Consider the following 57,101-nt stretch of genomic DNA (forward strand, 5'->3'; position numbering starts at 1 on the left):
CGATCCGGCGCAGCGCGAAGCGGTGCTGCGCCTGCAACGCGCGCGCTGGGGTGGTGCCGGCGATGTGCCCGGCGCGCGCGCCGCGCTGCGCCAGGCGTTCTGGGCCGGGCCGCGTTGGCGCGATGCGCCGCGCAAGCACGGCAAGGACGAGTTGCCGCCGCTGTATCCGCGCGACGCGTAGGGACGTCGTCGCGGGCCCGAGCGGCACGTCCCGCAGCGCACGCGCCAGGTGTCGCGGGCTTGCGGCCCGCTGGTGCGGGTTTGTTAAGCTCGGCTTCCCTTCTGCAAGGCACACACCATGACCGACACCCCCGTGAAGGCCAAGACCGGCATGCCTTTGCATTGGAAAATGGCGATCGGCTTCGCTTTCGGGCTGGTGTTCGGCCTGGCCGTGCACATGAGCGTGGGCGGCGATGCGGCCTGGGTGCAGGCGTTGACCAAGTACCTGACCACGCCGTTGTCCAAGCTGTTCCTCAGCCTGATCTTCATGCTGATCGTGCCGCTGTTGTTCTCGGCGCTGGTGATGGGCATTTCCGAGATGGGCGACATCCGCGCGCTGGGCCGGATCGGCTGGAAGACGCTCGGCTATACGGTGGTGCTGTCCGGCATCGCGGTGCTGCTCGGGCTGGTGCTGGTCAACGTGCTCAAGCCCGGCACCGGCGTGGACCACGCACTGGCGCAGCAACTGCTGCAGCAGAACGCGGAGCGTGCCGCGCAGATCGTCGACCAGAGCAAGCAGCAGCCGCGCGGCATGGACATGCTGCTGGCGATCGTGCCCGACAACGTGGTCGCCGCCGCCTCCAGCAACGGCGCGATCCTGTCGCTGATGTTCTTCGCGGTGATGTTCGGCGTGGGCATGGTGCTCAGCGACGACGCCAAGGTGGCGACGCTGCGGCGCGGCATCGAGGGCGTGTTCGAGATCTCGATGACCCTGATCGGGCTGGTGATCCGCCTGGCGCCGTACGCGGTGGCCTGCTTCATGTTCAACCTGGCGGCGCTGTTCGGCTTCGAACTGTTGATCCGCCTCGGTGCCTACGTCGGCGTGGTGGTGCTGGCGCTGGGCCTGCACATGGTGGTGACCTACGGGCTGGCAGTGAAGTTGGCCGGGCGCTCGCCGCTGGCGTTCTTCCGCGCCACCCGCGAGGCCACGGTGATGGCGTTCTCCACCGCCTCCAGCAACGCCACCTTGCCCACCGCGCTGCGCGTGGCCGACGAGATGGGCCTGCCGAGCAAGGTGTCGCGCTTCGTGCTGACCGTCGGCGCCACCGCCAACCAGAACGGCACCGCGCTGTTCGAGGGCGTCACCGTGATCTTCCTCGCCCAGTTCTTCGGCGTGGAGTTGAGCATCGCGCAGCAGTTCATGGTGATGCTGGTGTGCATCCTTGGCGGCATCGGCACCGCCGGCGTGCCGTCCGGCTCGCTGCCGGTGGTGGCGCTGATCTGCGCGATGGTCGGGGTGGACCCGGTCGGCATCGGCATGATCCTGGGCGTCAACCATTTCCTGGACATGTGTCGCACGGCGCTGAACGTGACCGGCGATCTGGCGCTGACCACCCTGGTGGCGAAGGGCGAAGGCAACGACGCCGCGCCACGGGCGGCTGCAATCGGCTGATCGGCCTAATGCGGCGGCGTCCGAGGCCGCCGCCGCCGCGTGTCCAGGTCCGGTGACTGTCCTGCGCTCCGGGCTGTGGGACAATGGTGGACCCGACGCCCCCGCGCCCGCTTCCTGTCCAACAGAACCCACATGACCACGCCTACTCGCCGCCAGCTCGCCAACGCGATCCGCTTCCTCGCCGCCGATGCGGTCGAGGCCGCCAAGTCCGGCCATCCCGGCATGCCGATGGGCATGGCCGACATCGCCGAAGTGCTGTGGAACGACTTCCTCAGCCACAATCCGAACAATCCGAAGTGGTTCAACCGCGACCGCTTCGTGCTCTCCAACGGCCACGGTTCGATGCTGCAGTACGCGCTGCTGCACCTGTCCGGCTACGACCTGCCGCTGGAGCAGCTGAAGCGTTTCCGCCAGCTTCACAGCAAGACCGCCGGCCACCCCGAGCGCAGCGAGACCCCCGGGGTGGAGACCACCACCGGCCCGCTCGGCCAGGGCTTCGCCAACGCGGTCGGTTTCGCGCTGGCCGAGAAGCTGCTGGCGCAGCGCTACAACCGTCCCGAGCACCAGATCGTCGACCACCGCACCTGGGTGTTCATGGGCGACGGCTGCATGATGGAAGGCATCTCCCACGAAGCCGCCTCGCTGGCCGGCACCTGGGGCCTGGGCAAGCTGGTCGCGTTCTGGGACAACAACCATATCTCCATCGACGGCAACACCGCCGGCTGGTTCAGCGACAACACCCCGGCGCGGTTCGAGGCCTATGGCTGGCACGTGCTGCGCGATGTCGACGGGCAGGATGCCGACGCGATCAAGGCCGCGATCGAGGCCGCCATCGGCGAGAGCGACAAGCCGACCCTGATCTGCTGCCGCACCACTATCGGCTTTGGTGCGCCGAGCAAGGCCGGCAAGGAATCCTCGCACGGCGCGCCGCTGGGCAAGGACGAACTGGAAGGCGCGCGCAAGGCGCTGGACTGGCCGTACGGCCCGTTCGAGATCCCGCAGGAGATCTACGACGGCTGGCGCGCCGGTGGCGCCGGCACGCTGCGCCAGGCCGAGTGGGAGCAGGCGTTCGACAAGTACGCCAAGCAGTTCCCGGCCGAGGCCGCGGAGCTGACCCGCCGTTCGCATGGCGAACTGCCGGAGGACTTCATCGCCCAGGCCGACGCCTACATCGCCAAGCAGGCGAGCGAAGCGCAGACCATCGCCTCGCGCAAGGCCTCGCAGATGGCGATCGAGGCGTTCGCGCCGCTGCTGCCGGAACTGGTCGGCGGTTCGGCCGACCTGGCGCATTCCAACCTGACCCTGTGGAAGGCCAGCAAGTCGGTCGCCACTGACGACCCGAACGCCAACTACGTGTACTACGGCGTGCGCGAGTTCGGCATGACCGCGATCGCCAATGGTCTTGCGCTGCACGGCGGCTTCATCCCGTTCGACGCCACCTTCCTGGTGTTCAGCGACTACGCGCGCAACGGCGTGCGCATGAGCGCGTTGAACCCGGCGCATGCGATCCATGTCTACACCCACGATTCGATCGGCCTGGGCGAAGACGGCCCGACCCATCAGCCGGTGGAACACCTGGCCTCGCTGCGCTACATCCCCAACAACGACGTGTGGCGCCCTTGCGACACGGTGGAGTCGGCGGTGAGCTGGAAGGCCGCGATCACCCGCCAGGACGGCCCGAGCTGCCTGGTGTTCAGCCGCCAGAACCTGCCGTTCCAGGCGCGCAGCGACGCGCAGATCAAGCAGATCGAACGCGGCGGTTACGTGCTGGCCGATGCCGAGGGCGGCGCGCCGGACGTGATCCTGATCGGCACCGGTTCGGAAGTGGGCCTGGCCGTGGACGCGAAGAAGGTGCTGGATGCCGCGGGCCTGAAGACCCGTGTGGTGTCGATGCCGTCGACCGACGTGTTCGACCGCCAGGACGCGGCCTATCGCGAATCGGTGCTGCCGAACGCGGTGCGCAAGCGCGTGGCGGTGGAGGCCGGCGTCACCGGTTTCTGGCGCAAGTACGTGGGCCTGGATGGCGCGGTGGTCGGCATCGACACGTTCGGCGCCTCGGCACCGGCCGACGAGCTGTACAAGTACTTCGAGATCACCGCCGAGCACGTGGTCGCGGCGGCGAAGGCGTTGTAACGCGGCGTCTTCCGCGGTACGGAAAAGGCCGGCGCAAGCCGGCCTTTTTCTTGTGGGTTTGCCTGCGCTGTCGCGGTGTAGTGGCGCGGCTTCTGTAGGAGCGGCTTTAGCCGCGACAGGCATTGTCGGTAACGCGGGTCGCGGCTAAAGCCGCTCCTACAAGGGATCTATGCGCCAATCGGGCGCGGCCGCGCTTCAGCTGCGCTTGCGCGGCTTGCCGCGCGTCGGCTTTTTGCCGATGGTCGCGCCGGGCTTCTGTTGCGTCGCGAGCACGTCATGGTCGTGCATCTGCTGCAGCCACGACAGCGCGTCGACGTAGGCCAGGAAATGCTGCAGATAGCCCGGCGACAGGCTGCGCATCAGCGCCAGCGCGCGGTGCACCAGCACGCCGGAATTCAGAGGGCCGGCATCGGCAGGGGCCTGCTGCAGTGATTGCCGCAGCTGGCTGCGGCTGCGCAGCTCGGCCCACAGTCTGCGCGCATCATCGAGTGCGGGCAGTTGCTGGGCAGACTGCGGCGGTATGGCGTTTACCGCGTCGTTCGCGTTATGCGCGTCATTCGCGGCGCCGCCGGCGAACCGCTGCAGCAGTTCGCCGAGCGGGCTGCGCGCGGTCGTGCTTGTGGCCGGCGCGGTATCGGCATCGGCTACAGCGACGGCCTCGCTGTCGGTATCGATAGCGTCATGGGCATCGACGTCGGCGGTCGTCGCAGCCGACATCCTGGCCAGGTCCGCGGCATAGGCGTCGAGCAGCACGGACAGTTTCTGTTCGAGCAGGCGCCGCGCTTGGCCATGATGCCCATCGACGCGCCGCGCCAGCGCTTCGATGAAGCGGAAGCGCAGCGGATCCATGCGCTCGGCGTGTCGTTGCCGCCAGGCGCCGAGCAGTTCGCTCGCGGATGTCGCGTTATCGCGCATGCGGTCGCGCGGCAGACGTGGACAGCTTCGGCAGCGGCGCCATTTCCACGCGCCGGTTGCTGGCGCGTCCGGCTTCGTCGGTGTTCGGGCTGACCGGTTGCTGCGCGCCGAATGCGGCGGCGAACACCGCGTCGGCCGGCACGCCTTCGTCGATCAGCGCACGGGTCACGGTCAGCGCGCGCTGCGCCGACAGTTCCCAGTTGTCGGCGAACTGGCGGTTGCTGTCGCGCACCTGGCGGTCGTCGGTGAAGCCGCTGACCATCAGGATCTCGCTGCGCGCCTTGAGGTAACCGGCCAGCGGCGCGGCCAGGCTCTTCAGCACCTCGCGCCCCTCCGGCTGCAACTGGTCTGAATTGAGCGCGAACAGCACGCTGCCGCGGATGCCGATGCGGCCATCGACCAGGGTCACCCGGCCTGCCGCCAGCGGCGCGGCCAGCGCCTGTTCCAGGGTCTTGCGTTGCCGCGCCTCGGCCTGCCGCTGCCGGACTTCCTCGTCCAGCTTGTGCGACAGCTGCAGTTGCACGCCGATCACGCCGATCAGGATCAGCACGAACGCACCCAGCAACACCGACATCAGGTCGCCGAACACGGCCCAGATCGGCACGCCCGATTCGGCGTCGATTTCCAGCTCGTCGCTCATGCCGCTTCGGCCCCGCCGTCGGCGTGCTGGCCGGGCAGCTGGCGCAATTCCTCGATGATCTGCTTCTGCGACAGCATGCTCAGGTCGATGACTTCGCGCGCCTGGGCCACGTAATAGGCCAGTTGCTCGTCGCTGCGCGCGAGCGACTTGTCCAGCGCCTGCTCGATGCCCTGCAGGCGCTCCAGCAGCGCCGCGTTCGATTGGCCGAACGCCTCCACCGCGCCGCCGAACGCATCGCCCAGGCTCGCCACTTCGGTGGCGCCGACCGCGACCTGCGCGGCGACCGATTCGAGCTTGCCGGTCTCCGCTTCGATGTGGTCGGTGAAGCGGGTGCCGACGCGTTCGAGCAGGTCGGCCGAGGTGGTGACCAGGGCGTCCACCGCGGTGCGTTGCTCGGTGGAGGCGTGGTTCACCGCGTCGAGCAAGGTGTGCAGCGTGTCCAGCAGGCGGCTGCGCTCTTCCAGCATGGCGGTGTCGCGGACCATGCTCTCGGAGAGTTTCTGGCGCAGCTCGGCGACGACATCGGCGGCGGCCTTGGGCGCTTCCGAGGCGGTCTGCACCAGGCGCGAGATCTCGGCGATGGTCTCGCTGGCATGCGCCTGGGTCTGCGCCGCGATCGCGCCTGCGGTGCGTTCGAGGGTGTCGCAGATGTCCTGCTGGCGCTGCGCGATGCGCTCGCCGTTGCGCTCCCAGTCCGCGTTCAAGCCGGCGACCATCGCGGCGAACGTGTCGGTCCACGTGGCCAGGCGCGCGTGGTCGCGCGCTTGCAGCGCGTCCTGCGATTGTTCGTGGGAATGCTGCATGGCCTCGACCAGCGCCGCCGCGCGCTGTTGCAGCGTTGCCGCGGCCGCGTCCAGCGCCTGCGCGTTGCGCTCGGCCAGGGCAGCGTTGACGTCCTCCTGGCGCGATAGCGCATCGCTCCAGGCCTGCTTGGCGCCATCTGCGGTGGCGTCGAGCCGTACCGAGATCGCGTCCAGCGCCTGCGCGTTGCGCGCTGCCAGCTGTTCGTTGATCGCTTCCTGGCGCGACAGCGCATCGCTCCAGGCCTGCTTGGCGCCATCGGCCGTGGCGTCCAGGCGCACCGAAATGGCATCCAGTGCCTGCGCGTTGCGCTCCGCCAATTGCGCGTTGATCTCTTGCTGCCGCGACAGCGCAGCGTTCCAGGCCTGCTTGGCGCCGTCCGCAGTGGCGTCCAGGCGCGTCGACACGGCATCCAGCACGCCGTTCGAGCGCGTCGCGAAGCTGTCGCCGAAGCCTTCCAGCGCGCTGCGCAGATCCTGGACCAACGCCTGGTTGGTATCGCGCTGGCCGGCCAGTGCGGCCTCCCACGCCTGTGCGGCACGCGCGGCGGCATTCTCGAAGCCGCTGGCCAGGCCGTCCAGCTGGCGCTGCACGGCCTGGCCGACGTGCTCGTGCAGCGTGGCGGTTTCGCGTGCCAGGCCGTCCAGGGTGGCCTGCATCACCGGCTGCAGCGCCGCGCCGAGCGCGCGCGCGTTCTCCGCGACGCCGGCCTGCAGCGATTGCTCCACCGCGCCGGCCAGGCGCGTATAGGCGGCCTCGGTCCTGGCGTGGAAGGCGTCCTGGTTGCTCGCCAGGCGTTCGCCGCTGGCGGCGCCCTGTTGCTCGATGCCCGCCGCCATCGCCTGCAGCCGGTCGATCAATGCCGGCATCAATTCGGTCTGCCGCTGCAGCAGCTTGAACGCTTCGCTGCGCTGGAACGCCTGCGAATGGACGTGCAGCGTGGTCGCGATGGCCAGGTCGAGCGCTTGCACCGCCTGCAGCCGCTCGCGCCGGCACAGTGCGGCGAGCAAGCCGAGCATCGCCGAGCTGGCCACGCCGGCGATGGAGGTGCCGAACGCGAAGCCCAGGCCCTTGACCGGTGCAGCCAGCGAGTCGCGGATGGCCTGCAGGTCGGTCGCGCTTTCCAGCGCCAGGCCGGTACCGCGCAGGGTCGCCATCATGCCCAGGAAGGTGCCGAGCATGCCCAGCAGGACCAGCAGGCCGACCAGGTACGGGGTCAGCCCCGGCGCCGGCAAGGCCACGCGCTCGCCGTCGATGCGCAGGCGCACCGCGTTGCGCAGGCTCGGATCCAGGCGTTGCAGCCAGCCGCCCAGGTCGGACCGCGCCGCCTCCGCGTCGTCCACGGCATGGAGCAGCGTGACCGTGGCCTGCCGGTAGCGGTACAGCTCCACCGCGCCGGCCACGTAGCACGCGCCGATCAGCAGCGCGAAGGAGACGCCCAGCGGATTGTTGCCGAGGTAGCCCACGCCGATCCAGCACACGGCGGCGAGGCCGGCCAGGAACACGACGGAATTGAAGAAGTTCTTGAACATGATGTCTCGGTCAGCGGGGGCGCAGCGCTGCGAGCAGCGCGTCGATGGGATGGAAGCGGACATCCAGCTCGGCGCGCAGCACGCTGCGCATGTCCTGGCGGAACACCTCCAGCCAGGCGTTGGCGGTCGGTGCCTGGGCGGTGTCCGCCGTGTGCGTGTCGGCCGCCGCGGCGGGCTCGGTCTCGCGCAGGCGTTCGAAATGCTGTTGCAGCAGCGCCGGCACGGCCGCCAGCAGGGTTTGTTCGCGCGGACTCAGGGTCAGCTCCATGACCGCATCCACGTCCGCCAGCCGCGCCATGTCGGCCGACGTGCGCGCCAGTGTGTCGCGCAGCTGGCCGCGCAGGCGGCCGGTCGCGGTCAGCATCGAGCGCTGCAGCGCCAGGTAGCGCTGGCGGAACGGCGCATAGTCGAGCGGCGCGTTCGCGTCGGCGGCGTGGCCAGGCCGGGGGCCTTGCTTGCCGGCGTCCGCGGCGATGTCGCTGGAAATCGCCTCCTCCAGCGCGCTGCGCACGCGCGCGCACTCGTGTTCGTCGACGCCCTCGAACGGCGCGTCCGCGTCGATGGCGGTCGGCCTGCCGTCCAGCGCTCTGGACACGGCCACGGCACGCGTCCAGTCGATCCATTGGCCGAGCCGGTCGGCCAGCGCGGGGCTGGACGGCGCGATGTCGGCGTCGGTGAGACGTGCGAGGAGGCGAATGAACGCCGGGCCCGGGACAGGCGGCCGTGGAAGAGCTTTCGCCATTGCTTCTGGGTAAAACCGGGAATTTTACACGCGAATGACATGGCGGGCCGGCCGGCGACCCCGGCGGCGGCCCGAAAGCCGGCCCGCCGGTCCGGTGCGGTTCAAGCAGCGGTTTTTCGATTGCCGCCAGCAATGGTGCAGTGCGCCTTGCCCGGGCTTACTGCGGGAGCGGCTGCGCAGGCAAGCGCCGGTGGGGCGGAGGCCTGCGTTTCAAGGCGTTCGGCCGTCGGCGGATCCAGACCCGATGCGGACGCGCCTGCGCTCGCGCAGCCTGTGGAGACGCAGCTTCAGGCCGCGCCTGCGCCTACAACCGCTGCTCGCCGCGCAGCAGCGGATACGGATTGAGCGATTCGCCCTTCCACCACTGCTTTTCCGGGCCCAGCCGGTGGATCTCGAAATGCAGGTGCGGCGCGGCGAGATCGGCATTGCCGGTGCTGCCGACATAGCCGAGCACCTGGCCGCGGCGGATCGTCTGTTTCTCCGCCAGTCCATCCGCATAGCGCTGCATGTGCGCGTAGTAGTAGGCGTAGCGGCCGCTGGGTTCGAACTGGTACACGGTGAGGCCGCCGCGCTCGCTGTCGAACAGCTTCTCCACGCTGCCGTCGGCCACCGCCAGCACCGGCGTGCCGGCCGGCGCCAGGATGTCGATCGCGTCGTGGCGCCGGCCCTGGCTGCGCGCGTCGGTGAAGGTGTCCTGCAACTGGTCGCGGCGCACGCCTTGTACCGGGATCAGCAGCTCATCGGAAGCGTTCGCCGGCGCGGCCGCGGGGGCCTCTGCGGCCGCGACAGGCTGCGCCGTGGGTGCGGCGTCCGTCGCCACGGGGGCAGGCACCAGGGTAAGTGCCTCCCGCTGCGCCGGCGGCGCTGCCGGCGCTGCGGCGGGCGACATCGCCGGCGTGGCCGCCGCATCGTCGGCATGGGCAGCGCTGGGGCGCACCTGCACGCCAGCGCGCAGCACCCAGTAGCCGAGCGCTACCGCCATCACCAGCGCCGCCAGGCTGAGCAGGGTCTTCATTCGCTCACTCCTGCATCGTCACCGGCACCGATGCGTTCACCGCAGCGGCCACGGTCAGCGCGTCCCAATTGGTCAGGCGCACGCAGCCATGCGATTGCGCCTTGCCGACCCGCGCCGGATCCGGCGTGCCATGCAGGCCGTAGTGGTCCTTGGACAGATCGATCCACACCTCGCCGACCGGATTGTTCGGGCCTGCGGCCAGTGTGGCCTTCTTGTCGGACTTGTCGGCGTCCCAGAACAGCTTGGGGTTGTAGTGGAAGGTCGGCTGCCGCACCACGCCCTTGATCTTCCAATCGCCGATCGGCAGCGGGTCGTGCTCGCTGCCGGTGGAGGCGGGGAACTGGGCCAGGATCGCGCCGCCGGCGTCGAGCAGGCGCACGGTGGAGTCGGATTTGTCGACCACCAGCTTGGCCGCCTTCGGCAGCGCGGCGGTGCCGAGCACATTTGGCACCTGCATGCTGGCGCCGGCCTGGCTGAAGTCCACCGACGGGTTGAGCGCGCGCAACAGCGCAGGCGCGGCGTGGAAGCGTTCGCCCAGGCGCTCTTCCACCGATTCGTAGCCCAGCGCCGGCAGCTTGGCCTTCTCCGCGGTGTCCTCGGGAATCTTGGGGAACGGGCCGGCGACGTCCTCGGCGGTGAGCGTGTAGGCGATCAGCGCGGGCGCGGCGTCCTGCACCAGCGCCTGCCAGGTGGCGTCGTCGAGTTCGCCGTTTGCGGTCAGCCCGCGCGCCTGCTGGAAGCCGGAGACGGCGCGGCGCTGGTTGGAGCCCGGTTGGCCGTCGATCTCGCCCGGGGAGAAGTGCGCGCGGTCCAGCAGCACTTGCGCGTGCAGCGGCGAACGCTCGCCGCTGTCCGGTGCTGCGCTGGAGGCCGCGGCCTTGGCGGGCGGTTGCGCCGATGCGTTGCCGACTGCGCTTGCGAACAGCACGGCAAGGCAGGCGAGTGGAAGCGATAGGCGGGACATCGGCGACTCCGGCATGAATTCCCGCCACCATGCCTAAGCGCCGCGACTAGCCAGCGTGAAATGGCTGGCTACCCGCTGACCGGAGCACGGCCGGCACTGCCGGGCCGCGCATCCGTATCGCCTTCGAGATCGAAGGCGCGAGGCCTCCGGCGCGATACGCCGGAGGCAGGCTGCGCTCAGTAGGTGTAGCCCAGCGTCAGCATGTACACCCGGCCGGTCTCGACATAGGCGCCGTCGGCGCCGGGATCGTAGGCCATGTAGCGCGTGGACTTGCCCTGGGTCTCGTAGAACGTGGCCGCATTGAGCAGGTTCTTGGCCGACACGCCCACGTCGATGCCGTGCGGCAGGTGGTAGGTGGCGTTCAAGTCCAGCGACTTCACCGGCTGCAGGTAGTAGTTGAGTCGGTCGCTGGTCAGGCCGAGCAGTTGCAGGCCGGTGTAGTTGTAGCTCAGGTCCGCACGCAGCTTGGTGTCGTCGTAGAACAGGTCCAGGTTGTAGATGCGCTCCGGTGCGCGCGGCAACCAGGTGTTTTCCGGCTGGTCGGCGCGCTTGCTGTCGGCCGAGCTGTGCTGCAGGGTGAGGTTGGCGGTGGCGCCGAAATTGCCCCAGAAACCGGGCAGATCCTGCAGGCGCTTGCTCAGCGCCAACTCCACGCCGTAGAGCTTGGCGGTGCCGCCGTTCTGCGGCATGGTCACCGGCACGCCGTTCTCGAACGTGGTGCCGGTGGGAACCAGGCCGCCGAGCGTGTTGTCGTTGCTGGTGGCCGACTGCGAGGTGTAGACGAAGCCGGTGATGCGCTTGTAGTAGGCCGCCGCGCTGAGCACGCCGCCGTGGGCGTCGTAGAACTCCGCGGACAGGTCGGCGTTGTCGGCCTTGCTCGGATTGAGGTCGGGATTGGGCTTGGAAATGCCGATGACCGTGTTGTTGGGGTCGATGGTGTAGACCGTCTCGCCGGAAATCAGGCCGAAGGCCGGGCGGCTGAAGCTGCGCCGCAGCGAAGCGCGGTAGACGGTGAGATCGTCCGGGCGATAGTTGAGGCTGATGCCCGGCAGCACTTCGCCGTAGGTGCGGCCGTTGCCGACGAACTGGCCATTGATGCCATCGCCGCTGGATTGCCAGGAGTCGGCGGAGTAGCGGGTCAGTTCGTAGCGCACGCCGGGCAGCACGGTCACCTCGCCGATGTGCAGCGTGGCCATCGCGTAGCCGGAATAGATCGCTTCGGTGCTGGAAGTGGTGTTGGCGTTGTAGTCGTTGGCGGTGTAGACGCCGGCGCCCTTGGGATCGTCGATGTACTTGTAGGGCACGGCCTGCGCCAGCATCCAGTTGCGGTCCAGGATCTTGAACGGGCCGGCATAGTGGCCATCGAAGGCGCCGTAGGTCACCCGCCCCGGTATTGCGCTCAGCGGCGGGCCGCCGGCGGTGGGGAAGGCGTAGTTGGGGCCGCCGAAGTAGGGGCCGTTGGAGACGAAGTTGCCGTCCTTGTGGAAGAACGGATGGTCGTAGGCGCCGCGGTCGGCGTGGTCGGCCGACAGCCCGACCTTGACGCTGTCCAGCACGCTGTCGTCCACCCGGTAGGTGATGTCGGTATGCGCATTGATCCGGTTGTCGTGGCTGCCGGCATCATGGCCCTGCACCTTCCACAGCAACGACGAGTCCAGGTTGTAGAAGTAATTCTTCAGCGCGTCGGAGCTGGGGCCGATGCCCGGATAGGTCGGATCGCTGAGGTCGAAGGCGAAGCTGCCGGGGGTGAAGCCGTACAGGCTGGCCGAGACGTAGTCCGGCCGGCTGCGGGTGCCGCGGCCGAACGAGGTGCCGTAGTCGAATTGCAGGCGGTCCAGCGTGGTCGTGCCGCCCAGTTGCAGTGTGGCCAGTTTTTCGCCGATGTCGTGCGTGTTGAAGTAGCCGCCGCGCACCGCCGTGGGCTGGTTCAAATAGGTTTCCAGGCGCGCGCTGGACTGGTCCTGCTGCCCGGTGACATCGTAACTGCCGTAGATGGCGCGGGCGTACAGCTTGCTGTGCTCGCCCTGCCAGTCGAACGCGAGATTGGCGCCATAGCGCTCGATCTGGCTGGTGTAGACGCTGTACTTGTAGCGAGTGCTGACCAATGGCCCCACGTCGCGCAGATCCACGGCACTGGCCTGCGCCGGATCGACCGGGACGTATTTGCTGTTGGGCGCCGGCGCCTGCGCCATGTTGTTGTTCTTGCCGTAGTAAGCGGCGACGTAGAGGCCGAAGGCCTGGTTGTCGCCGAACTTCCAGGCCAGTTCCTGCTGGAGCGTGCCGCCCTTGTCCTTGCCGCCCAGGTCCGAGGCGAGTTCGCTGAACTGGCCTTGCGCGGTGGTCTTGGCGTGGAAATCGCGGTCGAAGTCGAACGCGCTGGGGGTGCGCATATCGATCGCGCCACCGATCGCATCGCCAGGCATGTCCGGCGTCGGCGCCTTGGACACTTGCACCGACTGGATGCCGAACGGGGCCAGCATGTTCAACGAGATCGCACGCGTCGACGAATCGGTTTCGGGCATACCGAAGCCGTTGAGGGTATAGGCGTTGTAGCTGGCGTCCATGCCGCGGATGCTGACGTAGGCGTTCTCGCCGGTGGTGGCCTGGCCCAGGTGCATGTCGCTGTAGGCCGACAACCCCGGCATGTGCGCGAGCACGTCGGCGATGCCGGCCGAGGGAATCGCGTCGATCTGCTCCTTGTCCATCACGCTGTTGACGCTGGCGGACAGGCGTTGTTCGTTGATCGAACCGGGCGCGGGCGCCTGGTCGGCCTGCACGTTGACCGAGTCCAGCGTGGTGGGGGTACGTGGGCTCGCGTCCTCCGCGAAGGCGGGTGCGCAGAACGTCAGGGCGATACTGATGGCGTAGGTCAGGCGGCTGATGGAACGGAAGGACGGCATGCAGAGAACTCGCGGTTGGTGAGCTTGGGTACCCTGGCCCCGGCTAAGCGGGCGCAGGCGATTGCATCGCCCATGCGTTCCATTGCGACAGGTGTGTGGAGGTGGTGCGGTACGAACGGCGCGAGCGGCGCCGATTCAATGCGTCAGATCGGTGCCGTCGCAGCGTGCGTTCGGGAATTGCGGATTGCAGCGCGCGGCCGCGTCGCCATCGAAACGCACCACGTAGCCGGAAGCGGCCGGCTCGCGGTCGGGGAAATCGGTGCTGAGCAGCTGTGCGCCGCTGGCGAGCATGCCGTCGCGGCGCGTGGTGTCGTTGCTTGCCGGTTCTTTCAGGTCCGCATCGGTGCGGGTGCGCACCAGATATCCCGCTTTCACCAGGCGCGCGATCTCTTCGGCGCTGCCGTCGTTGCGCTCGGTGAAGGCGGCATCGTCTTCGCCGGGAATGGCATTGGTGAAGCACACGCGGCCGCGCAACGACGCATGGCCGGGCAAGTAGTGCCGGCCCACCGAATGCTGGTCGAGCAGGAACACGATCTTGCCGCGCGCCTCGTCCAGGGATGGCCAGCCATGTTCGAGGATCGCGGCATTGAGCGTGGCTGCGCTGCCGCGCACCTGGTCGGGACTCAGGTACTCGCCGCGCCGGAATACCGAGCGGATTTCCGCATCCAGCGCGTCCATCGCCTTGGCATCGAAGGGTTCGGGCTGCACGGTCGGGAACGCCAGCTGCAACGGCGACTCCTCGGTTTCCAGCAGCACGAATATCGGCAGATGGCGCGGATGCCGCTTGGACCACGCGCGCACTTCCTGCAGGCAGGCGATGAGCGGCTGGCAGGTACTGCGCTGGTCCAGATCCTGCACATGCATGACCTTGAATCCCGGCTTTTCCATCACCCCGGGCGCAGCGAGGGCCGGCGCCGGCGGCAATCCGGCCTTGGCGATCTGCTGGGCGATCGCCGGATGCGCATAGCGGCCGCCCTTGGCGTCGGCATAGATGTCCAGTTCGATCTGCCTGACGCCGTCGTCGAACTGCTGCGTCAGCGGCGGATGGCGGTAGTCCAGCTTGGCGAACACCGCCGGATTGGTTTGCTTCCACAGTGCCGCTTCGCTGGGCGCGAAACCGGCGTGGTAGCTGTTGTGGCTGCCGATGTACTGCAGCTCGTTGAGCCGCGGCGCGGCGTGCAGCGCGAGCGGGGCGATCGTCAACAGGCCGAGCAGGGTGCGTTGGAGACGGAGCAGGCGCGCGGCAGGAGGCAGAGCGGGGCAGGCCGTTTCCAGCGCCGGGGATACAGGTGAACAGGGGCGCATGCGGCAAAGCCGAAGAACGTGGTGCGATCATCATCGCGGGTCAGCTTGACGCGCATCTTTCCAAACTATTGCTGCATTGCGTCATTCAGTGCGACCGCAACGCGGCAAGCGACAGACTGCGACGGAAATCGCGATGCGGCGACCTCGGTGCTGGCCGGGGCGCAGACGCGCCGTGCCGTTTTCGCCGCACCGCTGCGTCGAGGTTCTCAGGGCGCCCTGGTCTGGCGCAGGGCGTAGGCCAGCAGGCGCGCTTCCACGCGCTCGCCGATGCTGCGTGGCGCATCCAGCGCCATGCGTTGCAGGCTGGCCGGATCGCCGGGCTCGCGCGACAGCAGCGCGCGCACGATGGTGGCCAGCTTGGTGCTGGTGCCGGCGGTGTTGCGCTTGAGCCAGGCCAGCGCGCGCAGCAGGCGCTGTTCGACTTCGGTGAAATCGCTGCCCAGCGGATAGTCGGGCAGGGTGCCGTCGGCGCGGAACGGGGCCAGCGCGGCGCGCACGCGTTCGGCGCGGTTGCGCTGCCAGTGCGGCCGCGCGATGACATCGGCGCACAGCTTGCCGGCCTGTTTGGCTTCGGCCAGCAGCACCGGCTGGAACGCCGCATCGGCGATGCCGATCATCCCGACGACGCAGTCTTCGTCGGTCATGCCGCGCAGGTCGGCGATGCCGTATTCGTTGAGATAGATGTCGCGCAGGTGGCGCGGGATCGTGGTGTGGCCATAGTTCCAGCGCACGTTGGAGTGCAGCGCGGGCGCGTCGCCGCGGACGGCACGGAACATCAGCACGCTGCGCGCGTCGTCCAGCGCGTGCGCCATCGCCACGAAGTTGTACTGGCCGCCGACCCCGGACACCACGCGGCCGTCGTCCAGCGCGTCGGACACCGCCGCGCCCAGCACGGTGGCCATCATGCACGAGTTGAAGAAACGCGCCTCGCGGCGTTGCAGGCGGCGCAGGCGCTCGTCGCCATAGAGCTGGTTGATCGCGCTGATGCGGTGCATGCCGATGCCGGCGCGCGCCTCCGGCGCCATCTCGCGCAGCCAGGCGTAGAACTCGGGCGAGCCGAGGTAGAACGCGCCCTGCAGGTATTCGCCGTCGCGCTGCAGCCGCGTCTGGTCGCCGGCATCGGCGCTGCCGTCGGCCACGCGCTGCATCAGCTCCGCGTCGTCGAGCACCTTGCGCTTGATCACGCCGCACTGGACCAATTGGCGGAAGCCTTCGTTGAGCATCTCGCTGCAGCCGAACAGGCCGATCGAGAACGGTGCGAGCCCGCCGCATTCCTGGACCGCGGGATGCGTTTGCAGTTCTGGATCCAACGCCGCCAGCACCTGCCGGTAGCGCGCGTTGTCGGTGTGCCGCAGCACCAGTGCATGGCACAGCGCATCCGCCAGGGTGCCGATGCCGATCTGCAGCGTGCCGCCGTCGCGCACCAGCGTGCTCGCATACAGGCCGATGGCGTAGTCGGCATCGGCCACCGGTTGCCGCGGCAGTCCGAACAGGCGCGGATACGGACCTGGCGGGGTCACCACCACGTCGAAGAACGACGGCTCCACCGCCGCGCTGCCACCGATCCACGGCAGCTGCGGATCGATCTCGGCGACCAGCAGCGGCCGCGGCAGGCCGCGCCGGCGCACCGCGTCCAGCGTGTCCTGGGTGATGTCGTTGTTGCACGAGAACGACAGGCGAGTGCCATCGGGTTCGCGCGCCACCTTCTGCACGATCAGGTTGGGCGCGCGCTGCGCCACCGCATCGGCCGCATGCGTGTAGTTGAGGCTGGTGTAGTTGCGCTGCGCCTGCGTCGAGCGCAGCAGCGCGCCGGACTGCATGTAGAACTCTTCAACCTGGATATGCGCCGGCAGCGCATCGCGCTGCAGGGCCTGCACGTACTTGAGCTGGGGGAAATCGTCGCCGAAATGGCGCTGCACGAACGGGCGCAGGAAGCGGCCTTCCAGCCCGCCGCCGGGCGCCGGCGCGTTCAGCGACAGCGCGGTGTAGAGCTGCATCGGCCGCTGCGGATCGGCGGCGACCCGGTCGTACAGCGTGTTGAGCAGGCGGTGCGGCTTGCCGATGCCCAGCGGCGCGCCGATGCGCAGTGGGCCGGGGATGCGCTGCAGGATCAGCTCGACAGCGGCGTCGAGGTCTTCGAGGGAGTCGGTCATAGCGGCATAGCTTAGGCGAGCGCCGCGATCGCGTGCTTCGCGATTGGCGAAAGGGCTTGACAACGGATTCGATTACCCATGTAATCGTTAAAAATTACAGGCGTAAACGATATGTCGATCAGCGATGCCGAAGCCGTGGTGATGGAGGTGTTGTGGAACCGAAGCCCGCTCGGTGCCGAGGAGGTGTTCGCGGCCCTGTCCGGGCATGGCGGCTGGGCCGAACCCACGGTCAAGACCTTGCTCAATCGGCTGCTCAACAAGGGCGCGATCCGCGCCGACAAACAGGGCCGCCGCTATCTGTACGCGCCGCTGCTGCAGCGCGAACAGTGGGTGCAGCAACAGAGCGAAGGCCTGCTCGAACGCTTGTTCGGCGGCCGCGTCGCGCCGCTGGTGGCGCACTTCAGCGAACGCGGCAAGCTCAGCGACGCCGATATCGCCGAACTCAAACGACTGATCCAGGAGCTGGAAGATGAGCGTTGAAACCTTCGTAGCGGGGATGTGGGCCACGGCGCTGTCCGGCAGCGCGGCGATCCTGTTGGCGTTGGCGCTGCGTGCGCCGTTGCGGCGCGCGTTCGGTGCCGGCGTCGCCTACGCGGTATGGGGTGTGGTGCCGTTGGCCATGCTCGCCGTGCTGCTGCCTGGCGACGTGCGTCCCGCGCTGCCAGCGGCGTTGGCGATGCCGCAGGTCTGGGTGGGGCTGCCGCAGGAATCCGCTGGCGCTGCCGGTGCGACGACGCTGGCGAGCAGCCATGCCGCCCTGTGGATGGCTGCCCTCTGGCTGCTGGGCGCGGCGGCGATGGCCGCCGCGTTGTGGCGGCAGCAGCAGCGCTATCGGTATAGCCTGGGCCAGCTGTCGCCCGGCGCCGACGGCGTGCTGTACGCGCAGCACGCCCTGCACGGTCCGCTGGTGCTCGGCGCCTGGCGCCCGCGGGTGGTACTGCCGATGGATTTCGCGCAGCGCTATCCGTCCGCGCAGGCACAACTGGTGCTGGCCCACGAGCGCATGCATATCGCCCGCGGCGACACCCGCCACAACCTGTTGCTGGCGACCTTGCGCTGCGCCTACTGGTTCAACCCCTTGCTGCACTGGGCCGCGTCGCGGTTCCGCTTCGACCAGGAACTGGCCTGCGATGCGGCGGTGCTGGCACGGCATCCAGCTTCGCGCCGCAGCTACGCCGAAGCGATGCTGCAGACCCAACTGGATGCGACTGCATTGCCGGTGGGCTGCCATTGGCAGGCCGGACAGGCCTTGCGGCAGCGGATCGGCATGCTGCAGCGGCCGGCCGTGCGCGGCTGGCGGCGGCGTGCAGGCATCGCCGTGGTGGCGATGGCGACCCTGTGCGGCGGCGGCGCGGCATGGGCGTTGCAACCGCTGCCGGCATCCGCGTTGGCGGGAAGCGGCATTGCGCCTGCGCTGGCGGATGCGCAAGCGCCGGATGCAGGCGCGCTGGCGGGGACCGCTGCCGCCATGGGTGCAGCACCGGCCGATGCAGAAACGCGTTTGCCCATGCTGCTCGCTTCGACAGCCGATGCTGCGACCACATCCGCCAAGCGCGCCACCGTGGATGCCAAGCCATTGGCCATGCCGCCACCGGCTTATCCGCGCGACGCATTGCGCGACGGCGCCGCGGGAAAACTGTCGCTGTTGGTGAGCGTGGATGCGGCCGGCGCCGTCAGCGATGTGCAGTTGCTTGATCGTGGTACGGGCAATGCAGTGCTGGACCAGGCAGCGATTGCCGCCGCCAGGAAGTGGCGCTTCGTTCCGGCGCAGAAGCAGGGACGGACGGTGGCGTCGCGGTTGAAGATACCGGTCACCTTCGAATCCGGGAGGGAGCCTGTGGATGCGCCATCGGGGGTCCCGAATGCATCGAACTATCGCTGGTATCTGGTGGATACGGAGGCGGATGATGCGCCTGAGCAAACCTGCGACGTTGTCTCTGTCGATGGGCAAGGGCCGACCCGGCGCGTGTATTGCGGCATGTCCATCAAGACGGCCAAGTGATGAGCCTGCGCAGGATCTGCCTGGCCAGCCTGTGCCTGTGCCTGGCCGGCTGCGCCAGCCAGCCGCAGCGCGAGCAGACCCAGCGGCTGGACTCCGTGGACCAGCGCCTGCTTGCGCCAAGCGGCGATGGCGCCCCGGGCGGCGCCATCACGGCCTACACGATGCAGCCGCAGCAGGTATTCCGCATGCCGCAACCGCTGGACGCGGCGACGCCGCAACTGCCGGCCGATTCGCCGCGGCGCACGCTGGCGCCGACCACGGTATGCGTGCGGGTGGTCCTGTCCGCGCAAGGCGCGGTGCAGCGCAGCGAGCCCTTGCACGACCGCGAGGAATGCAGCGCCGGTGCCCTGGCGGACACTGCCGATCTGCTGCAGGCGGTGCAGCAGGAGGTCGCGCGTTGGCGGTTCGTGCCCGCGGCGATCTGCACTTATGCCGATCCGGCGCAGCGGCCGGCAGTGGAGGGACGCTGCGACGATGCCGTGTCGGTGGAAGAGGTGCCGGTGGCGCTGGCCTACGCGTTCACCTTCGAGGTGCGCGAGGGCAAGGCCAGCGTGCAGGCCGGGCGCGTGGGCGTTCGAAGTGCGCGTTGAGTGCGTGATGCCGCACCGTGAGCGCTGGAAAGTATTTCTCTGACGATTGACGATTGAGGGTTGCGGAAGCGATCGGTTAGTTTCTGGCCATCGCTTGCGATAGGCGTCGCCGTAGAGTCTGTCGCGACTGAAGTCGCTCCTACAAGGGCGGCATCTCGCAGGGACATGTGGCGGCAGCAGGGTCGCTGCTGCGCGTCGTCATCGCCGCTACAGCATCTCCGGCTTGAACAGGCGCCGCCGCGAGACTTCCGCGCCGGACAGCATGAACTTGCCGTCGCCGCGGTAGTGCACAGTCTTGGGCAATTTCGGCGACGTGGCGACGTGCGCCTTGACCACCTCCCAAACGAACAGGTTGTGCCTGGCGATCTGGCGGCCGTCGTGCAGGCGGCATTCGAAGCTCGCATAGCACTCGGCGATCGACGGCGCATCGACGTGGGTGCCCGCCACCGCGGTCAGGCCGAAGTGGGCGAACTTGTCGAGTTGCGCGCCGCTGCTGTTGCCGATGCCGACCACGGTGTCGAGCAGGTCCGCGGTCGGCAGGTTGATCGTGCATTGCTTGCTGCGCCGGATCAGTTCGAAGCTGTGGTTGGCGCTGGAGATGCAGCAGGCGATCAGCGACGGCGAGAACTCCAGCACCATGTGCCAACCCATGGTCATGATGTCGCGCTGTCCCTTCCACGCCGAACCGACCAGCAGCACCGGGCCGGCTTCCAGAAACCGACGCACCTGGTCGAGCGGGAAATCGTGCTTGCGGTAGCGGCGCATGGCGGCGGCCTCGCTTCGTTGCGATGGCGCACAGTCTGGCCACCGGCGGTGAACGCGGCGTCGGCGCGCTACTCCAGCCGATGGATCGCGTCGGCGATGCGTTCCACTTCCTCGGCCTGATGGCTGACGTAGAGCATCGGCAGCCGCACTTCGTCGCGCACGCGCTGCAGGTACGGGATCAGTTCGCCGCGGCGTTGCGCGTCCAGCGCCGACAGCGGTTCGTCGAACAGCAGGATCGCCGGCTGCGACAGCAAGGCGCGGCCGATCGCCACGCGCTGCGCCTCGCCGCCGGACAGGTTGCCGGGGCGCCGCGCCAGCAGCGGCGCGATGCCGAGCAGCTCCACTACCGCCTCGAAGCCGAAGCGCTCGGCCTGGCCGCGGCCGTGGCGGCCGTAGCCGAGGTTGCGGCGCACGTCCATGTGCGGGAACAGCCGCGCGTCCTGGAATACGTAGCCGATGCGGCGCCGGTGGGTGGGCACGTCGATGCCGGCGGCGCTGTCGTAGAGCACGCGCTCGTCGATGGCGATGCGTCCGCTGCGCGGCCGCAGCACGCCGGCGATGGCGTTGAGCATGCTGGTCTTGCCGGCGCCGGACGGGCCGACCAGCGCGACCACGCGCGCCGTTTCCTCGACCCGCAAGCGGCGCTGGAAGCGGCCGCGCTGCACTTCGATATCGATGCTCAGCATCGGCGCATGCTCGCGTCACGTTGCGAATGCGGCGCGCCGTGGACACGCGTGGCGGGCAGATCGCGCGCAGCGTTGCGGAGCCGGCTCACGCGTCCGCCTCCGGACCGCGCTGGCGCCGCACCAGCCATTCGGACAGCAGCAACGCGGCCAGCGAGATCGCCAGGGCCACTGCCGCCAGCCGCCAGATGCCCGCTTCGCCGCCGGGCACCTGCAGCAGGCCGTAGATCGCCGAGGACAGCGTCTGGGTTTCCCCGGGAATGTTCGACACGAAGGTGATGGTGGCGCCGAATTCGCCCAGCGCCTTGGCGAAGGCGAGCGCGGTGCCGGCGACCAGTCCTGGCCAGGCCAGCGGCAGGGTGATGCTGAAGAACACCCGCCATGGCCCGGCACCGAGCGTGGCCGCGGCGGCCTCCAGGCGGCGGTCGGTGGATTCCAGCGCCATGCGGATCGCGCGCACCATCAGCGGGAATCCCATCACCGCGCTGGCCAGCGCCGCGCCGGTCCAGCGGAATGCGAACTGCACGCCAAGGTGCTCGAGCAGCCAGGCGCCGACCGGCCCCTGCGTGCCGAACACGATCAGCAGCGCATAGCCGGTGACGATCGGCGGCATCACCAGCGGCAGATGCAGCAACGCATCCAGCAGCGCCTTGCCGGGAAAGCGGCGCCGCGCCAGTAGCCAGCCGCAGGCCACGCCGAACGGCAGGCTGCCCAGCGCCGCGACCAACGCGACCTTGACGCTGAGCGCGATCGCGGTGAGCTCTTGCGGGGTGAATGCGAACAACGGCAATGGCTCAGTGCGCGAGCGAGAAACCGCGGCGCTGGAAGATCGCCTGCGCCGGCGGCGTACCCAGCCAGCGCACGAAATCGGCCGCGGCCGGATGCTTGCCGGCGCGCAGCGCTGCCACCGGATACACGATCGGCGCATGGCTGTCGGCCGGGAACACCGCCACCACCCGCACCTTCGGTTCGGCCTTGGCGTCGGAGCCGTAGACGATGCCCAGTGGCGCCTCGCCGCGCGCGACCAGCATCAGCGCGGCGCGCACGCTTTCCGATTCGGCCAGGCGCGCCTGCACGCCGTCCCACTGGCCGAGTGTCTGCAGCGCGGCGCGCGCGTACTTGCCGGCCGGCACGCTATTGGTCTGGCCGATCGCGAGGCGGCCCTGCGCACCGAGCGCGGCGGCGAGCGTGCCGGGTTTGCGCAGATCGACCTTGGCGGCGCTCGCCACCGGCGCGACCAGCACCAGCGTGTTGCCGAGCAGGTTGCGGCGCTGCGCAGGATCGACCAGCTGGCGCTGCTGCAGATAGTCCATCCACTCCAGGTCGGCGGAGAAGAACACGTCCGCCGGCGCGCCTTGTTCCACCTGCCGCGCCAGCGCCGAGCTGGCCGCGTACGACACCTGCACCGGCGTTCCGCTGGACTGCTGGTAGGTGGCTGCGGCTTCGTCCAGCGATTCCTTCAGGCTGGCGGCGGCGAACACGGTCAGCGGCGCCTGCGCCCAGGCCGGCGGCACAGCCATGGCGACGGTGAGCGAGAGCAGGCACAGCAGGCTGCGTAGCGAACGGGACATGGGGCGCTCCGAGGAATCAGGGACGGGCGGCGATCGGCTGGGCCTGGCGCAGTGGCGCGCAGGCCGCTGCGATGGCAGCGCGATCGTGCGCGGTACGCCCGCATCCTACCGTCTTCAGCGCGGCGCGGCGTGCAGGTCGTCGGTGCGGCCGGCCTGGATGTTGGCGCGTACCGACGGCTGCATCAGCCGCGGCTGCGCCAGGCTCGCGTCGCGCGCCTGCCGCAACGCGACGAACTCGGCTTCATCGATGCCGTCGCGCACGTGGATGTTGTCGCGGCGCTGCGCGCCGATGCTGGTTTCGCAGGCGACCGCGCGGCCGCCGACGCCGTAGTCGTGGCAGACGAACACGCGGGTGGCGGCTGGCAGTGCGTACAGCCTGTGGATCGAACGGAACAGCGTGGCCGCGTCGCCGCCGGGGAAATCGCAGCGTGCCGTGCCGCTGTCGGGCATGAACAGCGAATCGCCGGGAAACAGCGCATCGCCGATCAGGTAGGCGATGCTGTCGTCGGTATGCCCGGGCACCGCGATCACCTGCGCCTGCAGCGCGCCGATCGCGAAACGCTCGCCGTCGGCGAACAGGTGGTCGAAGCCGCAGCGCGTGTCGCCGTTGTCCTCGGCCAGGCCGAACTGCGGCGCGAAGCGCGCGCGTACCGCGCGGATGCCGGCGCCGATCGCCAGCGTCGCCTGCGGCCAGCGTCGCTTGAACCACTGCGCGGCGGAGACGTGGTCGGCGTGGGCGTGGGTCTCCAGGATCCAGCGCAGTTGCAGGCCGCGTGCGGACAGGAGCTCGGCCAGGCCCCGCACCGGCGCGTCGCGCAGGGTAGCGGTGTCCGCATCGAAGTCCAGCACCGGGTCGATCACTGCAGCCTCGTGGCCGTCTTCGACCAGGTAGCTCCAGGTGCCGGAACCGGCGTGGTGGAAGGGGTGGACGTTGGGAATCTGGCTCATGTGCCTGCCTTGGCGGGAGAGGAAGGTGCGGCGCTGCAATAGATGCCGTGCAAGGTATCGAGGATGCGCTGCGCCGGGCCGGGGACCAGCGAATAGTAGATGGTCTGCCCGTCGCGGCGGGTCTGCACCAGGCCGTCCTCGCGCAGCACCGCCAGGTGCTGCGACAGCGCCGATTGGCTCAGGTCCAGGCGCGTGTTGAGTTCGCCCACCGAGTGTTCGTGGTCCACCAGCAGGCACAGCAACAGCAGCCGCTTTTCGTTGCCGAGCGCCTTCAGCAGGCGCGCGGCTTCGCCGGCATGCGCACGCATCGCCGCAGGATCCATCGCGGGTTGCAGGCGGCGGGCCATCGGACTCAGAAGTCGACCGGCAGGCCGGCCGCGGTCCAGCCCAGGAAGCCGCCGTTCAACGAGCGCACCGCGCTGTAGCCCAGCTGCTGCAGGCTCAGCGCGGCCAGCGTGGAACGGCCGCCGCTGGCGCAGTACAGCAGGATCGGCTGGTCGCGCCGGGCCAGCGCCGGATCGGCGTCGAGGCGGAATTCGAGGATGCCGCGCGGAATGTTGATCGCGTTGGGCAGGTGGCCGACGGCGAACTCGCCGGGTTCGCGCACGTCGATGATCCATTCGCCGGGCAGCGGCGTGGCGGCGGCGTCGGTATCGACTTCTTGGATCTGCGGGCGCGCCCTGTCGACCAGGGCTTGTGCGGAGGAATGGGGCATTGGGGGCTCCGGTGGATGAACGACGCTCATAATATCAGTTGACTCTAATATAAGAAAGTTCTAATTTATCTCGCAGCCAGCGAAGGTTCGCTGGTGCCGACCGGGTTCGGTCGAACCCTCGTCCCGGAGTCCTGCGTGAAACCGTTTGTCCTCTCGATCACGCTGGCCGCGAGCCTGTCGCTAGCGGCGTGCCGCCACGAATCCGCCTCGCCGATGCCGCCGCCGCTGCCCGCGCTGCAGACCGATCCGGTGGCGTTCGCCGATCCCGCCGCGCGCGCCTGGGATGGCGTGGTCGCCGCGGTGGAGCATGCCGACCTGTCGGCGCAGACCGACGGGCGCGTGCGCGAGGTGACGGTGGACGTCGACGATCGCGTCGTCGCCGGCCAGGTGCTGCTGCGGCTCAGCGCGGTGGAGCAGCGCGCCAGCGTGGACAGCGCGCAGGCGCAGCTGCGTTCGGCCGCGGCCAGCGCCGACGAGGCCGAGGCCAGCTACCGCCGCTACGCCGCGCTGGCCGGCGCGCAGTACGTGTCGCGGGCGCAACTGGACCAGGCCCGGGCCACCCGCGATGCCGCGGTCGCGGCGCGCCAGTCCGCCGCCGCGCAACTGGCGCAGGCGCGCCAGCCGGCCGACTACACGGTGATCCGCGCGCCGTTCGCTGGCGTGGTCAGCGCGCGCCAGGTGCAGCCCGGCGAAGCGGTGGCGACCGGCCAGGCGCTGCTGTCGCTGTATGCGCCTGGCGCGCAGCGCATCGACGTGCAGGTACCGCAGTCCGACGCCGCCGCGATCCGCGCCGCGCCGCGCGCGCAGGTGCGGCTGGACGACGGCCGCACGCTGACGGTGGCGCAGGTGGTGGTGTTCCCCACCGCCGATCCGAACAGCCATAGCGTGACGGTGCGCGTGCCGTTGCCCGCGCTGCTGCCGGCACCGGCGCCGGGCACGACCGCCAAGGTCGCATTCGCGCTACCCGCCGATGGCGCAGACGCAAGCGCGGCCACGCTGTGGATGCCGCGCGCGGCGTTGCTGCAGCGTGGCGAACTCAGCGCGGCCTATGTGCTCGCCGCCGGCACGCTGAGCCTGCGCCAGCTGCGCGTGGGCCGGCAGGAGCCGCAGCGGGTCGAGGTGCTGGCGGGATTGCGCGCAGGCGAGCGCGTGGCGCGCGATCCGGTCGCCGCCGGGCAGGCGCTGGCCGCGCAGCGGCGCGCGCTGGCGGAGCGCTGAGATGGCGGCGCGACTGGGCGTGTCCGGGCGGCTGGCGGCGGCGTTCCAGGCCAATCCGCTGACCCCGTTGCTGGCGCTGCTGGGCCTGCTGCTGGGCCTGGCCGCGGTGGCGATCACCCCGCGCGAGGAAGAGCCGCAGATCGACGTGACCATGGCCACCGTGTCGGTGGCCTTCGCCGGCTCCGATGCGCGCGAAGTGGAGCAGCTGCTGAGCACGCCGCTGGAGCAGAAGCTGGCCGAGATCGAAGGGGTCAAGCACGTGTACTCGGTCAGCCGCCCGGGGCAGGCGCTGCTGACCGTCGAGTTCCAGGTCGGGGTGCCGCGCCAGGCGGCGCTGGTGCGGCTGTACAACCAGGTGTATTCGAACCTGGATGCGTTGCCGCAGGGCATGGGCGTGGGCACGCCGCTGATCAAGCCCAAGGGCATCGACGACGTGCCGGTGATGGCGGTGACGTTGTGGAGCGACGATCCGCAGCGCAGCGCGGTGGACCTGGGCGAGGTCGCGCACACACTGGAAACCGAGCTCAAGCGCATTCCCGGCACGCGCGACATCTACAGCATCGGCGCGCCGCAGCGGGTGCTGACGCTGACCCTGGATCCGGCGCGGCTGGCCGCCTATGGCCTGACCGTGTCCGACCTGAGCCAGTCGCTGCAGGCGGCCAATGCGGTGCGCCAGCTCGGCGAGCGCATCGGCGGCGGCCGCGCGGTACCGGTCGCCGCCGGCACCTTCCTGGCCGATGCGGACACGGTGGCGGCGCTGGTGATCGGTGTGCACGACGGCCAGCCGCTGCATCTGCGCGACGTGGCGCAGGTGCGCGCCGGCGCCGACCTGCCCAGCATCTATGTCTGGTACGGCGCGCCGGCGGCCCGCGGCGGTCCGGCGCAGGGCCGCGCGCCGGCGGTGACCCTCGCCATCGCCAAGCAGCCCGGCAGCGATGCCGCCGCGATCACCCGCGCGGTCGCCGCGCGCCTGCAGCAGCTGCGCGGCGAAACGATCCCGCAAGGGGTGCACGCCGAGGTGACCCGCGACTACGGCGCCAGCGCCGACGCCAAGGCCACCAAGCTGATCCACAAGCTGGTGTTCGCGACCGGTTCGGTGGTGCTGCTGGTGCTGTTCGCGCTGGGCTGGCGCGAGGCCGTCGTGGTCGGCAGCGCGGTGGTGCTGACCCTGGCGCTGACCCTGTTCGCGTCGTGGGCGATGGGCTTCACCCTCAACCGGGTGTCGCTGTTCGCGCTGATCTTCTCGATCGGCATCCTGGTCGACGACGCCATCGTGGTGGTGGAGAACATCCACCGGCACATGCGCGCCGGCGGCAAGACGTTGCGCGAGGCGATCCCGCCAGCGGTGGACGAGGTCGGCGGGCCGACCATCCTCGCCACCTTCACCGTGATCGCGGCGCTGATGCCGATGGCCTTCGTCAGCGGCTTGATGGGGCCATACATGCGGCCGATCCCGATCAACGCCTCGGTCGGCATGCTGCTGTCGCTGGCGATCGCGCTGATCGTGACCCCGTGGCTGTCGCTGAAGCTGCTGGCGCGGCATGCGCCGTCGGTAGCCGATGCCGCTGCCGACAGCGCGACGGCGTCCGCATCGCCGCGCCTGCAGCGTTTCTTCTCGCGCTTGCTGCATCCCTTCCTCGCCCCCGAGCGCGGCGCGCAGCGGCGCGGCTGGCTGTTCGCCGGCATCGCCGCGCTGCTGGTGCTGGCGGTGTCGCTGGTCGGGCTGCAATGGGTGGTGATGAAGATGCTGCCGTTCGACGACAAATCCGAACTGCAGATCGTGGTCGATCTGCCCGAAGGCAGCACCCTGCAGGACACCGATGCGCTGCTGGTCGAACTGTCCGGCGTGCTCGACCGCACCGCGGACGTGCACGACTACCAGGGCTATGCCGGCACCTCGGCGCCGGTCAATTTCAACGGTCTGGTGCGCCAGTACTACCTGCGCAGCGGCAACAACGTCGGCGACCTGCAGGTGAACCTGGTCGACAAACACCTGCGCACGCGGCAGAGCCACGCCATTGCGCGCGCGCTGCGTCCAGCATTGGCGGCGATCGCGAGCCGCCATGGCGCGGCGCTGAAGGTGGTGGAAGTTCCGCCCGGACCGCCGGTGCTGGCGCCGCTGGTGGCCGAGGTGTACGGCCCGGACTACGCGCGCAGCCGCCAGCTGGCCCTGGCATTGCAGCGGCGCTTCCTGCGCACGCCGAACGTGGTCGATGTGGATACCAGCGTGGAAAGCGCCGCGACGCGCGAGGTGATCGTGGTCGATCGGGGGCGCGCGGCGCGGCTGGGCGTGAGCCAATCGGCGATCGCCGATGCGCTGGCGACGTCGGTGCAGGGCGTGGATGCGACCTGGTTGCACGATGGCGCCTCCAAGTACCCGCAACCGGTGCGGCTGCGCCTGGCCGCGGCCGACCAGGCCGGCGTCGCGCGCATGCTGGCGCTGCACGTGCGCGGCGGCGACGGCCAACTGGTGGCGTTGTCGGAGCTGGTCGCAGTGCAACGCTTGCCCTGGGACGGTGCGATCTCGCACAAGGATCTGCGGCCGGTGGTGTACGTCACCGGCGACGAGGCCGGGCGCCTGGACAGCCCGCTGTACGGCATGTTCGACCTGGTCGGGCAACTGCGCCGACAGCGCGTCGGCGGGCAGGCGGTGGCGCAGTATTTCATCGCGCAACCGCTCGACAGCGGCGACTTCGCGGTCAAGTGGGATGGCGAGTGGCAGATCACCTACGAGACCTTCCGCGACATGGGCATCGCCTACGCGGTCGGCCTGCTGCTGATCTATCTGCTGGTGGTGGCGCAGTTCCGCAGCTATCTGGTGCCGCTGGTGATCATGGCGCCGATTCCGCTGACGGTGATCGGGGTGCTGCCAGGGCACGCGCTGCTCGGCGCGCAGTTCACCGCTACCAGCATGATCGGCATGATCGCACTGGCCGGCGTCATCGTGCGCAATTCGATCCTGCTGGTGGACTTCATCCGCCAGGCCTTGGCGCAGGGCCGCAGCGCCGAGCAGGCGGTGGTGGAGGCCTGCGCGGTGCGCGCGCCGCCGATCGTGCTGACCGGGCTGGCGGCGATGCTGGGCGCCTTCTTCATCCTCGACGATCCGATCTTCAACGGCCTGGCGGTGTCGCTGATCTTCGGCATCCTGGTCAGTACCGCGCTGACCCTGCTGGTGATCCCGCTGCTGTACTACCCGCCGGCGCGCCGCGCTGCCAAGCCGGCGTGAGCGGAATGCGCATGCGCGTCCACGCGGTCTTTGCAGTGCAGGCGTAGAGCCGGCGAGCTACAGCGGAATGCGAAGAGGCTTCGTCCGATCGCCGGGGCGCATGGCACGAGTATCGGAAGAGATCCCAGAATCGGTCGAAACTCTACCGTTTTCACGACTTTCTAACGAAAGCCGGCGTAGCCGTCGATTGGCGTGGCTGGCATGGGATAGCAATTGCCGATCACGCTGCTAAGGATCATTCAACCAACAACGGAGATTGTTATGAAAAATCTAGCCGTTCTGAGTTTGGTGTTGCTGGTTTCGGCCCCCGCGGTGAACACGGCGGTAGCAAAGGAAGCCACATTCGAGAAGTTGAACAAGAAAGCCAGTTTCATACATGGCGACAATCTGGTGACAAACGTTCTACCGGAAAAGGGTGCATCGGCTGACGACCGTCTGCAGTCACCGCAGCAGAAGGCGGCCGGGCTGAGTGCTGTCATGGTCACCCGCAATGGCGACTTGTACGAATCCAGGATGGATCCGGAAGATGTCGCCATTTTCGAGCAAGCCATCATGGACTTGCAGATGCTTGGCCGCACATCCACGACGTTCAGCACGCCTCCGAGGCTTCCGGCTTTCTACGGAAGCAGTCGCGTCAATCCCAATGTCGTTATCGGCACCGACGACCGGGTGCAAGTGTCGAATACCGTGGCGTCTCCGTACTGGCATATCGGTCGTATCGGAATCGGTTGTACCGGTACGCTGATTACGCCGAAACATGTCCTCACCGCGGGGCACTGTGTATCCAACGGAGCGGGTACTTTTTATTCCAGCCTGGATTTCACCACGGCGCAGAACGGTAGCTATCAGCCTTGGGGGACGACCACATGGTCGAGGGCCATCACCACGTCGGCATGGCACAACAGCGCGGACAGCAACTACGATTATGCGCTGATCGTGCTGGGCACGGCTCCGCATGGCGGTAACTCCGGCTGGGGCGTGTATTCGGGAGGTACGCATACCATCACCGGTTATCCGGGTGACAAACCTCTGGGTACGATGTGGACGCATTCCGGGTCGGTATCGACCAGTGGTTCTTACAGGCTTTGCTATACCATCGATACCGCCGGCGGGAACAGCGGAAGCGGGATTGCAAGCGACGGTGGGGTCAATGTCCGCGGGATCCATACTACGGGATCGTCCAGTCAGAACTGTGGAACGAGGCTGACCAGTACCGTCTACAACACGCTTCAAAACTGGATCGCTACGTACCCGTGACTGCTCATTGACGCTGACTTGAAGTAACACGGACGTGGTGCGCCGCATGGCCGGCGCACCACGTTTTCGCGGCGTATCGGCCAACGCGCGAGGAGGCAAATATGAAAACGGTTTTTATTGCAGTGCTGATGCTGTTGGCAGGCTGCGGCCTCGACCGCACGCAGCCGACCAAGAATCAAGAGCCGTTGGAGCGCGCGCTGATCATCGGCAGTGCAGAATCTCCGGACCCAGTGCTGGTCAAGGTCATGGAGTTGGAAAAAAGCGGTGTAGTGGAAGATGTCGTCGTGCACGAATCCTTTCCCGTGCAGATCCGCTTGCGCGCACCACAGAAAGTAATCGACGAGCTCAATGGAATCCCTCGGTCCGGCAAGTTGCGTTAGCGGTAGCCGACTTTACCGGGGATGCTTACTCGACTCATCCGCATTTCGGGGGACTGGCATGGCAGTAGGCGACGCGCTAGAGATGAATTGGCTGGCGTCTTGCTCTCGTTCGGTTGACGTCGTCGGAACGACGAACCCAGGCCGCAGCCGCCATGCCCACCACCCGCATCGCCGGCCGTATCCATGCACCGCGCGCGGCGCCGTCCATCGCGCATTGATCGATTCCGACGCTGTCGCGACGTGGACGGTCCCCGGCGGCGTGACCAGCGAGGTCCATGTCTTCGAAGCGCGCGAGCAGGGGCGGTGCCGCATCTCGCTCACCTATACGGTCAAGGACGCGTACGGCACTGTGCTGCTGGGCGACAAGAGCATCGAGGCCGGCGCGTGAGCGATCCGCTGCACATCGCCTGCCCGCACTGCCAGGCATTGAACAGGGTGCCGGGCGAACGCCTGGCGGCGGCACCGCAATGCGGGCGTTGCCATCGTGCGCTGTTCGTCGGCACGCCGGTCGCGTTGAGCGTGGACACCTTCGCCGCCCATGCCGAGCGCAGCGACATTCCGCTGCTGGTGGATTTCTGGGCGCCGTGGTGCGGCCCGTGCCGGACCATGGCACCGCAGTTCGAGGCCGCCGCCGCGCAACTGGAGCCGCGCATGCGCCTGGGCAAGCTGGACACCGAGGCGCAGCCGGCGCTGGCGACGCGCTTCGGCATCCGCAGCATTCCGACCCTGGCCTTGCTGCGGCATGGCCGCGAGTTGGCGCGGCATAGCGGTGCGATCGGTGTGGCCGACATCGTGCGCTGGGCGCGAGCGAACGCGGGTTAGGCGTCCCCCTGTCAGGCGCCGAATTCCTATTGCGTTCCTGTAGGAGCGGCTTCAGCCGCGACAGGATCTATCGGTAAGACCTGTCGCGGCTGATGGCCCGAGGCCACCCGGAGCCGCTCCTACAAAAAGCAGATGGAGCAGATGCCGTGCGCTACTTCCCCAGCGCAGCGTTCAGCGTCGCCGCCAGATCCGCGCCGGCCTGGCGCAGCTGCGCTTCGGCGACCGGGCGCCAGGTCGTCACGTAGTCCGCCGGCAGCTTGGCGCCGGACGGGTAGAAGTCCGGGCGCAGCATGATCTTGCACGAGGCTTCGGCCCATGCCGCGGCTGGCGGCGGCAGCGCGCTGCCGGCAGGCGAGGGTGCCGGCAGCGGTTGTGCCTGCAATTGCGCCAGGTAATGCGCCTCGTCCAGGCCGCGGCTGCGCAGCAGGCCGCTGTCCCACAGCGAATGCAGGTTGCTGCCTTTGCCCTCGAACTGGATCTGGAACGTGTTGGCGCCCTTGTCGTGGGCGTAGCCGGCGTGCAGCGGCTGCTGGATATCGCCGGCGAAATGCACCACGAACTTCAGCGCCTGGGTGCGCGCCGCCTGCGGCTGGCTGCGGTCGGCGAGGATCGCGGCCTGGCGGCGCAGCGCCTCGACCACGCAGTTGCCGTCGGGACAATCGCGGGTTTCCTCGTAGTGGCACTGCTCTTCGCCGAGGTTGACGTAGTGCCAGGGGCCGGTGCGTTTGCCCATGTCAGGGTCGCTTTCGCGCAATTGGTCGGCCCAGTTGGCGACGCCGGCCAGGGTCGGCTCGGGTTCGCCCTGCAGCAACTGCTGCACCTGCGCACGGGCCTGCGGAGTGAGTCGGGCATCGGCGAGATCGGCGACCAGGCGATGGCCCAGCGGACCCCAGGCGAAGGCGGCGGACGGCGCGGCGGCCAGTGCCGCGGTGAGCGCGGCGGACACGAAGAGAGAGGATTTCATCCGAGAATTCTAGCCGGCGCCGATGACGTTGCCATGGCCGCGTCATCGTGCCGTTGCGCAACCGCTAAGCCTCGCCCGTGCGGACGCGGCTGCGGGCCCTGCGGATCAGAAATACAGCAGGTAGGCCAGGCCGTAGGTGATGGGGTCGAGCTTGGCCTTGCCGAGCGTGCCGCTGTCCACTTCCACGTCGCTGCGCATGCTGGTCCAGCGCGCGTCCACGCGCAGCGCGCTGCGCTCGCCGATGGCGAAATCCACGCCGGCATGCACGGCCGGGCCGACGCTGTCCTTGAACTTGACGTCGTCGCGGGAGAACGCGCCCTTGCCGTCGGCGCCCAGGAAGGTGGTGTAGTTGAGGCCCACGCCGACGAACGGGGAAATGTCGCCGTTGCCGTTGAAGTGGTACTGCAGCGAGACCGTCGGCGACAGCGCCCAGGCGCTGCCGATATCGCCGCCCTGTTCCAGGCCGATCTTCTGCTGCCCGACCAGGGTCTGGATCTCCACGCCGAGGTTGCCGCGGAAGAAGTATTCGTAGCTGAACGAGAGCGCTGGCGTGGTGTCGGCGCTGAAACGTTGGTCGGTGCCGTCCAGCGTGCCGTTCGAAGAGCCGGGCACCATGCCGTGGATGCCGTAGCTGGTGGTGTAGTGGCCGGCCGACTGCGCCGCGGCGGGCAGGGCGATGGCAGCGAGGGCGGCGACGGCGAGACGGCGGAACAGGCGTGGCTTCATTGGGGACCCCGGTGGACGGCGAATGGGCGGATGCGAATCCCAGTGTCGGCCCGGCGGCGACCGATCCACATCCTTGTGGAGCGTAGTCTGCCAGAGAAGCGCGGCGCCCGCGCAGCCTCAGAACTTCATCACGTAGGCCAGGCCATACACCAGCGGATCGATGTTCGCGGTGCCCATGCTGGCGCCGTCGACCTTGACCTTGCTGTCGATGTCGGCCCAGCGCAGGTCCACCCGCAGCGCCGACTTGTCGGTGAGCGCGACGTCCACGCCGACGTGCGCGGCCAGTCCCCAGGAATCCTCCAGCTTGAGCTTGGTGCCGGCCAGCGCGCCGGTGCTGTCCTCGCTGAAGAAGGTGGTGTAGTTGATGCCGGCGCCGACGAACGGGGAGACCTTGCCGGCGCTGTTGAAGTGGTACTGCAGCGAGACCACCGGCGGCAGCTGCTTGGTGCTGCCGACCTTGCCGACGCCCTTGACCACGATGTCGTGCTTGAACGGCAGCGCGGCCAGCACTTCGATGCCCAGGTCCTGGTGCACGAAGTATTCGAAGGTGACGGTCGGCTTGATGTCGCTGCCGATGCTCAGCGGCAGGGTGCCGCCGGCCAGCTTGCCGTTGTCGGACTTCGGGTTGACCTGGTGGGCGCCGATGCCCACGGTCCAGTCGCCCTGTGACTGCGCCAGCGCCGGCAGGGCGCACAGCGCGAGGGCGACGGCCAGGCCGGACAGCAGAAGGGGGGAGGTCTTGCGCATGATGGGTGTCTCGTTTGGGTGTGGGCGCAGTGTCCCGCCGGCGTCGCCGCGCCGCCTTGATCCTGATCAAAAGCGCGTGCCCGGCGCGATGCGGCCGGCCTGATAGAATGCTCGCCCCCTTCCATCCGCCGCGTCAGGCGCGGCCGCAGGAGCTACTGAAATGGCAATCAAGGTTGGCATCAACGGTTTCGGTCGCATCGGACGCAACGTGCTGCGCTCGGCGGTACAGAATTTCGGCAGCGACATCGAGATCGTCGCCATCAACGACCTGCTCGAGCCCGACTACCTGGCGTACATGCTGCAGTACGATTCGGTGCACGGCCGCTTCGACGGCGAAGTGTCGGTCGACGGCAATCACCTGGTGGTCAACGGCAAGAAGATCCGCCTGACCCAGGAACGCGATCCGGCGGCGCTGAAGTGGGACGAGGTCGGCGCCGAGGTGGTCATCGAATCCACCGGCCTGTTCCTGACCAAGGACACCGCGCAAAAGCACATCGACGCCGGCGCCAAGAAGGTGATCCTGTCGGCCCCGTCCAAGGACGACACGCCGATGTTCGTGTACGGCGTCAACCACGCCACCTACGCCGGCCAGGCGATCGTCTCCAACGCCAGCTGCACCACCAACTGCCTGGCGCCGCTGGCCAAGGTGATCAACGACAAGTGGGGCATCAAGCGCGGCCTGATGACCACCGTGCACGCCGCCACCGCCACGCAGAAGACCGTGGACGGCCCCAGCAACAAGGACTGGCGCGGCGGCCGCGGCATCCTGGAGAACATCATTCCGTCCAGCACCGGCGCGGCCAAGGCCGTGGGTGTGGTGATCCCGGAGTTGAACAAGAAGCTGACCGGCATGAGCTTCCGCGTGCCGACCTCGGACGTGTCGGTGGTCGACCTGACCGTGGAACTGGAAAAGCCGGCCACCTACGCCGAGATCTGCGCCGAAGTGAAGGCGCAGAGCGAAGGCGCGCTGAAGGGCATCCTCGGCTACACCGAGGACAAGGTGGTGGCCACCGACTTCCGCGGCGACGCGCGCACCTCGATCTTCGACGCCGACGCCGGCATCGCCCTGGACAGCACCTTCGTCAAGCTGGTGTCCTGGTACGACAACGAGTGGGGCTATTCCAACAAGTGCCTGGAAATGGTCAAGGTCGTGGCGAAGTAGTCAAGGAGAGGGGGCGTATTAGCCCCCTTGGCCGAGTCGGCGGCCGCGTCTCGGCGGTAGAAGCCGGATCAAGGCGGGGTCGCCGAGAGACAGCAAAAAAAGGAGCGCTAAATGCGCTCCTTTTTTGTTTTCCGTATTCAAGGAAGCTATCGGAAGGTATCTGCCTGCTGGCGGCTTTCGTAAATTACAGCGCGTCTTTGGACTGGTTGTGTTCCTCTTGATCGTAGTCCGTGACCACGCCCTTGGAATCAAACTCGACCGAGAGCCCAAATTCCTTGACGTTGCGTGCGCCGACGCCATGTTCCTGAGCTTCGTTCACCGCGGCTCCGGTGTGGGCGCCGGGCAGCATCGACCGGAACACGCCGGTCACGGTATTGCGAATTTTCTCGCCATGCGATTCACTCGGCCTGTATGTCCAGGATTTTTCGTACCCGCCATCCTTCGCTGAGGTTCTTGATACGTACGTCGGCTCGCCATAGATGGCGCGGACCTGTTCCTTGGTGGTCTTGCCAAGGATCAGGTTTTTCTTCAACGCCTCCGCAGTGTAGAGGCTTGGATCGTCCACCTTCGCGGCGAACGCTGGAGAGGCGACGGTCGCGGCCAGCATGGCTGCGATACAAAGCGTACGAAAAGGTTTCATGGTCATATCCTGTACCTGATGAATCGTGCCAACAGTCCTGGGTGCGCCTTTGCCATGCCGGCATTGCCGAATCCGGCTCGCATCGGCGATGCGAGGCCGAGGTTAGGCATGAGGCAGCATGCCGTCAACATAAGCGTTTCCGAGTGAAGCGAATTTCATCCTCGCTAGCGCGCCGCCTGGCGCACGGCGCCACAGTTTTGCAGGCTGGATTGTGATGTTGGGCACGGTTGACTCCGCCAGGACATGTGGCCCATCGCTGATGGCGCCTGGCGCCCGGCGCCCGGCGCCCGGCGCTCAGCGCTTTCGCGCAGCGACGTGTTGCCGGCCGGTAGTCGCCCAGCCTCGGCGGCGCGCCTAGTGTGACCGCCGGCGGCAAGCATGCGCGCCGGCGTCGCGTCGCGTTGCCGCGATCACGTTCCGCTGCGCGTGCTTGCCGCCGGGGCCGTGTCCAGCGCCGCGAGCATGTTGGCGCGGCACGCCGCGAGGATCTCGTCCGCCAGCGGCGAATCATCCGGGCAGGCGCGCGACATGACGATCGCGCCGAGCGCGTGCGCCAGCATGTCCAGGCGCGCGGCGCGCGCATCGGCGGGGCTGGCGCCGGTCGCCGCAGCGTCCCCGCGCTCCATGGTCGCCAGCACGGCTTCGACACCGTCCGCGAACGCGGACCGCACCGTTTCCGGCTCGCGTGCGGCGTCGCTGCCCAGTGCGGCCATGGTGCAACCCGCCGCGCGCGCATCGCGGTGCGCGCGCGACACGTAGCGGCGGACGAATTCCGGCGCATCGACCCCGTCCACCAGCATCACGGTCTGCGCGATCCCGCATGTCGTCGCCTCCGCCATCAGGTCGGCCTTGGACCGGAAGTGCTTGTAGAAGCCGCCGTGGGTGAAACCGGCGGCGGCCATCAGATCGGCGACGCCGATCCCCTCGTAGCCGCGCTCGCGAAACAGCGCGGACGCGGTTTCGACGATATGCGCCCGGTTCGCCTGCGCCTGCGCCTTGCTGACCTTCATCGCGGATGCCTCCAGCGTCGCTTTTTCAGGGCTCAAGGATACATTGATGCCGGTCATCATCAAAATGTTGACAAGTAAGATTATGGCCATCATCATTAATCCGCTTGCTTCGAAACGCGGGCCGCGCCCGTCGCGCTGCCGCCGCACCACCGGCCATGTCCTCGTGGCCGCACCTTCCTTTTTTGATCCGAAGAGACCACTCGCATGAGCACTACCTCCACCGTCCTCATCACCGGCGCCTCCAGCGGCATCGGCGCCGTCTACGCGCAGCGCTTCGCCCAGCGCGGCCACGACCTGGTCCTGGTCGCACGCGACAACGCGCGCCTGGACGCGCTCGCCGCGCGCCTGCGCGCGGAGCACAAGGTCGCGGTCGACGTGCTGCAGGCCGATCTGACCGCACAGGCCGACCTGGCCGCGGTCGAAGCGCGCCTGCGCGACGACGCGCGCATCGGCATCCTCATCAACAACGCCGGCATTGCCCAGTCGGGCGGCTTCGCCGAGCAGACGGCGGACGGTGTCGAACGCCTGCTTGCCCTCAACACCACCACGCTGACCCGGCTGGCGCTGTCGATCGCGCCGCGTCTGGCGCAGTCCGGCAGCGGCGCGATCGTCAACATCGGTTCGGTGGTCGGCCTGGCGCCGGAATTCGGCATGACCGTGTACGGCGCGAGCAAGGCCTTCGTGCTGTTCCTGTCGCAGGGCATGAGTCTGGAACTGGCGCCCAAGGGCGTGTACGTGCAGGCGGTGCTTCCGGCGGCCACCCGCACCGAGATCTGGGAGCGTGCGGGCATCGACGTCAACACGCTGCCCGAGGTGATGGACGTGGAAGAGCTGGTCGATGCGGCGCTGATCGGTTTCGATCGCCGCGAGCTGGTCACTATTCCGCCGCTGCACGACGCCGACCGCTGGGACGCGCTCGACGGCGCCAGGCAAGCGCTGCTGGGCAGCATCCGCCAGGCCAATGCCGCGCAACGCTACCGGCCGGCGGCCTGAAGCCTGCAACCCCGCACCTGGTGCGATCGAGGCGATCATCATGCAAACGCAACGCGATAGCTGGGTGCTGATCACTGGCGCATCGAGTGGATTCGGCGAGGAGTTCGCCAGGCAGTACGCGGCGCGCGGCCACAGGCTGATCCTGGTCGCGCGGCGCCTGGACCGGCTCGATGCGCTGGCACAGGCGTTGCGGCAGCGGCACGGCGTGGAGATCCTCGTCGAGCAGGTGGATCTGTCGCAGATCGCGGCCGTGCGCCGGCTCCACGCCGGCCTGCACGCGCGCGGCATCGAGGTCGAGGTGCTGATCAACAATGCCGGGCATGGACTGCAGGGGCCGTTCCTGGATGGCGACCTGGAGCCGGCGTTGTCGATGATCCAGCTGGACATCGCCAGCCTGACCGCGATGACCCACCTGTTCGGCCAGGACATGCGCCGGCGCCGGCGCGGCAAGATCCTGCAGGTGGCCAGCCTGCTGGCCTACCAGGGCGTGGAAAACTTCGCGGTGTATTCGGCCGCGAAGGCCTACGTGTTGCGCCTGGGCGAGGCGCTGCATCGCGAGTTCGCGCGCGATGGCGTCACCGTGACCACGCTATGCCCGGGACTGACCGACACCGGCTTCGCGCGCGTCGCCCAGCAGCGGATCACGCCGCAGTTGAATGCGGTGATGATGCAGACCCCGCCGGTGGTGCGTGCCGGCATGCGCGCGCTGGATGCCGGCCGCATCAGCGTGGTGCCTGGGCTGCTCAACAAGTTGAACGCGGCCTTCATGTGGGCGACGCCGCGCTGGATCCACCAGGCCGTGCTGTCGCGCATCCTCAACCGGTGACCGCCATGCGCCCGGGCTTTCGCCCGCTGTCGGTGCTGGCCTCGCTGCTGTTCCTGGCGATCGCCTGCACCTGGATGTTCTCGCCGGGCACGATGCTGGCGAACTGGGACATCGTCGCCTCGCCATCGGCCGAGCTGATGGCGCGACGCGGGGCCGCGCTGTATGCGGGCCTGAGCGTGATGGTGTTCATGGCGCGCGGCGCGGCGCCATCGCCTGCGCGTTCGGCGCTGGTGGCGGGCTTGGTCACCGCCTGTGCGTTGCTGGCGGCGCTGGGCATCGGCGAACTGGCCAGCGGCCACGCGGGCCGCGGGATCCTGGTCGCGGTCGTGCTCGAAATCGTATTCGTTCTCGCATTCGTTTTCGTCAGGGAAACATCATGAAAGCGTTCTTCATCGAAGGCTACGGCAACAGGCATCCGGGCCGGATCGGCGAACTGCCCGAACCGGAGGTGCGCGACGACGAGGTGCTGGTCGAGGTGCATGCCGCCGGCGTCAATGTGCTCGACGCGAAGATTCGCAAGGGCGAGTTCAAGCTGATCCTGCCGTACCGCTTTCCGCTGGTGCTGGGCAACGACGTGGCCGGCGTGGTGTTGCGGGTCGGGGCTGGCGTGCGCCGCTTCAAGCCGGGCGACGCGGTATATGCGCGCGTCGACCAGGCGCGCATCGGCAGCTTCGCCGAACGCATCGCGGTCAAGGAAAGCGCGCTGGCATTGAAGCCTGCCAACCTCGGCATGGAAGAAGCCGCCTCGGTTCCGTTGGTCGCGCTGACTGCGTGGCAGGCGCTGGTCGAGACGGCGCGGCTGCGGAAGGGCCAGAAGGTGCTGATCCATGCCGGCTCCGGCGGCGTCGGCAGCATCGCCATCCAGCTCGCCAAGCACCTCGGCGCTTTCGTCGCGACCACCACCGGCACCGACAATGTCGCCTGGGTGAAGGCGCTGGGCGCCGACCTGGTGATCGACTACCGGACGCAGGACTTCGCGACCGTCGTGCACGGCTACGACGTGGTCCTGAACAGCCTGGGCAGCGACGTGCTGGAAAAATCTCTGCGCGTGCTGAAACCCGGCGGCACGCTCATTTCCATCTCCGGCCCGCCGGACCCGGACTTCGCCGTGCGACAGGGACTGGCGTGGCCGCTGCGGCTGGCGATCCGCCTGCTGAGCGGCGGCATCCGCAGGAAGGCAAGGCGGCACGGCGTCAGCTACGCCTTCCTGTTCATGACCGCCAACGGCGAGCAGTTGCGCGAGATCGGCGCGCTGATCGAGGCCGGCAGCATCAGGCCGGTGATGGATCGGGTGTTCCCGCTGGAGGAAACCGCGCAGGCCCTGGCCTACGTCGAGAGCGGACGCGCCAAGGGCAAGGTGGTGATCAGGGTCGGCCAGCGCTGAGCGTAGGCTAGCCCGCGCGCGCGTCGCGCTACAGCGCCTGCAGAATCAGCGAATGCCAGCCGGTGCGATAGGTTTCGTAGCCGGGCGAGGCCGCATGCGCGATGCAGTGCGGGCGCCCGTTGAGGTCGCTCAGCACGGCGCCGCGCGGCTGCTTGAACAGCGCGTCGCGGCCCTGGAATTCGATCCGCTCCTGCAGCATGCGCCCGGCAGAATCGGCCAGGACCTGGCCGCGCTGGTCGACGATGCAGACCCGGCTGCGGCCCCATTCCTGCTCCGACAGCGGCGTGCGCTGCACCACCGTCTGCGCCAACGCGTCCCAGCGGAACACGATGCCGAGCACGCCCAGCACGCGGCCGTCGACGCGGCCGCCGTCGCGCACCGTGCACGAGTACACCAGCACGCGTTCGCCATCGGCCAGGGTGCTGGCATGCACGTCCTGGAAGCCGAATTCCTCGCCGCTGCGGGTGCGCGTGGCGTCTTCGAACCAGGCCTGCCCGGACACGTCGCTGCCGGCCGAGGCGTACTGCTGTGGCCGGCCGTTGGCGAGGATGCGGCCGTCGGTGCCGGCCAGCACCAGGTCGAAGTAGACGGTGTACGAATCCAGGATCTGGCCCATGCGCCGCGACGCGTAGGCGAGTTCGTCGTCGCCGCGGCCGGGACGCGCGGCGGCGACGATGGCCGCGTCGGTCGCCCACCAGCGCACGTCGCAGCTGCGTTCGTAGAGGTTGCGGTCGATCAGGTCGATATTGCTCAGCGCCAGTTCGCTCAGGCGCGTGCGGCGCACGTCGTCTTCCAGTCGCTGCAGGGTGTGGCGCATGTCGGCGCTGGTGCTGGCGGCGACCTTGTCCAGATCCTGGGTGGCATCGGCGACGCGCCGCGACAGCACGTCCATTTCCTGCGCGATGACGCTGAAGCCGCGCCCGGCCTGGCCGATCCGGGCCGATTCGATGCGGGCATTCATCGAGATCACGTGGGTGGTGCGGTTGATCTCGTCGATGCGCTGCAACGACTGGCGCAGCTGTCCGAGCAGTTGATCGGACAGGCCGACCACGGAGCGGATATGGTCGTCGATGCCCGCTTCGGTGGGTTTGGCTGGCAGGTTCATTGGCGCTGTCGGTGGGAGGGGAGGGAACAGCGGACGCAACGTGGGATAAGGGAGGTAGCGGCCGCGAATGCATCGGCTTTAGCGCCGATTGCGCTGGCCTGCGTTGCCGGAATGCGTTGCCGCGCCTGGCTTGCACCGCTGCCGGCGCGGCCGCGGCAAGGCCGAACTCGTCTACCATCTGCCCCAGGACCGGCGCCGTCGGACCATTGGTACGCGCCCAGCGCCGTGCCGGCTTGGGCATGGAGTGCGGATGGAAGGCTTGATCGTGTTGGCGGTGGTGGCGGTACTGGCGGTACCGATCCTGATGATCATGATGCTGGTGGCGCTGGCGGGCGTGCGCCGGCGCGTGGCGGTGCTGGAACTGCAACTGGCGCAACTGCGCGGCGCCGCGCCGCGGGCGGCGCAGGCCGATGTCGGGTTCGCTGCCGATACCGATACCGAAGCCGATACCGAAGCCGATACCGAAGCCGAATTCAATGCCGGGTTCGAGGACCACGCTGCGGCCGAGGGTCCGTTCTTCGTCACGGCGCCTGTCGCCACCGCACCCGCAGCGCCCACCCCACCGCCGCTTCCGCCGCAGTTCGCAACCCGCGCATCGGCGGTGCGCGACGTTGCGGACACGGATGCCGACATGGGCGTTGCGCCAGCGCCCGAGACCTACGTGCCGCAGGGCCCAGGTCCGATCGAGCGGCTGCTGGCCGGCACCAAGCGCTGGTTCACCGAAGGCAACGTGCCGGTCAAGATCGGCATGCTGGTGCTGCTGGCCGGCGTCGCCGCGCTGCTCAAGTACGCCGGCGACCAGGGCTGGCTGCGCATGCCGATCGAACTGCGCTACGCCGGCATCGCCGCCGCGGCGCTGGCCGGCCTGGGCTTCGGCTGGCGCCAGCGCGAACGCAAGCGCAGCTTCGCGCTGGCCTTGCAGGGCGGTGCGATCGGTGTGTTGCTGCTGACCGTGTTCGCCGCGTTCAAGCTGTCCGGGCTGATTCCGGCCGGCGCCGCGTTCGCGCTGAGCATCGTGCTGGTGGCCAGCATGTGCGTGCTGGCGGTGGTGCAGGAATCGCGCACGCTGGCGGTGCTGGCCACGCTGGCCGGGTTCCTGGCGCCGATCTGGCTGTCCACCGGCAGCGGCAACCATGTCGGCCTGTTCTCCTATTACGCGGTCTTGAACGCGGCGGTGTTCGCGATCGCCTGGTACCGGCCGTGGCGGGTGCTCAACCTGCTCGGGTTCGGCTTCACCTTCGGCATCGGCACGCTATGGGGCGTGCTGCAGTACCAGCCGTCGAAGTTCGCCACTACCGAGCCGTTCCTGCTGCTGTTCTTCGCCTTCTACCTGCTGATCCCGATCCTGTACGCGCGGCGCCAGTCGGCCACGCGCGGCAACCTGGTCGACGGCAGCCTGGTGTTCGGCACGCCGCTGGTGGCGTTCTCGCTGCAGGCCGGGCTGCTGCGCGGCGAGGGCCTGCCGCTGGCGCTGTGCGCGCTGGGCCTGGCGGCGGTGTATGCGTTGCTGGCCGCGGCGCTGATCCGGCGCGAACGCTTCGCCGTGCTCGGCCAGGCCTATGCGCTGCTGGCGGTGGGCTTCGCCACGCTGGCGGTGCCGCTGGCGCTGTCCGCGCGTGCCACCGCCAGCATCTTCGCGCTGGAAGGCGCGGCGCTGGCGTGGCTGGGACTGCGCCAGCAGCGCTGGCTACCGCAGTTCACCGGCGCCGGCCTGCAACTGGCCGCGGCGATCGGTTTCGTGCTGGGGCTGGACGTGGCCTGGCACGACGTCCATGCGCTGGCCAATGCCACCTTCATGAGCGGCGCGCTATTGGCCCTGGCCGGTCTCGCCAGCGCCTGGAGCTATCGCCGTGCCGGCGCCGACACGCCGGCGCTGGCCTATTACCTGTGGGGCCTGGCGTGGTGGTGCGGGATCGGCGTCGCCGAGATCGAACGCTTCGTCGCGGCCGCGGCGCAGGCCGACCTGTTGCTGGCGTTCGTCGCGCTCAGCGGTTGGCTGGCCGCCGAGGCGCAGCGCCGCTGGCCGGCGCGCGCGCTGGCCGCGACCACGCTCGGCGGGCTGCTGCTGGCGTTGCCGCTGGCGGTGCTGCAGGCGGACGCGCACGGCCAGCCGTTCGCCGGGCATGGCGCCTGGGCGTGGACGCTGTTCGCGGTGCTCGGCGTGCGCAGCCTGATCTGCCTGCGCGGCAGCGGCGGCTGGGTGGCGCGCGCGGCGCAATTCGCCTGGTGGCTGGTGTGGCCGTCGGTGCTGTCCATGCTCGGCCTCTGGCTGGCGCAGCGCTTCGCCCTGGCCGAGGGCTGGCAGTGGGCATTGCTGCTGGCGCCATGGCTGGCGGCGGCGGCGTTGTCGCTGCTGCGCTGGCCGTGGCTGGCCGCGCCGCTGGGAGCGGATTTCGACCGTTGCCGCACGGCGCTGCAGGGCAGCTATTTCGGCCTGCTCGGCTTGGCCTGGCTGTGGACGCTGTGCGTACCCGGCGCCAGCGCGCCGCTGCCATGGGTGCCGCTGCTCAATCCGCTGGAACTGAGCCAGTTGCTGGTGGTGGCGCTGGCGGCGCGCTGGCTGTGGTCGGCGACCGCGCCGGCCCTGTTGCGGGCGCAGCGCCTGCAACTGCTGGCCGCTGCCGGATTCCTGTGGGTCACCAGCGTGACCCTGCATGCGGTGCACTACTGGGCGCCGGTGCCGTGGGCGTCGCTGTTGTCCGCCGGCGTGGCGCAGACCAGCTTGACCGTGGTGTGGAGCGTGCTCGGCGTGCTCGGCTGGGTGCTGGGCTCGCGCCGCGGCCAGCGCGGCCTGTGGCTGGCCGGCGCGCTGCTGATGGCGGTGGTGCTGGGCAAGCTGCTGCTGGTGGATCGCGGCAACCTCGGCAATGTCGCCGGCATCGCCTCGTTCATCGCCTACGGCCTGCTGTGCACCGTGGTCGGCTATTTCGCGCCGGCGCCGCCGCGCGCCATCGAACCGGCCGAGGAGGCCCATCCATGAAACGCCTGATCATTCCGGCCGTGCTGCTGGCGTTGCTGCCGATGGCCGCCTCTGCGGCCAGCCAGCGCGACGACTACGTGCAGCAATGGCCGCTGACCCTGCAGGATCCGGCCGCCGGCGCCTACCGCGTGCAACTCGACGACGCGGTGTACCGCAGCGCGCACCTCGCCTCGCTGGGCGACGTGGAGGTGTTCAACGCGGACGGCGACCCGCTGCCGGCCGCATTGTTCGCTGCCGAGCATGCCGAAACCACGCCGCGCCGGCAGCCGCTGCCCTGGTTCCCGCTGCCGGCGGTGGCCGGTGGCGGTGCGGACAACCTGGAGCTGATCGCCGAGCGCGATACCGACGGCAGCGTGCGCCGTATCCGCACCCGCATCGCCAGCAGCGCCACGGCCAGCGCCGAAGCCGGTTGGTTGATCGATGCCAGCGCGCTGCGCGAGCCGTTGCGCGCGCTGTCGCTGCAGTGGGCGGCCGATGCGCAGCCGCGGCAGGCGCGCTACCGGGTCGAGGCCAGCGACGATCTGCGCGACTGGGAACTGCTGGTGCCGGAGGCGACCCTGGTCGACCTGGCCAACCAGGGCAAGCGCCTGCAGCAACTGCGCATCGCCATCGATCGCCAGGTGCGCTACCTGCGGCTGCTGCCGTTGTCGTCGCCGCCGCTGCCGACGCTGACCGGGGTGGAGGCCGAACTTGCGCCGGCGCCGGTCGCCGCCGACTGGCACTGGCAGCAACTGGATGCGCTGCAGGCCGATCCGACGCAGCACAGCTTCGACTTCGTATCGCCCGGCCGCTATCCGGTCGCGCAGCTCGACATCGCGCTGCCCGGCAACAGCGCGATCGAATGGCGCGTGCAGAGCCGCGACAGCGCCGAGGCGCCGTGGCAGGACCGGGCCGGGCCGTGGGTGGCCTACCAGGTCGGCGCCGGCGCCAGCCGCTCGCCGCCGCAGGCGCTGACCCAGCCGGTGCGCGACCGCTACTGGCGGCTGCTGGTCACGCAGGATCCGGGCCGGCAGCGGCCGGCGCTGCGCCTGGGCTACCAGCCGGAAACATTGATCTTCCTGGCGCAGGGCGTGCCGCCCTACGCGCTGGCCGCCGGCAGCGCGCGCACCCAGCGCGCTGCCGCGCCGTTGGCGACCACGTTGCAGGCCCTGCGCGCGCAACGCGGACCGCAATGGACGCCGGCCACCGCCACGCTCGGCGCTGCGGTCCCGCTGGCCGGCGCCGCCGCGCTGCAGGCGCCGGCGACGCCACGCGACTGGAAGACCTGGCTGCTGTGGGCGCTGCTGGTCGGCGGCGCGCTGATCGTGGTCGGTTTCGCCTTCAGCCTGTTGCGCAAGCCGGCCGCGCCCGGCGCGGGCTGATCGGCTCGGCACTGCCACGCCACGCGCCCGTCGCGGCGTGGCGACCTCGCTGCGCGTGGTGTTTTGCCCGCGCCGCAGCGTTGTGGCCACACGCTGCGCGATGTCTCGATTTGCCGCTGCGCGGCCGACGCCGGACAATGCCCATCTCGGCACCGCCCGCGCGCGCTGGCGCCAGCGCGCCTGCAGCGGAGGTTCCGATCGCCGCGCCTATGCTGCGCACGGCCTCCTCTTTTCCTCAGCAACCCCACGATAGCGAGCAACCGACAATGCCCATCCTGCGAATGACCGATCTCGACCTGTCCGGCAAGCGTGTGCTGATCCGGCAGGACCTCAACGTGCCGATCGACGACAACGGCCAGATCACGTCCGAGCAGCGCATCCTGGCCTCGGTGCCGACGCTGCGCCACGCGCTCGAGCAGGGCGCGGCGGTGATGGTGACCTCGCACCTGGGGCGGCCCAAGGAAGGCGTGTGGACGCAGGCCGATTCGCTGGCGCCGGTCGCCGCGCGGCTGACCGCGCTGCTCGGCACCGAGGTGCCGCTGCTGCGCGATTGGGTCGACGGCGTGGACGTGCAGCCGGGCCAGATCGTGCTGTTGGAGAATTGCCGCATGAACGTCGGCGAGGGCAAGGACGACGAGGCGCTGGCGCAGAAATACGCTGCGCTGTGCGACGTGTTCGTGATGGATGCGTTCGGCACCGCGCACCGCGCCCAGGCGTCCACCCACGGCGTGATCCGGTTCGCCCCGATCGCGGCCGGCGGCCCGCTGCTGATGGCCGAACTCGACGCGCTGGCCAAGGCGCTGGAGCACCCGGCCAAGCCGCTGCTGGCGATCGTCGCCGGCAGCAAGGTCTCGACCAAGCTGGAGCTGCTGTCGAACCTGGTCAACAAGGTCGAGCAGTTGATCGTCGGCGGCGGCATCGCCAACACCTTCATCGCCGCGGCCGGCTACCCGGTCGGCAAGTCGCTGTGCGAGCCTGACCTGCTCGACACCGCGCGCAAGATCGTCGCCGACGCCAATGCGCGCGGCGCGGCGATCCCGCTGCCCACCGACGTGGTGGTGGCCAAGCAGTTCCTGCCCGACGCCGAAGCCACGGTGAAGGCGCTGGCCGAGGTCGCCGACGACGACCTGATCCTGGACATCGGCCCGCAGACCGCCGCGCACTACGCCGAACTGATCGCCAAGGCCGGCACCGTGGTCTGGAACGGCCCAGTCGGGGTGTTCGAGTTCGATGCGTTCGGCCACGGCACCGAAACCCTGGCGCGCGCCATCGCCGCCTCGCCGGCGTTCTCCATCGCCGGCGGCGGCGACACCCTGGCCGCGGTCGACAAGTACGGCATCGCCGAGCAGGTGAGCTACATCTCCACCGGCGGCGGCGCGTTCCTGGAGTTCCTGGAAGGCAAGACCCTGCCGGCGGTGGCGGCGCTGCAGGCGCGCGGCGCGTGAGCGCCAACACCCTGTTCTTCGACCTGGACGGCACCCTGGTCGATTCGGAGGTCGGCATCGTCGGCAGCATTCGCCACGCGTTCGCCGAACTCGGGCGCCCGGCGCCCGAGCCGCAGCAACTGCGCGCCTGGATCGGGCCGCCGTTGCGCGACAGCTTCAACGACTACTTCCCCGGCGACCCGCCGCTGGTCGAGCAGGCGCTGTCGCTGTACCGCGAGCGCTACGACGCGCAGGGCTGGCGCGAGCACACCGTGTTCCCGGAGATCGGCGCGGCGGTCGCGGCATTGGCCGCGGCCGGCCATCGCTTCGCGGTGGTGACCTCGAAGAACGAGCGCTTCGCCCGGCGCATCGTCGAGACGCTGCCGTTCGCCGCGCATTTCGAGGAGATCGTCGGCGCCAGTGACGACGGCCAGCGCCGCTTCAAGCCGGACCTGATCGCCGAGGCCTTGCGGCGGCTGTCGCTGCAGCCGGCGCAGTGCGTGATGATCGGCGACCGGCGCATGGACATCGAAGGCGCCAACCACCACGGCATGCGCAGCATCGGCGTGCTGTGGGGCTTCGGCGACGCGGCCGAACTGCGCCAGGCCGGCGCCAGTGCGCTGGCGCAGGTGCCGGCGCAGTTGCCTGGCTTGGTTGCTTGACGGCGGGGATTTGGGATTGGGGATTCGGGATTCGTAAAAGCGGGTCCTGTTGCCGAATCCGCGCATTCGCGTCATTGCCGGCTCCAGGTGCGCTGCCCGGCCTGCGTCGCGTGCGCCGGGCGTAGCGCCAGACCATCGCGTGGCGTGTGTGTCCGGCGGTTGGCGGCTTCGCCTGACAGGGCCGGCAACAGCGCAAGAGAGCTGAGCCTGGGCTTGCCTGGCATGGCGCTCGCGCCGCGGGCTGGGCGCGGGCGCGGCGGCGCCAGCGCGGCTTCGAGTCCGCATACTGTCCCGCACTGTCTGCAAGACATGCATGAATTCGCGGTCGCCTATGTCGATTCGCCATCCTGCGGTAGCGGCGCCTGTGCTAGTTTTGACGGCTTTTCCAGGGAACGACGTCTCATGATCGAACGCCAGCGCCGCACCAAGATTCTCGCCACCCTCGGCCCGGCCACGGATCCGCCCGGCGTGCTCGAGGACCTGTTCCGCGCCGGCGTCAACGTCGTGCGCCTGAATTTCTCCCACGGCGACCCGTCCGGCCAGGCCAAGCGCGCGGCCGAAGTGCGCGCCGCCGCGCAGCGCGTGGGCAGCGAAGTGGGCATCCTCGCCGACCTGCCGGGGCCGAAGATCCGCATCGAGCGCTTCGCCGCCGGCAAGGTGGCGCTGAAGGCCGGCGCGCGCTTCGACCTGGTCGCCGACCCCAACGCGCCGGCCGGCGACGAGCACCAGGTCGGCGTCAGCTACCTGGGCCTGCCCAACGACGTCAAGCCAGGCGACGTGCTGCTGCTCGACGACGGCCTGCTGCAGTTGCAGGTGGTCGAGGTCGACGGCGCGCGCATCGTCAACACCGTGCTCAACGACGGCATGCTGTCCGACCGCAAGGGCCTGAACAAGCAGGGCGGCGGCCTGTCGCTGGGCGCGCTGACCGAGCGCGACAAGGAACTGATCGGCATCGTCGCCAAGATCGGCGTGGATTTCATCGCGGTGTCGTTCTGCCGCAACGCGCAGGACATGCACGACGCGCGCCGCATCGCCCGCGAACACGGCTGCGAGGCCGCGCTGGTGTCCAAGATCGAGCGCACCGAGGCGATCGAGAACCTGAGCGAGATCGTCGAGGCCAGCGACGTGGTGATGGTCGCGCGCGGCGACCTGGGCGTGGAGATCGGCGATGCCGAACTGCCGGGCCTGCAGAAGAAGATCATTCGCGAGTCGCTGGCGCAGAACAAGGTGGTGATCACCGCCACGCAGATGCTGCAGTCGATGGTCGAGAACCCGATCCCGACCCGCGCCGAGGTGCTGGACGTGGCCAACGCGGTGATCGACGGCACCGACGCGGTGATGCTGTCGGCCGAGACCGCCGCCGGCGCCTACCCGGTCAAGGCGGTGCAGGCGATGGCGCGGATCTGCCTGGGCGCCGAGCGCCAGTTCGAGATGGACACCGACTTCGAGGCCGCGCAGCGTAACCTCGAGCGCGCCGACCAGGCGATCGCGATGGCGACGATGTTCCTGTCCGAGCACATCGGCCTGAGCGGCGTGGTCACCCTGACCGAATCCGGCGGCACCCCGCGCTTCCTGTCGCGGTTCCGTTCGAAGATGCCGATCTACGCGTTCACCCGCCACGACGGCGCGCGCCGCGGCATGGCGATGATGCGCGGCGTGTTCCCGATCAACTTCGACAGCCGCGGCCTGACCCCGCGCGAAGCGGCGCGTGCGGCGATCCGCCTGCTGGTCGAGGCCGAGCGCATGGGCCCCGGCGACCGCGTGGTGTTCACCAGCGGCGAGCACATGGAAACGCACGGTGCGACCAACACCCTGCGCCTGCTCGAAGTCGGCCCCGACGGCCGCGCCAGCGGCCTGGGCGAGCTGTAGCCGCAACCGCGTCGCCAACGCCGACCCACGACCGCGCGCTGCGTCTGCAGCGCGCGGTTTTTTTTTTGCCTGTCCGGCGGGCGCTGCCGGTCGCCTGCCGGTGCGCGCGATTGCGTATGCGGTCGCGGATTGCGTCTACCGGATGGAAACGGTTGCAGGCATTCCGTGAAGGAATCGGTAGCGTTTGCCGCGATATACTTCGGGTTTCCCCCCGTGCCATAGGAATTCCATGAGCATCGAACAGCTTGCCGAAACCGCACAGGCGATGGTCGCCCCGGGCAAGGGCATCATCGCGATCGACGAATCCACCAGCACGATCGCCAAGCGCTTCGCCAGCGTCGGCATCGAGAATGTCGAGGAGAACCGCCGCGCGTATCGCGAGTTGCTGCTGACCACGCCGAAGCTGAGCGACCACATCTCCGGCGCGATCCTGTACGACGAGACCATCCGCCAGAAGACCAAGGACGGCGTGCCGTTCCCGAAGTACATGGCCGAGCACGGCATCATTCCCGGAATCAAGGTCGACAAGGGCACGCATCCGCTGGCGGGCATGCCCGGCGAGCTGATCACCGAAGGCCTGGACGGCCTGCGCGCGCGCCTGGAGGAGTACTACAAGCTCGGCGCGCGCTTCGCCAAGTGGCGCGCGGTGATCACCATCGGCGAGGACATCCCGTCGGGCGTGTGCATCGAGACCAACGCGCACGCGCTGGCACGCTACGCCGCGCTGTGCCAGGAGCAGGGCCTGGTGCCGATGGTGGAGCCGGAAGTGCTGATGGACGGCAACCACGACATCGAGACCTGCTACGAAGTCACCGAAGCCACGCTGCGTTCGCTGTTCGGCGCGCTGTACGAGCAGAACGTGGTGCTGGAAGGCACCATCCTGAAGGCCTCGATGGTCATCGCCGGCAAGGACTGCGACGAGCAGGCCAGCGTCGAGGAAGTGGCCGAATCCACCGTGATGTGCCTGAAGAGCACCGTGCCGGCGATCCTGCCGGGCATCGTGTTCCTGTCCGGCGGGCAGACCGACGAGCAGTCCACCGCGCATCTCAATGCGATGAACCAGATCGGCACCCTGCCGTGGCCGCTGAGCTTCTCCTACGGCCGCGCGATGCAGCAGGCCGCGCTGAAGCTGTGGGCGCAGGACATGAAGGGCAACTTCGCCAAGGCGCAGCAGGTGGTCTACGACCGCGCCAAGGAAAACGGCCTGGCCGCCCTGGGCAAGTGGCAGGACTGAGGTCCGGCTAGAAGCGCACGAAAAACGCCGGCATCGCCGGCGTTTTTTTGCCCCTCCTTCTCCCTGCGGGACCACGGCCCCCTTTTTGGGGGAAGGTGCCCCGAAGGGGCGGATGAGGGTACGGGGGGCGTAGCCCCCTAATAAAGCCTGCTAACGCACCGCCACCATCACAGCACACCGCAAACTCAAGGCCTCAACGCAGCCGGCGCATGAAACCGGTAACCGCTATTACGCAGCGTCTTCACCGGCAGCGGCCGTCCACTGATCTCCTCCACCCGCCGCCGCAGCCGGTACATCTGCGTGTCCAGCCGGCGCCGATCGTGGTCGAGGAAGTTCGCACCGAGCGCTTCGGCGATTTCGCGGTGGCCCACGCTTTCGCCGGCCCGGCTCATCAGGCACTTGAGCACCAGCAGATCCTGATGCGAGAGCGGAACCGACGGCGCGTCGGGCACGTTCAGGCGCGCGGCACCCAGCTCCAGCATCCAGCAGGCGTTTTGCAGGCCCAGGCGCCGGCCGAGCGCGGCCAGGGTCGCGGCCAGTTCGTCCAGGTCGGCGCCTTTGCCCAGGTAGTGGTCGGCGCCGATGTCGAGTCCGGCGACGCGATCGCGGCTGGTGTTGCGCGCACTGAACACCACGATGCCGAGCCGTTGCGCGCCTTGCCGCAGTTCGCCGATCAGGTCCAGGCCGCTGCCGTCGGGGAGTCCGACGTCGATCACCGCCAGGCCATGGCGCAGCGGATCGAACCGTTGCCAGAATTCCCTGACGCTGGCCGCGCACGTCGTGGCGTAGCCGAGATCCTCGAGGAATTCGCCGAGCTCCTCGCGCAGCACGGGCTCGTCTTCAAGCAGGATCACCTCGCCCATCGCGGCAAACTCTTGGTGCATCATTGGTCGCTGTGACTCAATCGGGTTCGGCGATCGTGCGGTGTGGCAAATGATGGCGAGGTGTTTTCGCTGGTTTGTGGGCGCATGGCTGTGCTGGGGCGCGGTGGCCTGTGTTGCGGCGCAACCGGGATGGGCGCCGCCTGGAACGTTGCCGCTGACCGCCGCGGCCGAGCATCTGGATGCGAGCGGATACCTGCAGCGCCTGGACGATCCGCAAGGCCGGCTGGACGCCCGCCAGGCCGCGGCGGCGTCCGGCTGGACTCCGCTGCCCGCCAGCCTCAATGCCGGGTTCACCGCCAACACCGTGTGGCTGCGCGTTCCGTTGCACGTGGACAGTGTAGCGTCCGCGGGCTGGATGCTGCGACTGAGCAATGCCGTCATCGACGATGCGCAGGCCTACGCCAGCGTCGACGGCGGCGCTTGGCAAGCGTTGGGCCATAGCGGCGAGAACGTCCGCCGCCACGATTGGCCGGTGGACTACCGCAGCCCGGTGTTCCAGTTCGCGCCGTCGCGTCCCGGCGACTACGTGATCCTGCTGCGGCTGCAGAGCAAGAACGCGCTGGTCACCCGTCTCGATATCTGGCAGCGGCTGCCGTTCGACAACCAGTCGCGGCGCGAGGGGCTGCAGTTCGGCCTGTACTTCGGCTTCTACCTGCTGCTGATCTGCGTGCATCTGCTGTTCTGGAGCGTGACCCGTGCGCCGATGAGCGGCCTGTTCGTCGCCTACCTCGGCGGCTGCGTGCTCAACGAGGCCATGTCGATCGGCCTGGTGCAGCAGGTGACGGGAGTGCCGGTGCAGTGGAGCGACCGCCTGTTGGGGATCAGCATCGCCTGCAGCCTGCCGGTGGGCTTCCAGATCGCGAGTAGGCAGTTGCACCTGCGCGCCTTGTATCCGCAGTTCGCGCGCTGGTCCATCCGTTTCCTGTGCGGTGCCGCGCTGGTCTGTGCCGCGCTGGTCGCAGCCGGACACTACGCGCTGGGCATGCAGCCGGTGCAGGTGCTGGCCTTGCTCGGCATCGCGGTGCTGACGGCGCTGGCGCTGCGCCTGCTGTGGAAACGCTATCCGCCCGCGGTGTTGTTCGCGCTCGCGTTCTTCCCGTTCTACCTGGGGGTGATGCTCGGATTCCTGCGCAATCTGGGGCTGGTGCCGGTGAATGCATGGACCCAGTACGCCACCACCGTCGGCACCATGCTGCACATGACCGTGATGAGTTTTTTGGTCATTGGTCGCTACGAACGCCGGCGCCGCATCCGCGAGCGGCGCCACGCCAATGCCGCGGCGGAACTGGCGCGCAGGCACGGCATGCAGCTGGAACGCGAAGTCGCGTTGCGCACCGTCGAACTGCACGGCGAGATCCGCAGGCGGCAGCGGTTGGAGGACGAACTGCGCGCCTCGTTGCAAACCGAACGCCGGGTGATGCAGGAGCAGGGCGAATTCGTGGCGATGGTGTCGCACGAGTTCCGCACGCCGCTGGCGGTCATCATGACCTCGGCGCAGCAACTGGCGCGCAAGCTGGAGGGGCCGATAGAGCGCAACCGCGCGCGCTGCGGCAACATCCATGGCGCGGCGCAGCGGCTGCTGGCACTGGTGGACGAATACCTCGGCGCCGACCGCATGGACGCGACCACCGCGGAACTGCGGCTGCAGCCTTGCGCGCTGCGCGATCTGCTGGACGCGGTGTGTCGTGACTTCCCGCCGCAGCGCGTGGTCTGCGCATACGAGAGCGACGACGATAGCCTGGTCACCGACAGCGGACTGTTGCGCGTGGCCTTGCGCAATCTGATCGCCAATGCCGATCGCCATAGCCCGCCGGACGAGCCGATCCACATCCGCGTGCGCGGGCACGGCGAAGCGCTGCGGGTGGAGATCGCCAACGCGGGCGAGCCCATCGCCGCCGCCGATCGGCAGCGGCTGTTCCAGAAGTACTACCGGGGCGAGAACGCCAGGAATACGCCAGGCGCCGGACTCGGCCTGTACCTTGTGCGCAGGATCGCCGAGCGCCTCGGCGGTTGGGTGGGGCTGGCCGGGGACGCTGCCGACGCGCCGGTCTGCTTCGTTCTGCTGCTGCCGCGGCGCCCGCAGGCGCAGATCGAGCCGCTACCGCCAGCGTTCGATTCCTGATCCTGCAGCGCACGCGATCGCGTGCGCGGATTCCGCTGCGTACGGCGCGGATATTCAAGCTGCTCACGATGCCGGACCCACGCGCCGGATTGCCACGTGGGAATGGCGTGCCTGTTCGCCCGGCCTTGGCCGTTCGGCGCAGACCGCCGCCATTCGCGATGCGGGAATGGCGGCGGCTCGGCCGCGCGACGCCTCGGCGAGGCGCCGCAGCCGATGGCGGCTACTGCTGGATGATGCAGGTTTCCGCGGGCGCGGCGGACGTGCCCTGGCTGCAGGCGAGCGCGGGGACGCGAACGCCGCCATCGACGATCAGGATGGAGTCGGTCGCGGCCGTGGCGCTGCTGCCGCTTGCGGCCTGGGCGCTCGCCGCCAGCTCCCTGGCGGTCTCGTCGTTGCTGGTGCCGGAAGTGCCGGTTTGCGCAGTCGCCGAGACCGAGCTGTTGATCGCTTGCACCGTCGCATTTTCCAGCTGAATGCCGGGACCGGGACCGGGGCCGGTATCGCCGCCGGGCAGCACGCTCAACAGGCCATCGACATAGCTGACGGTGTAGTTGGACAGCCCCGCACCGGTGGCGCCGGACGCGCTGATCGCGTACTTGCCGATCGCGGCGTTGGCGGCCGAACCGCCACTGCTCAGGCCGACGCCGGAGACCGTGTCGCCATTGCGCAAACCGGACACGGTGTAGCCGGTCAGGTCGATGCTGCTGCCGAAGGTCTTGCTGGCGTCGGTGGCGACGATGCGCAGCGTCGCCGGATCGACCGTCAGGCTGCCGTCGACGTAGCTGATGACGTAGTTGGACAGTCCCGAACCGCTGGCGCCGGAGGCGCCGATGGCGTAGCGGCCGACCGAAGCGGTGGCGGCCGAACCGGCGCTGCTCAGGTTGACGCCGGAAACCGCATCGCCATTGAGCAGGCCGGACACGCTGTAGCCGGTCGGGCCGACACCGCTGCCGTAGGTCTTGTTGGCATCGGTGGCGACGATGCGCAGCGTCGCCGGATCCACCGTCAGGCTGCCATCGACATAGCTGATGACGTAGTTGGACAGTCCCGTGCCGCTGGCGCCGGAGGCGCCGATGGCGTACGTGCCGACCCCGGCGGTGGCGGCCGCGCCGCCGCTGCTCAGAGTCACGCCGGAGACCGCGTCGCCACCGATCAGGCCGGACACGCTGTAGCCGTTGAGGCTGGCGGTGTTGCCGTAGGTCTTGCCGGCGTTGCTGGCGGTCACCGTCAGGCTCGCCGGTGTGATGGTGATGCTGCCGGTTGCCGTGTAGGCGATGTCGTAGCCCTGCTGGGTGGAGTACAGTCCGCTCACGGCGATGCCGCCATTGCCGGTGGTGTAGGTTCCCGCGTTCTTGCCGGCGGTCGCGTAGGTCAACGACGAACCGAGCAGCAGGTTGCTGTTGGGGTTGCCGCCCACCGTGTAGTTGGACGTGGTGCCGCTGGCGCCGGTGCCGTCGTAGGTCTTGTCCACGCCGGAGACAGTGGCGGTGACCGTGAGCGACTTCAGGAAACCGCGCAGCAACGGCGACGTATGGCCCTCGTACATGCGCCAGGTCAGGCCGGTCCCGCCCTTGTCGTCGATGTTCCAGCCGGCATTGGTGAAGGTGGACAACGTGGTCAGCTGGTTCCAGCTCTTGCCGCCGCTGTAGCCGTCGATGCTGCCGCCGGCATTGCCGGCCAGGTTCAGGCCGGCATTGATCGCATTGCCGTTGGCATCGGTGGTGGCGAAGAAGCTGGCGACGATGGTGCCGTTGGAATTGGAGCCGACCAGGCCGCCGACCGCATTGCTGCCGGTCACGCTGCCGGTGGCATAGGAGTCGCGCAGGGTGTTGTTGTAGTTGACGCCGACCAGGCCGCCGACATACGCGCTGCCCGAGACATTGCCGCTGGCGTAGGTGTTGGCGATGGTGCCGTTGTAGTTGTAGCCGGCCAGCCCGGCGACATACATGTCGCCGGTCGCGGTGCCGGTGGCGTAGGCGGTGGCGATGCTGCCTTCGTCGTTGTAGCCGACCAGTCCGCCGATGTAATCGTCGCCGGAGACATTGCCCATCGCGTAGACCGTGCCGACGCTGGCCGAATCGTTGTAGCCGACCAGACCGCCGACATAGCTTCCGCCCGACACGTTGCCGGTGGCGTAGGCCGATTCGATGCTGCCGCCGGACAGGCTGCCGACCAGGCCGCCGGTGTCGTAGGTGGTGCCGGTCACGGCGCCGGTCGCATAGACGTTGCCGATCGTGGTGCTGGAACTGCGGCCGACCAAACCGCCGACGCTCTTGGTTCCGGAGACGTGTCCGCTGGCGTAGGCATTGTGGATGCTGCTGGACGCGGCGAGGCCGACCAGGCCACCCGCGCTCGCGGTGGTCGCGGTGACGTCGCCGGTGGCATGGGCGTTCTGGATGTTGCTCTGGGTTGCGCTGCCGATGAGGCCGCCGACGTTGTTGCCGGTGGACGAACTGGTGCTGGTCACGTTGCCGCTGGCGCGGACATCGTCGTACGTGCCCAGATAGTCGTTGCCGACCAGGCCGCCGACGGTGCTGCCGCCGGACACCGTGCTCGTCGAGGACGAGGCGGACACCGATCCGGCGTTGTTGCTGCCGATCAGGCCGCCGACGTAGTTGCCGCTGTAGGCGCCGCCGCTGGCGACCACGCTGCCTGCGGTCTGCGCGCCGGAGATCGCGCCGCCGTCGTTGTAGCCGACCAGGCCGCCGACGAAATTGCCGGTGCCGGCCACGCTGCCCGCGGCGGAGACGCCGCTGAGGGTGCTGGCGTTCTGGCCGACCAGGCCACCGACATAGGCCAGGCCCGCGATGTTGCTGCCAGTCAGCGCGAGATTGCGGATCGCGCTGCCGCTGCCGGTCACGCCGAACAGACCGACACTGTTTTCGGCGCCGCGGGCGATGCTCAGGCCGCTCACCGTGTGGCCGTATCCGTTCAAGCTGCCGGTGAAGGCGCGCGTGGCATCGCCGACCGGATCGAAGCCGGCGCTGCTCCACATGCCGTTGGCGTTGCTGCCGGAGGTGGTGCTGGCATCGATGTCGGTGGCCACGGTGTAGCTGGCCGCCAGGTTGTAGGCCATCAACTGCAACTGGTGGGCGTTGCCGATGGCGGTGCTGTACTCGCTGGCCAGGAACGGACGGGTCTGCCCCTCGATCATGATCCAGGCCGCCTGTCCGTTGCCGTCGGTGGCGACGTAGACATCGCTGCTGCCGTTGAGCAGCGACCAGGTGCCCAGCGCGCCGTAGCTGGCATGGGCATAGCGGGTGCCGCCGGTGACGCTGGCGACGTTGGCGGAGGTCGAGTTCTCGAAGTTCTGGCCGATCGCGCTGGCCTGCCCGGAACTGCCCGCATCCCAGTAGGCGTTGGTGAGGCTCGAGTTGTTGCGGTGGTAGCCGACCAGGGCGCCGGCCACTGCGGTTCCGCCGTTGGTGCCGGTGACCAGGCCGGTGGCGTAGACGTTGTCGAGCGTCGCCTGGTAGGTGTAGCCGACCAGGCCGCCCACCTCCGACGTCGCGGTCACGTTGCCGGTGGCGTAGGCGTTGTCGATCGAGGTGCCGACCATCTGCCCAGCCAGGCCGCCTGCGTTGTTGCTGGTCGCCGACACGTTGCCGGAGGCGTAGACATGATCGAGGGGGCCGTTGGTATAGCCGACCAGGCCGCCGATATAGGACACGCCCGAGACGTTGCCGGTGGCGTAGGCATCGCTGATCGCGCCGGTGTTGTAGCCGATCAGGCCGCCGGCGAACAGGACGGTGCCGGTGACGTTGCCGGTCGCGTAGGAATTGCGGATGGTGCCGCCGTTGTAGCCGACCAGCCCGCCGTAGTAGCCCGCGTTCGAACTGACATTGCTGCCCGAGTGGGAGGCGGTGATGGTGCCGTCGGGGTTGTAGCCGACCAGCCCGCCGACATAGTTGTTGCCGCTGACGCTGCCCGTGGCGTAGACGTTGCTGATCGTCGCCCTGCTGCTGCCGACCAGGGCGCCGACATAGTTGCTGCCGGTGACGCTGGCGTTGACCAGGCCCAGGTCACGGATGGTCGCGACGCCGACGTAGCCGAACAGGCCGACGTAGTTGTTCCCCGAGTTGATGCTCAGGTTGCTGATGGTGTGGCCCAGGCCGGTGA

At 68.9% G+C, this 57,101-nt stretch carries 49 protein-coding genes (2 of these 49 cut by a window edge); 25 read left to right on the top strand and 24 right to left on the bottom strand.

Annotation, left to right across the window (positions count from 1 at the left end; genetic code table 11):
- The 3 genes from HEP73_RS05020 to tkt all read left to right on the top strand — a co-directional run.
- Positions 1 to 181: the final stretch of a BatD family protein gene (locus HEP73_RS05020; protein ID WP_185823303.1), read on the top strand. 1,544 nt of this gene lie to the left of the window's left edge; the window shows 181 of its 1,725 coding nt (coding positions 1,545-1,725); its start codon lies off the left edge, out of view; the stop codon is at positions 179 to 181.
- A 117-nt stretch (positions 182 to 298) separates the two neighbouring features.
- Positions 299 to 1,612, top strand: a complete 1,314-nt coding sequence (locus HEP73_RS05025) for a dicarboxylate/amino acid:cation symporter (RefSeq protein ID WP_185822351.1) — start codon at positions 299 to 301, stop codon at positions 1,610 to 1,612.
- A gap of 132 nt (positions 1,613 to 1,744) precedes the next feature.
- The gene (gene tkt, locus HEP73_RS05030) at positions 1,745 to 3,745 is read left to right on the top strand and encodes a transketolase (protein WP_185822352.1); all 2,001 of its coding nucleotides are present in this window, start codon (positions 1,745 to 1,747) and stop codon (positions 3,743 to 3,745) included.
- Positions 3,746 to 3,940: 195 nt separating this feature from the next.
- Here tkt and HEP73_RS05035 read toward each other — a convergent pair whose 3' ends face one another.
- From HEP73_RS05035 to HEP73_RS05075, 9 genes are all read right to left on the bottom strand, one after another.
- Entirely contained in the window at positions 3,941 to 4,660 is a 720-nt protein-coding gene (locus tag HEP73_RS05035; RefSeq protein ID WP_185822353.1) for a DUF2894 domain-containing protein, read from the bottom strand.
- Positions 4,650 to 5,300, bottom strand: coding sequence for an OmpA family protein (locus tag HEP73_RS05040; RefSeq protein WP_185822354.1), 651 nt, complete (start codon positions 5,298 to 5,300; stop codon positions 4,650 to 4,652). Before HEP73_RS05040 ends, HEP73_RS05035 begins: the two co-directional genes overlap by 11 nt.
- Positions 5,297 to 7,633 (bottom strand): DUF802 domain-containing protein, encoded by a 2,337-nt coding sequence (locus HEP73_RS05045; RefSeq protein ID WP_185822355.1) that lies wholly within the window; start codon positions 7,631 to 7,633, stop codon positions 5,297 to 5,299. Before HEP73_RS05045 ends, HEP73_RS05040 begins: the two co-directional genes overlap by 4 nt.
- Before the next feature lie 10 nt (positions 7,634 to 7,643).
- Positions 7,644 to 8,375 carry a DUF3348 domain-containing protein gene (locus tag HEP73_RS05050; protein WP_185822356.1) on the bottom strand — a complete coding sequence of 244 codons (732 nt, stop codon included), beginning with the start codon at positions 8,373 to 8,375 and terminating at the stop codon, positions 7,644 to 7,646.
- A gap of 304 nt (positions 8,376 to 8,679) precedes the next feature.
- Positions 8,680 to 9,390, bottom strand: a complete 711-nt coding sequence (locus HEP73_RS05055) for a M23 family metallopeptidase (protein ID WP_185822357.1) — start codon at positions 9,388 to 9,390, stop codon at positions 8,680 to 8,682.
- Between the two features lie 4 nt (positions 9,391 to 9,394).
- On the bottom strand, positions 9,395 to 10,354 hold the full coding sequence (locus HEP73_RS05060; RefSeq protein WP_185822358.1) for a L,D-transpeptidase family protein: 960 nt from the start codon (positions 10,352 to 10,354) through the stop codon (positions 9,395 to 9,397).
- Between the two features lie 176 nt (positions 10,355 to 10,530).
- Positions 10,531 to 13,254: a TonB-dependent receptor gene (locus HEP73_RS05065; protein WP_185822359.1), complete on the bottom strand. Its 2,724-nt coding sequence runs from the start codon at positions 13,252 to 13,254 to the stop codon at positions 10,531 to 10,533.
- A gap of 135 nt (positions 13,255 to 13,389) precedes the next feature.
- Positions 13,390 to 14,559 (bottom strand): phosphatidylinositol-specific phospholipase C1-like protein, encoded by a 1,170-nt coding sequence (locus HEP73_RS05070; protein ID WP_185822360.1) that lies wholly within the window; start codon positions 14,557 to 14,559, stop codon positions 13,390 to 13,392.
- A 206-nt stretch (positions 14,560 to 14,765) separates the two neighbouring features.
- Positions 14,766 to 16,712, bottom strand: a complete 1,947-nt coding sequence (locus HEP73_RS05075; protein ID WP_185822361.1) for an acetyl-CoA hydrolase/transferase C-terminal domain-containing protein — start codon at positions 16,710 to 16,712, stop codon at positions 14,766 to 14,768.
- A 111-nt stretch (positions 16,713 to 16,823) separates the two neighbouring features.
- Between HEP73_RS05075 and HEP73_RS05080 the strand changes: the two genes are divergently transcribed.
- The 3 genes from HEP73_RS05080 to HEP73_RS05090 are packed head-to-tail and all read left to right on the top strand — an operon-like array spanning position 16,824 to position 19,304.
- The gene (locus HEP73_RS05080) at positions 16,824 to 17,192 is read left to right on the top strand and encodes a BlaI/MecI/CopY family transcriptional regulator (RefSeq protein WP_185822362.1); all 369 of its coding nucleotides are present in this window, start codon (positions 16,824 to 16,826) and stop codon (positions 17,190 to 17,192) included.
- Positions 17,182 to 18,714, top strand: a complete 1,533-nt coding sequence (locus HEP73_RS05085) for a TonB family protein (protein ID WP_185822363.1) — start codon at positions 17,182 to 17,184, stop codon at positions 18,712 to 18,714. Before HEP73_RS05080 ends, HEP73_RS05085 begins: the two co-directional genes overlap by 11 nt.
- Positions 18,714 to 19,304 (top strand): hypothetical protein, encoded by a 591-nt coding sequence (locus HEP73_RS05090; protein WP_458309652.1) that lies wholly within the window; start codon positions 18,714 to 18,716, stop codon positions 19,302 to 19,304. Before HEP73_RS05085 ends, HEP73_RS05090 begins: the two co-directional genes overlap by 1 nt.
- Before the next feature lie 207 nt (positions 19,305 to 19,511).
- On the opposite strand, the gene HEP73_RS05095 is transcribed toward HEP73_RS05090, so the two are convergent.
- From HEP73_RS05095 to HEP73_RS05125, 7 genes are all read right to left on the bottom strand, one after another.
- Entirely contained in the window at positions 19,512 to 20,069 is a 558-nt protein-coding gene (locus HEP73_RS05095) for a flavin reductase family protein (RefSeq protein ID WP_185822364.1), read from the bottom strand.
- Positions 20,070 to 20,137: 68 nt separating this feature from the next.
- Positions 20,138 to 20,755 (bottom strand): molybdenum ABC transporter ATP-binding protein, encoded by a 618-nt coding sequence (locus tag HEP73_RS05100; protein ID WP_185822365.1) that lies wholly within the window; start codon positions 20,753 to 20,755, stop codon positions 20,138 to 20,140.
- Between the two features lie 85 nt (positions 20,756 to 20,840).
- Positions 20,841 to 21,536, bottom strand: coding sequence for a molybdate ABC transporter permease subunit (gene modB, locus HEP73_RS05105; RefSeq protein ID WP_185815425.1), 696 nt, complete (start codon positions 21,534 to 21,536; stop codon positions 20,841 to 20,843).
- 10 nt (positions 21,537 to 21,546) lie between these two features.
- Complete coding sequence (gene modA, locus HEP73_RS05110) at positions 21,547 to 22,323, bottom strand: molybdate ABC transporter substrate-binding protein (RefSeq protein ID WP_185822366.1); 777 nt, start codon at positions 22,321 to 22,323, stop codon at positions 21,547 to 21,549.
- 114 nt (positions 22,324 to 22,437) lie between these two features.
- Entirely contained in the window at positions 22,438 to 23,271 is an 834-nt protein-coding gene (locus HEP73_RS05115) for an MBL fold metallo-hydrolase (protein ID WP_185822367.1), read from the bottom strand.
- Positions 23,268 to 23,618: an ArsR/SmtB family transcription factor gene (locus HEP73_RS05120; protein WP_185822368.1), complete on the bottom strand. Its 351-nt coding sequence runs from the start codon at positions 23,616 to 23,618 to the stop codon at positions 23,268 to 23,270. Before HEP73_RS05120 ends, HEP73_RS05115 begins: the two co-directional genes overlap by 4 nt.
- A 5-nt stretch (positions 23,619 to 23,623) precedes the next feature.
- Positions 23,624 to 23,986 (bottom strand): rhodanese-like domain-containing protein, encoded by a 363-nt coding sequence (locus HEP73_RS05125; RefSeq protein WP_185822369.1) that lies wholly within the window; start codon positions 23,984 to 23,986, stop codon positions 23,624 to 23,626.
- A 135-nt stretch (positions 23,987 to 24,121) separates the two neighbouring features.
- On the opposite strand from HEP73_RS05125, the gene HEP73_RS05130 reads away from it, so the two are divergent.
- The 6 genes from HEP73_RS05130 (at position 24,122) to trxC (ending at position 30,889) form a co-directional block, all read left to right on the top strand.
- A complete protein-coding gene (locus HEP73_RS05130; protein ID WP_185822370.1) occupies positions 24,122 to 25,204 on the top strand; it encodes an efflux RND transporter periplasmic adaptor subunit in 1,083 nt (360 codons plus the stop codon).
- A 1-nt stretch (position 25,205) separates the two neighbouring features.
- On the top strand, positions 25,206 to 28,430 hold the full coding sequence (locus HEP73_RS05135) for an efflux RND transporter permease subunit (RefSeq protein WP_185822371.1): 3,225 nt from the start codon (positions 25,206 to 25,208) through the stop codon (positions 28,428 to 28,430).
- A 261-nt stretch (positions 28,431 to 28,691) separates the two neighbouring features.
- Positions 28,692 to 29,687 carry a trypsin-like serine peptidase gene (locus tag HEP73_RS05140; RefSeq protein ID WP_185822372.1) on the top strand — a complete coding sequence of 332 codons (996 nt, stop codon included), beginning with the start codon at positions 28,692 to 28,694 and terminating at the stop codon, positions 29,685 to 29,687.
- 101 nt (positions 29,688 to 29,788) lie between these two features.
- Positions 29,789 to 30,067, top strand: coding sequence for a hypothetical protein (locus tag HEP73_RS05145; protein WP_185822373.1), 279 nt, complete (start codon positions 29,789 to 29,791; stop codon positions 30,065 to 30,067).
- 214 nt (positions 30,068 to 30,281) lie between these two features.
- On the top strand, positions 30,282 to 30,455 hold the full coding sequence (locus tag HEP73_RS05150; protein WP_185822374.1) for an SRPBCC family protein: 174 nt from the start codon (positions 30,282 to 30,284) through the stop codon (positions 30,453 to 30,455).
- Positions 30,452 to 30,889, top strand: coding sequence for a thioredoxin TrxC (gene trxC, locus HEP73_RS05155; protein WP_185822375.1), 438 nt, complete (start codon positions 30,452 to 30,454; stop codon positions 30,887 to 30,889). Before HEP73_RS05150 ends, trxC begins: the two co-directional genes overlap by 4 nt.
- Before the next feature lie 151 nt (positions 30,890 to 31,040).
- Here the strand turns inward: trxC and HEP73_RS05160 are convergent, their stop codons facing one another.
- The 3 genes from HEP73_RS05160 to HEP73_RS05170 form a co-directional block, all read right to left on the bottom strand.
- On the bottom strand, positions 31,041 to 31,853 hold the full coding sequence (locus tag HEP73_RS05160; RefSeq protein ID WP_185822376.1) for a S1/P1 nuclease: 813 nt from the start codon (positions 31,851 to 31,853) through the stop codon (positions 31,041 to 31,043).
- Between the two features lie 105 nt (positions 31,854 to 31,958).
- A complete protein-coding gene (locus HEP73_RS05165) occupies positions 31,959 to 32,579 on the bottom strand; it encodes an OmpW/AlkL family protein (protein ID WP_185815437.1) in 621 nt (206 codons plus the stop codon).
- Between the two features lie 117 nt (positions 32,580 to 32,696).
- Positions 32,697 to 33,326: an OmpW/AlkL family protein gene (locus HEP73_RS05170; RefSeq protein ID WP_185815438.1), complete on the bottom strand. Its 630-nt coding sequence runs from the start codon at positions 33,324 to 33,326 to the stop codon at positions 32,697 to 32,699.
- A gap of 160 nt (positions 33,327 to 33,486) precedes the next feature.
- On the opposite strand from HEP73_RS05170, the gene gap reads away from it, so the two are divergent.
- Positions 33,487 to 34,488, top strand: a complete 1,002-nt coding sequence (gene gap, locus HEP73_RS05175) for a type I glyceraldehyde-3-phosphate dehydrogenase (protein WP_179566832.1) — start codon at positions 33,487 to 33,489, stop codon at positions 34,486 to 34,488.
- A gap of 184 nt (positions 34,489 to 34,672) precedes the next feature.
- On the opposite strand, the gene HEP73_RS05180 is transcribed toward gap, so the two are convergent.
- Positions 34,673 to 35,128: a hypothetical protein gene (locus HEP73_RS05180; RefSeq protein WP_255423673.1), complete on the bottom strand. Its 456-nt coding sequence runs from the start codon at positions 35,126 to 35,128 to the stop codon at positions 34,673 to 34,675.
- Between the two features lie 410 nt (positions 35,129 to 35,538).
- Positions 35,539 to 36,138 (bottom strand): TetR/AcrR family transcriptional regulator, encoded by a 600-nt coding sequence (locus tag HEP73_RS05185; RefSeq protein ID WP_185823305.1) that lies wholly within the window; start codon positions 36,136 to 36,138, stop codon positions 35,539 to 35,541.
- Positions 36,139 to 36,184: 46 nt separating this feature from the next.
- On the opposite strand from HEP73_RS05185, the gene HEP73_RS05190 reads away from it, so the two are divergent.
- The 5 genes from HEP73_RS05190 to HEP73_RS05210 are packed head-to-tail and all read left to right on the top strand — an operon-like array spanning position 36,185 to position 39,341.
- Entirely contained in the window at positions 36,185 to 36,346 is a 162-nt protein-coding gene (locus HEP73_RS05190) for a hypothetical protein (RefSeq protein ID WP_185822378.1), read from the top strand.
- On the top strand, positions 36,343 to 37,131 hold the full coding sequence (locus HEP73_RS05195) for an SDR family NAD(P)-dependent oxidoreductase (protein ID WP_185822379.1): 789 nt from the start codon (positions 36,343 to 36,345) through the stop codon (positions 37,129 to 37,131). Before HEP73_RS05190 ends, HEP73_RS05195 begins: the two co-directional genes overlap by 4 nt.
- Before the next feature lie 40 nt (positions 37,132 to 37,171).
- A complete protein-coding gene (locus tag HEP73_RS05200) occupies positions 37,172 to 37,957 on the top strand; it encodes an SDR family NAD(P)-dependent oxidoreductase (protein ID WP_185822380.1) in 786 nt (261 codons plus the stop codon).
- Positions 37,900 to 38,337, top strand: a complete 438-nt coding sequence (locus HEP73_RS05205; RefSeq protein ID WP_221899378.1) for a hypothetical protein — start codon at positions 37,900 to 37,902, stop codon at positions 38,335 to 38,337. Before HEP73_RS05200 ends, HEP73_RS05205 begins: the two co-directional genes overlap by 58 nt.
- Complete coding sequence (locus HEP73_RS05210) at positions 38,334 to 39,341, top strand: NADP-dependent oxidoreductase (RefSeq protein WP_185822381.1); 1,008 nt, start codon at positions 38,334 to 38,336, stop codon at positions 39,339 to 39,341. Before HEP73_RS05205 ends, HEP73_RS05210 begins: the two co-directional genes overlap by 4 nt.
- A 28-nt stretch (positions 39,342 to 39,369) precedes the next feature.
- Here HEP73_RS05210 and HEP73_RS05215 read toward each other — a convergent pair whose 3' ends face one another.
- Positions 39,370 to 40,446: a methyl-accepting chemotaxis protein gene (locus tag HEP73_RS05215; RefSeq protein ID WP_185822382.1), complete on the bottom strand. Its 1,077-nt coding sequence runs from the start codon at positions 40,444 to 40,446 to the stop codon at positions 39,370 to 39,372.
- Between the two features lie 250 nt (positions 40,447 to 40,696).
- Between HEP73_RS05215 and HEP73_RS05220 the strand changes: the two genes are divergently transcribed.
- The 6 genes from HEP73_RS05220 to HEP73_RS05245 all read left to right on the top strand — a co-directional run bounded on the left by HEP73_RS05220 (position 40,697) and on the right by HEP73_RS05245 (position 49,976).
- Positions 40,697 to 43,426 (top strand): DUF2339 domain-containing protein, encoded by a 2,730-nt coding sequence (locus tag HEP73_RS05220; RefSeq protein ID WP_185822383.1) that lies wholly within the window; start codon positions 40,697 to 40,699, stop codon positions 43,424 to 43,426.
- On the top strand, positions 43,423 to 44,787 hold the full coding sequence (locus tag HEP73_RS05225) for a DUF3999 domain-containing protein (RefSeq protein ID WP_185822384.1): 1,365 nt from the start codon (positions 43,423 to 43,425) through the stop codon (positions 44,785 to 44,787). Before HEP73_RS05220 ends, HEP73_RS05225 begins: the two co-directional genes overlap by 4 nt.
- Before the next feature lie 266 nt (positions 44,788 to 45,053).
- Positions 45,054 to 46,232 (top strand): phosphoglycerate kinase, encoded by a 1,179-nt coding sequence (locus HEP73_RS05230; protein ID WP_185822385.1) that lies wholly within the window; start codon positions 45,054 to 45,056, stop codon positions 46,230 to 46,232.
- Positions 46,229 to 46,873, top strand: a complete 645-nt coding sequence (locus HEP73_RS05235; protein WP_185822386.1) for an HAD-IA family hydrolase — start codon at positions 46,229 to 46,231, stop codon at positions 46,871 to 46,873. Before HEP73_RS05230 ends, HEP73_RS05235 begins: the two co-directional genes overlap by 4 nt.
- Positions 46,874 to 47,275: 402 nt before the next feature.
- A complete protein-coding gene (pyk, locus tag HEP73_RS05240) occupies positions 47,276 to 48,742 on the top strand; it encodes a pyruvate kinase (RefSeq protein WP_039005845.1) in 1,467 nt (488 codons plus the stop codon).
- A 229-nt stretch (positions 48,743 to 48,971) separates the two neighbouring features.
- On the top strand, positions 48,972 to 49,976 hold the full coding sequence (locus tag HEP73_RS05245; protein ID WP_185822387.1) for a class I fructose-bisphosphate aldolase: 1,005 nt from the start codon (positions 48,972 to 48,974) through the stop codon (positions 49,974 to 49,976).
- 185 nt (positions 49,977 to 50,161) lie between these two features.
- Here the strand turns inward: HEP73_RS05245 and HEP73_RS05250 are convergent, their stop codons facing one another.
- Positions 50,162 to 50,839: a response regulator transcription factor gene (locus tag HEP73_RS05250; RefSeq protein ID WP_185822388.1), complete on the bottom strand. Its 678-nt coding sequence runs from the start codon at positions 50,837 to 50,839 to the stop codon at positions 50,162 to 50,164.
- 169 nt (positions 50,840 to 51,008) lie between these two features.
- Between HEP73_RS05250 and HEP73_RS05255 the strand changes: the two genes are divergently transcribed.
- Positions 51,009 to 52,982, top strand: a complete 1,974-nt coding sequence (locus HEP73_RS05255) for a sensor histidine kinase (protein ID WP_255423674.1) — start codon at positions 51,009 to 51,011, stop codon at positions 52,980 to 52,982.
- 220 nt (positions 52,983 to 53,202) lie between these two features.
- Here the strand turns inward: HEP73_RS05255 and HEP73_RS05260 are convergent, their stop codons facing one another.
- On the bottom strand, positions 53,203 to 57,101 hold the 3' portion of the coding sequence (locus tag HEP73_RS05260) for a GLUG motif-containing protein (protein WP_185822390.1). 1,852 nt of this gene lie beyond the right edge of the window; 3,899 of the gene's 5,751 nt are visible here — the last part of the coding sequence; its start codon lies off the right edge, out of view; its stop codon occupies positions 53,203 to 53,205.

The organism is Xanthomonas sp. GW (assembly GCF_014236815.1).
GTDB lineage: Bacteria > Pseudomonadota > Gammaproteobacteria > Xanthomonadales > Xanthomonadaceae > Xanthomonas_A.

Coding starts and splice junctions, on each gene's coding strand:
- HEP73_RS05025 (WP_185822351.1), top strand. CDS start 299: ATGACCGACACCCCCGTGAAGGCCAAGACCGGCATGCCTTTGCATTGG.
- tkt (WP_185822352.1), top strand. CDS start 1,745: ATGACCACGCCTACTCGCCGCCAGCTCGCCAACGCGATCCGCTTCCTC.
- HEP73_RS05035 (WP_185822353.1), bottom strand. CDS start 4,660: ATGCGCGATAACGCGACATCCGCGAGCGAACTGCTCGGCGCCTGGCGG.
- HEP73_RS05040 (WP_185822354.1), bottom strand. CDS start 5,300: ATGAGCGACGAGCTGGAAATCGACGCCGAATCGGGCGTGCCGATCTGG.
- HEP73_RS05045 (WP_185822355.1), bottom strand. CDS start 7,633: ATGTTCAAGAACTTCTTCAATTCCGTCGTGTTCCTGGCCGGCCTCGCC.
- HEP73_RS05050 (WP_185822356.1), bottom strand. CDS start 8,375: ATGGCGAAAGCTCTTCCACGGCCGCCTGTCCCGGGCCCGGCGTTCATT.
- HEP73_RS05055 (WP_185822357.1), bottom strand. CDS start 9,390: ATGAAGACCCTGCTCAGCCTGGCGGCGCTGGTGATGGCGGTAGCGCTC.
- HEP73_RS05060 (WP_185822358.1), bottom strand. CDS start 10,354: ATGTCCCGCCTATCGCTTCCACTCGCCTGCCTTGCCGTGCTGTTCGCA.
- HEP73_RS05065 (WP_185822359.1), bottom strand. CDS start 13,254: ATGCCGTCCTTCCGTTCCATCAGCCGCCTGACCTACGCCATCAGTATC.
- HEP73_RS05070 (WP_185822360.1), bottom strand. CDS start 14,559: ATGCGCCCCTGTTCACCTGTATCCCCGGCGCTGGAAACGGCCTGCCCC.
- HEP73_RS05075 (WP_185822361.1), bottom strand. CDS start 16,712: ATGACCGACTCCCTCGAAGACCTCGACGCCGCTGTCGAGCTGATCCTG.
- HEP73_RS05080 (WP_185822362.1), top strand. CDS start 16,824: ATGTCGATCAGCGATGCCGAAGCCGTGGTGATGGAGGTGTTGTGGAAC.
- HEP73_RS05085 (WP_185822363.1), top strand. CDS start 17,182: ATGAGCGTTGAAACCTTCGTAGCGGGGATGTGGGCCACGGCGCTGTCC.
- HEP73_RS05090 (WP_458309652.1), top strand. CDS start 18,714: ATGAGCCTGCGCAGGATCTGCCTGGCCAGCCTGTGCCTGTGCCTGGCC.
- HEP73_RS05095 (WP_185822364.1), bottom strand. CDS start 20,069: ATGCGCCGCTACCGCAAGCACGATTTCCCGCTCGACCAGGTGCGTCGG.
- HEP73_RS05100 (WP_185822365.1), bottom strand. CDS start 20,755: ATGCTGAGCATCGATATCGAAGTGCAGCGCGGCCGCTTCCAGCGCCGC.
- modA (WP_185822366.1), bottom strand. CDS start 22,323: ATGTCCCGTTCGCTACGCAGCCTGCTGTGCCTGCTCTCGCTCACCGTC.
- HEP73_RS05115 (WP_185822367.1), bottom strand. CDS start 23,271: ATGAGCCAGATTCCCAACGTCCACCCCTTCCACCACGCCGGTTCCGGC.
- HEP73_RS05120 (WP_185822368.1), bottom strand. CDS start 23,618: ATGGCCCGCCGCCTGCAACCCGCGATGGATCCTGCGGCGATGCGTGCG.
- HEP73_RS05125 (WP_185822369.1), bottom strand. CDS start 23,986: ATGCCCCATTCCTCCGCACAAGCCCTGGTCGACAGGGCGCGCCCGCAG.
- HEP73_RS05135 (WP_185822371.1), top strand. CDS start 25,206: ATGGCGGCGCGACTGGGCGTGTCCGGGCGGCTGGCGGCGGCGTTCCAG.
- HEP73_RS05140 (WP_185822372.1), top strand. CDS start 28,692: ATGAAAAATCTAGCCGTTCTGAGTTTGGTGTTGCTGGTTTCGGCCCCC.
- HEP73_RS05145 (WP_185822373.1), top strand. CDS start 29,789: ATGAAAACGGTTTTTATTGCAGTGCTGATGCTGTTGGCAGGCTGCGGC.
- HEP73_RS05160 (WP_185822376.1), bottom strand. CDS start 31,853: ATGAAATCCTCTCTCTTCGTGTCCGCCGCGCTCACCGCGGCACTGGCC.
- HEP73_RS05165 (WP_185815437.1), bottom strand. CDS start 32,579: ATGAAGCCACGCCTGTTCCGCCGTCTCGCCGTCGCCGCCCTCGCTGCC.
- HEP73_RS05170 (WP_185815438.1), bottom strand. CDS start 33,326: ATGCGCAAGACCTCCCCCCTTCTGCTGTCCGGCCTGGCCGTCGCCCTC.
- gap (WP_179566832.1), top strand. CDS start 33,487: ATGGCAATCAAGGTTGGCATCAACGGTTTCGGTCGCATCGGACGCAAC.
- HEP73_RS05180 (WP_255423673.1), bottom strand. CDS start 35,128: ATGAAACCTTTTCGTACGCTTTGTATCGCAGCCATGCTGGCCGCGACC.
- HEP73_RS05185 (WP_185823305.1), bottom strand. CDS start 36,138: ATGAAGGTCAGCAAGGCGCAGGCGCAGGCGAACCGGGCGCATATCGTC.
- HEP73_RS05190 (WP_185822378.1), top strand. CDS start 36,185: ATGCCGGTCATCATCAAAATGTTGACAAGTAAGATTATGGCCATCATC.
- HEP73_RS05195 (WP_185822379.1), top strand. CDS start 36,343: ATGAGCACTACCTCCACCGTCCTCATCACCGGCGCCTCCAGCGGCATC.
- HEP73_RS05200 (WP_185822380.1), top strand. CDS start 37,172: ATGCAAACGCAACGCGATAGCTGGGTGCTGATCACTGGCGCATCGAGT.
- HEP73_RS05210 (WP_185822381.1), top strand. CDS start 38,334: ATGAAAGCGTTCTTCATCGAAGGCTACGGCAACAGGCATCCGGGCCGG.
- HEP73_RS05215 (WP_185822382.1), bottom strand. CDS start 40,446: ATGAACCTGCCAGCCAAACCCACCGAAGCGGGCATCGACGACCATATC.
- HEP73_RS05220 (WP_185822383.1), top strand. CDS start 40,697: ATGGAAGGCTTGATCGTGTTGGCGGTGGTGGCGGTACTGGCGGTACCG.
- HEP73_RS05225 (WP_185822384.1), top strand. CDS start 43,423: ATGAAACGCCTGATCATTCCGGCCGTGCTGCTGGCGTTGCTGCCGATG.
- HEP73_RS05230 (WP_185822385.1), top strand. CDS start 45,054: ATGCCCATCCTGCGAATGACCGATCTCGACCTGTCCGGCAAGCGTGTG.
- pyk (WP_039005845.1), top strand. CDS start 47,276: ATGATCGAACGCCAGCGCCGCACCAAGATTCTCGCCACCCTCGGCCCG.
- HEP73_RS05245 (WP_185822387.1), top strand. CDS start 48,972: ATGAGCATCGAACAGCTTGCCGAAACCGCACAGGCGATGGTCGCCCCG.
- HEP73_RS05250 (WP_185822388.1), bottom strand. CDS start 50,839: ATGGGCGAGGTGATCCTGCTTGAAGACGAGCCCGTGCTGCGCGAGGAG.